This window comes from Nocardia sp. NPDC051750 (genome assembly GCF_044453135.1).
Taxonomy (GTDB): domain Bacteria; phylum Actinomycetota; class Actinomycetes; order Mycobacteriales; family Mycobacteriaceae; genus Nocardia.
The window spans coordinates 1-57,512 of record NZ_JBITCK010000010.1 but is presented as its reverse complement, the minus strand read 5'-3'; the positions used below and the strand labels follow the sequence as shown (position 1 = coordinate 57,512).

Annotated in this window: 53 protein-coding genes and 1 pseudogene (1 of these 54 running past the window's edge); 21 read left to right on the top strand and 33 right to left on the bottom strand. The window is 67.3% G+C overall.

What is annotated here, in order from left to right:
* The 5 genes from ACIA75_RS35220 to ACIA75_RS35200 all read right to left on the bottom strand — a co-directional run.
* Positions 1-336, bottom strand: the 5' portion of a protein-coding gene (locus ACIA75_RS35220) for a dihydrofolate reductase family protein (RefSeq protein ID WP_397111410.1). It extends 231 nt beyond the left edge of the window; 336 of the gene's 567 nt are visible here — the first part of the coding sequence; its start codon is at positions 334-336; the stop codon falls past the left edge of the window.
* Positions 337-707: 371 nt separating this feature from the next.
* Positions 708-1,016, bottom strand: a complete 309-nt coding sequence (locus tag ACIA75_RS35215; protein ID WP_397111409.1) for a tail fiber domain-containing protein — start codon at positions 1,014-1,016, stop codon at positions 708-710.
* Between the two features lie 23 nt (positions 1,017-1,039).
* On the bottom strand, positions 1,040-1,180 hold the full coding sequence (locus ACIA75_RS35210; RefSeq protein ID WP_397111408.1) for a hypothetical protein: 141 nt from the start codon (positions 1,178-1,180) through the stop codon (positions 1,040-1,042).
* Positions 1,181-1,468: 288 nt separating this feature from the next.
* Positions 1,469-1,939: a hypothetical protein gene (locus ACIA75_RS35205; RefSeq protein WP_397111407.1), complete on the bottom strand. Its 471-nt coding sequence runs from the start codon at positions 1,937-1,939 to the stop codon at positions 1,469-1,471.
* Between the two features lie 370 nt (positions 1,940-2,309).
* Positions 2,310-3,218 (bottom strand): oxidoreductase, encoded by a 909-nt coding sequence (locus ACIA75_RS35200; protein WP_397111406.1) that lies wholly within the window; start codon positions 3,216-3,218, stop codon positions 2,310-2,312.
* 95 nt (positions 3,219-3,313) lie between these two features.
* Between ACIA75_RS35200 and ACIA75_RS35195 the strand changes: the two genes are divergently transcribed.
* Entirely contained in the window at positions 3,314-3,940 is a 627-nt protein-coding gene (locus tag ACIA75_RS35195) for a TetR family transcriptional regulator (RefSeq protein ID WP_397111405.1), read from the top strand.
* Between the two features lie 107 nt (positions 3,941-4,047).
* On the opposite strand, the gene ACIA75_RS35190 is transcribed toward ACIA75_RS35195, so the two are convergent.
* Complete coding sequence (locus ACIA75_RS35190; RefSeq protein WP_397111404.1) at positions 4,048-4,689, bottom strand: TetR/AcrR family transcriptional regulator; 642 nt, start codon at positions 4,687-4,689, stop codon at positions 4,048-4,050.
* Between the two features lie 137 nt (positions 4,690-4,826).
* Here ACIA75_RS35190 and ACIA75_RS35185 point away from each other — a divergent pair, with 137 nt between their 5' ends.
* The 3 genes and pseudogenes from ACIA75_RS35185 (at position 4,827) to ACIA75_RS35175 (ending at position 7,285) form a co-directional block, all read left to right on the top strand.
* The gene (locus ACIA75_RS35185; protein ID WP_397111403.1) at positions 4,827-5,561 is read left to right on the top strand and encodes an SDR family NAD(P)-dependent oxidoreductase; all 735 of its coding nucleotides are present in this window, start codon (positions 4,827-4,829) and stop codon (positions 5,559-5,561) included.
* Positions 5,562-5,660: 99 nt separating this feature from the next.
* A pseudogene (locus ACIA75_RS35180) lies at positions 5,661-6,296 on the top strand (NADPH-dependent F420 reductase); the annotation flags it as partial.
* 236 nt (positions 6,297-6,532) lie between these two features.
* On the top strand, positions 6,533-7,285 hold the full coding sequence (locus ACIA75_RS35175) for a phosphotransferase (protein ID WP_397111402.1): 753 nt from the start codon (positions 6,533-6,535) through the stop codon (positions 7,283-7,285).
* A 137-nt stretch (positions 7,286-7,422) separates the two neighbouring features.
* Here ACIA75_RS35175 and ACIA75_RS35170 read toward each other — a convergent pair whose 3' ends face one another.
* Entirely contained in the window at positions 7,423-8,595 is a 1,173-nt protein-coding gene (locus ACIA75_RS35170; protein ID WP_397111401.1) for a protein kinase family protein, read from the bottom strand.
* A 311-nt stretch (positions 8,596-8,906) separates the two neighbouring features.
* Here ACIA75_RS35170 and ACIA75_RS35165 point away from each other — a divergent pair, with 311 nt between their 5' ends.
* Positions 8,907-9,770: an alpha/beta fold hydrolase gene (locus ACIA75_RS35165; protein ID WP_397111400.1), complete on the top strand. Its 864-nt coding sequence runs from the start codon at positions 8,907-8,909 to the stop codon at positions 9,768-9,770.
* A gap of 30 nt (positions 9,771-9,800) precedes the next feature.
* Here the strand turns inward: ACIA75_RS35165 and ACIA75_RS35160 are convergent, their stop codons facing one another.
* The 7 genes from ACIA75_RS35160 to ACIA75_RS35130 form a co-directional block, all read right to left on the bottom strand.
* Positions 9,801-9,923: a hypothetical protein gene (locus tag ACIA75_RS35160; RefSeq protein ID WP_397111399.1), complete on the bottom strand. Its 123-nt coding sequence runs from the start codon at positions 9,921-9,923 to the stop codon at positions 9,801-9,803.
* A gap of 22 nt (positions 9,924-9,945) precedes the next feature.
* Positions 9,946-10,842, bottom strand: a complete 897-nt coding sequence (locus ACIA75_RS35155) for an aminoglycoside phosphotransferase family protein (protein ID WP_397111398.1) — start codon at positions 10,840-10,842, stop codon at positions 9,946-9,948.
* Positions 10,843-10,914: 72 nt separating this feature from the next.
* Positions 10,915-11,274 carry an ADP-ribosylation/crystallin J1 gene (locus ACIA75_RS35150; RefSeq protein ID WP_397111397.1) on the bottom strand — a complete coding sequence of 120 codons (360 nt, stop codon included), beginning with the start codon at positions 11,272-11,274 and terminating at the stop codon, positions 10,915-10,917.
* Between the two features lie 100 nt (positions 11,275-11,374).
* On the bottom strand, positions 11,375-11,737 hold the full coding sequence (locus ACIA75_RS35145; RefSeq protein WP_397111396.1) for a GFA family protein: 363 nt from the start codon (positions 11,735-11,737) through the stop codon (positions 11,375-11,377).
* A 76-nt stretch (positions 11,738-11,813) separates the two neighbouring features.
* Entirely contained in the window at positions 11,814-12,611 is a 798-nt protein-coding gene (locus ACIA75_RS35140; RefSeq protein ID WP_397111395.1) for a MerR family transcriptional regulator, read from the bottom strand.
* 14 nt (positions 12,612-12,625) lie between these two features.
* Positions 12,626-13,888: a serine hydrolase domain-containing protein gene (locus ACIA75_RS35135; RefSeq protein WP_397111394.1), complete on the bottom strand. Its 1,263-nt coding sequence runs from the start codon at positions 13,886-13,888 to the stop codon at positions 12,626-12,628.
* Between the two features lie 307 nt (positions 13,889-14,195).
* Positions 14,196-14,519: a hypothetical protein gene (locus ACIA75_RS35130; protein ID WP_397111393.1), complete on the bottom strand. Its 324-nt coding sequence runs from the start codon at positions 14,517-14,519 to the stop codon at positions 14,196-14,198.
* Positions 14,520-15,161: 642 nt separating this feature from the next.
* On the opposite strand from ACIA75_RS35130, the gene ACIA75_RS35125 reads away from it, so the two are divergent.
* Positions 15,162-16,211, top strand: coding sequence for a zinc-binding dehydrogenase (locus ACIA75_RS35125; RefSeq protein ID WP_397111392.1), 1,050 nt, complete (start codon positions 15,162-15,164; stop codon positions 16,209-16,211).
* Positions 16,212-16,236: 25 nt separating this feature from the next.
* On the opposite strand, the gene ACIA75_RS35120 is transcribed toward ACIA75_RS35125, so the two are convergent.
* Complete coding sequence (locus ACIA75_RS35120) at positions 16,237-16,770, bottom strand: hypothetical protein (RefSeq protein ID WP_397111391.1); 534 nt, start codon at positions 16,768-16,770, stop codon at positions 16,237-16,239.
* A 194-nt stretch (positions 16,771-16,964) separates the two neighbouring features.
* Positions 16,965-17,327: a hypothetical protein gene (locus ACIA75_RS35115; RefSeq protein WP_397111390.1), complete on the bottom strand. Its 363-nt coding sequence runs from the start codon at positions 17,325-17,327 to the stop codon at positions 16,965-16,967.
* Between the two features lie 198 nt (positions 17,328-17,525).
* Here ACIA75_RS35115 and ACIA75_RS35110 point away from each other — a divergent pair, with 198 nt between their 5' ends.
* Positions 17,526-18,767 (top strand): MFS transporter, encoded by a 1,242-nt coding sequence (locus ACIA75_RS35110; protein ID WP_397111389.1) that lies wholly within the window; start codon positions 17,526-17,528, stop codon positions 18,765-18,767.
* Between the two features lie 187 nt (positions 18,768-18,954).
* Here ACIA75_RS35110 and ACIA75_RS35105 read toward each other — a convergent pair whose 3' ends face one another.
* Positions 18,955-19,392, bottom strand: a complete 438-nt coding sequence (locus tag ACIA75_RS35105; RefSeq protein WP_397111422.1) for a DUF6069 family protein — start codon at positions 19,390-19,392, stop codon at positions 18,955-18,957.
* A gap of 250 nt (positions 19,393-19,642) precedes the next feature.
* On the opposite strand from ACIA75_RS35105, the gene ACIA75_RS35100 reads away from it, so the two are divergent.
* Positions 19,643-20,788: an NADH:flavin oxidoreductase gene (locus tag ACIA75_RS35100; protein WP_397111388.1), complete on the top strand. Its 1,146-nt coding sequence runs from the start codon at positions 19,643-19,645 to the stop codon at positions 20,786-20,788.
* Positions 20,789-20,845: 57 nt separating this feature from the next.
* On the opposite strand, the gene ACIA75_RS35095 is transcribed toward ACIA75_RS35100, so the two are convergent.
* Entirely contained in the window at positions 20,846-21,478 is a 633-nt protein-coding gene (locus ACIA75_RS35095) for a TetR/AcrR family transcriptional regulator (protein WP_397111387.1), read from the bottom strand.
* Positions 21,479-21,584: 106 nt separating this feature from the next.
* On the opposite strand from ACIA75_RS35095, the gene ACIA75_RS35090 reads away from it, so the two are divergent.
* The 4 genes from ACIA75_RS35090 (at position 21,585) to ACIA75_RS35075 (ending at position 25,638) form a co-directional block, all read left to right on the top strand.
* Entirely contained in the window at positions 21,585-22,982 is a 1,398-nt protein-coding gene (locus tag ACIA75_RS35090) for an MFS transporter (protein WP_397111386.1), read from the top strand.
* A complete protein-coding gene (locus tag ACIA75_RS35085) occupies positions 22,979-24,190 on the top strand; it encodes an FAD-dependent monooxygenase (protein ID WP_397111385.1) in 1,212 nt (403 codons plus the stop codon). Before ACIA75_RS35090 ends, ACIA75_RS35085 begins: the two co-directional genes overlap by 4 nt.
* A gap of 115 nt (positions 24,191-24,305) precedes the next feature.
* Entirely contained in the window at positions 24,306-24,842 is a 537-nt protein-coding gene (locus ACIA75_RS35080; protein ID WP_397111384.1) for a VOC family protein, read from the top strand.
* A complete protein-coding gene (locus tag ACIA75_RS35075) occupies positions 24,826-25,638 on the top strand; it encodes a MerR family transcriptional regulator (protein WP_397111383.1) in 813 nt (270 codons plus the stop codon). The genes ACIA75_RS35080 and ACIA75_RS35075 overlap by 17 nt, the downstream gene beginning before the upstream one ends.
* A gap of 21 nt (positions 25,639-25,659) precedes the next feature.
* Here the strand turns inward: ACIA75_RS35075 and ACIA75_RS35070 are convergent, their stop codons facing one another.
* On the bottom strand, positions 25,660-26,238 hold the full coding sequence (locus ACIA75_RS35070; protein WP_397111382.1) for a TetR/AcrR family transcriptional regulator: 579 nt from the start codon (positions 26,236-26,238) through the stop codon (positions 25,660-25,662).
* A gap of 160 nt (positions 26,239-26,398) precedes the next feature.
* On the opposite strand from ACIA75_RS35070, the gene ACIA75_RS35065 reads away from it, so the two are divergent.
* Positions 26,399-26,980, top strand: coding sequence for a hypothetical protein (locus ACIA75_RS35065; protein ID WP_397111381.1), 582 nt, complete (start codon positions 26,399-26,401; stop codon positions 26,978-26,980).
* A gap of 111 nt (positions 26,981-27,091) precedes the next feature.
* On the opposite strand, the gene ACIA75_RS35060 is transcribed toward ACIA75_RS35065, so the two are convergent.
* On the bottom strand, positions 27,092-27,934 hold the full coding sequence (locus ACIA75_RS35060) for a helix-turn-helix transcriptional regulator (protein WP_397111380.1): 843 nt from the start codon (positions 27,932-27,934) through the stop codon (positions 27,092-27,094).
* A 237-nt stretch (positions 27,935-28,171) separates the two neighbouring features.
* Between ACIA75_RS35060 and ACIA75_RS35055 the strand changes: the two genes are divergently transcribed.
* The 3 genes from ACIA75_RS35055 (at position 28,172) to ACIA75_RS35045 (ending at position 31,411) form a co-directional block, all read left to right on the top strand.
* Complete coding sequence (locus ACIA75_RS35055) at positions 28,172-29,116, top strand: SDR family oxidoreductase (RefSeq protein ID WP_397111379.1); 945 nt, start codon at positions 28,172-28,174, stop codon at positions 29,114-29,116.
* A gap of 242 nt (positions 29,117-29,358) precedes the next feature.
* A complete protein-coding gene (locus tag ACIA75_RS35050; protein WP_397111378.1) occupies positions 29,359-30,903 on the top strand; it encodes an acyl-CoA carboxylase subunit beta in 1,545 nt (514 codons plus the stop codon).
* 85 nt (positions 30,904-30,988) lie between these two features.
* Positions 30,989-31,411, top strand: a complete 423-nt coding sequence (locus tag ACIA75_RS35045; protein ID WP_397111377.1) for a hypothetical protein — start codon at positions 30,989-30,991, stop codon at positions 31,409-31,411.
* Positions 31,412-31,464: 53 nt separating this feature from the next.
* Here the strand turns inward: ACIA75_RS35045 and ACIA75_RS35040 are convergent, their stop codons facing one another.
* On the bottom strand, positions 31,465-32,517 hold the full coding sequence (locus ACIA75_RS35040; protein ID WP_397111376.1) for a fatty acid desaturase family protein: 1,053 nt from the start codon (positions 32,515-32,517) through the stop codon (positions 31,465-31,467).
* Positions 32,518-32,890: 373 nt separating this feature from the next.
* Here ACIA75_RS35040 and ACIA75_RS35035 point away from each other — a divergent pair, with 373 nt between their 5' ends.
* Positions 32,891-34,255 carry an MFS transporter gene (locus ACIA75_RS35035; RefSeq protein WP_397111375.1) on the top strand — a complete coding sequence of 455 codons (1,365 nt, stop codon included), beginning with the start codon at positions 32,891-32,893 and terminating at the stop codon, positions 34,253-34,255.
* Here ACIA75_RS35035 and ACIA75_RS35030 read toward each other — a convergent pair.
* The 3 genes from ACIA75_RS35030 to ACIA75_RS35020 form a co-directional block, all read right to left on the bottom strand.
* Positions 34,252-35,490 carry a VWA-like domain-containing protein gene (locus ACIA75_RS35030; RefSeq protein WP_397111374.1) on the bottom strand — a complete coding sequence of 413 codons (1,239 nt, stop codon included), beginning with the start codon at positions 35,488-35,490 and terminating at the stop codon, positions 34,252-34,254. The genes ACIA75_RS35035 and ACIA75_RS35030 overlap by 4 nt on opposite strands.
* Positions 35,487-36,734 carry an AAA family ATPase gene (locus ACIA75_RS35025; RefSeq protein WP_397111373.1) on the bottom strand — a complete coding sequence of 416 codons (1,248 nt, stop codon included), beginning with the start codon at positions 36,732-36,734 and terminating at the stop codon, positions 35,487-35,489. The genes ACIA75_RS35030 and ACIA75_RS35025 overlap by 4 nt, the downstream gene beginning before the upstream one ends.
* A 155-nt stretch (positions 36,735-36,889) precedes the next feature.
* Positions 36,890-38,287: a hypothetical protein gene (locus ACIA75_RS35020; protein WP_397111372.1), complete on the bottom strand. Its 1,398-nt coding sequence runs from the start codon at positions 38,285-38,287 to the stop codon at positions 36,890-36,892.
* Positions 38,288-38,627: 340 nt separating this feature from the next.
* On the opposite strand from ACIA75_RS35020, the gene ACIA75_RS35015 reads away from it, so the two are divergent.
* Both ACIA75_RS35015 and ACIA75_RS35010 read left to right on the top strand, forming a co-directional pair.
* Complete coding sequence (locus ACIA75_RS35015; protein WP_397111371.1) at positions 38,628-39,068, top strand: DUF2267 domain-containing protein; 441 nt, start codon at positions 38,628-38,630, stop codon at positions 39,066-39,068.
* Between the two features lie 25 nt (positions 39,069-39,093).
* Positions 39,094-41,994, top strand: a complete 2,901-nt coding sequence (locus ACIA75_RS35010) for a UPF0182 family protein (protein ID WP_397111370.1) — start codon at positions 39,094-39,096, stop codon at positions 41,992-41,994.
* 133 nt (positions 41,995-42,127) lie between these two features.
* On the opposite strand, the gene ACIA75_RS35005 is transcribed toward ACIA75_RS35010, so the two are convergent.
* From ACIA75_RS35005 to ACIA75_RS34980, 6 genes are all read right to left on the bottom strand, one after another.
* Positions 42,128-44,074 carry an acyl-CoA dehydrogenase family protein gene (locus ACIA75_RS35005; RefSeq protein ID WP_397111421.1) on the bottom strand — a complete coding sequence of 649 codons (1,947 nt, stop codon included), beginning with the start codon at positions 44,072-44,074 and terminating at the stop codon, positions 42,128-42,130.
* A gap of 286 nt (positions 44,075-44,360) precedes the next feature.
* Entirely contained in the window at positions 44,361-47,165 is a 2,805-nt protein-coding gene (locus ACIA75_RS35000; protein ID WP_397111369.1) for a DUF5682 family protein, read from the bottom strand.
* Positions 47,162-48,277 (bottom strand): AAA family ATPase, encoded by a 1,116-nt coding sequence (locus ACIA75_RS34995; RefSeq protein ID WP_397111368.1) that lies wholly within the window; start codon positions 48,275-48,277, stop codon positions 47,162-47,164. The genes ACIA75_RS35000 and ACIA75_RS34995 overlap by 4 nt, the downstream gene beginning before the upstream one ends.
* Before the next feature lie 14 nt (positions 48,278-48,291).
* On the bottom strand, positions 48,292-49,710 hold the full coding sequence (locus ACIA75_RS34990; protein ID WP_397111367.1) for a VWA domain-containing protein: 1,419 nt from the start codon (positions 49,708-49,710) through the stop codon (positions 48,292-48,294).
* Entirely contained in the window at positions 49,707-51,086 is a 1,380-nt protein-coding gene (locus ACIA75_RS34985; protein ID WP_397111366.1) for a hypothetical protein, read from the bottom strand. The genes ACIA75_RS34990 and ACIA75_RS34985 overlap by 4 nt, the downstream gene beginning before the upstream one ends.
* The gene (locus ACIA75_RS34980) at positions 51,086-51,580 is read right to left on the bottom strand and encodes a hypothetical protein (RefSeq protein WP_397111365.1); all 495 of its coding nucleotides are present in this window, start codon (positions 51,578-51,580) and stop codon (positions 51,086-51,088) included. The genes ACIA75_RS34985 and ACIA75_RS34980 overlap by 1 nt, the downstream gene beginning before the upstream one ends.
* A gap of 246 nt (positions 51,581-51,826) precedes the next feature.
* On the opposite strand from ACIA75_RS34980, the gene ACIA75_RS34975 reads away from it, so the two are divergent.
* Positions 51,827-52,114 carry a hypothetical protein gene (locus tag ACIA75_RS34975; RefSeq protein ID WP_397111364.1) on the top strand — a complete coding sequence of 96 codons (288 nt, stop codon included), beginning with the start codon at positions 51,827-51,829 and terminating at the stop codon, positions 52,112-52,114.
* A 102-nt stretch (positions 52,115-52,216) separates the two neighbouring features.
* Here the strand turns inward: ACIA75_RS34975 and ACIA75_RS34970 are convergent, their stop codons facing one another.
* From ACIA75_RS34970 to ACIA75_RS34960, 3 genes are all read right to left on the bottom strand, one after another.
* The gene (locus ACIA75_RS34970) at positions 52,217-53,479 is read right to left on the bottom strand and encodes an alkane 1-monooxygenase (protein ID WP_397111363.1); all 1,263 of its coding nucleotides are present in this window, start codon (positions 53,477-53,479) and stop codon (positions 52,217-52,219) included.
* Between the two features lie 51 nt (positions 53,480-53,530).
* Positions 53,531-54,820, bottom strand: coding sequence for a lipase family protein (locus ACIA75_RS34965; RefSeq protein WP_397111362.1), 1,290 nt, complete (start codon positions 54,818-54,820; stop codon positions 53,531-53,533).
* A gap of 870 nt (positions 54,821-55,690) precedes the next feature.
* On the bottom strand, positions 55,691-55,840 hold the full coding sequence (locus ACIA75_RS34960) for a hypothetical protein (RefSeq protein WP_397111361.1): 150 nt from the start codon (positions 55,838-55,840) through the stop codon (positions 55,691-55,693).
* Positions 55,841-56,128: 288 nt separating this feature from the next.
* On the opposite strand from ACIA75_RS34960, the gene ACIA75_RS34955 reads away from it, so the two are divergent.
* The gene (locus ACIA75_RS34955; protein ID WP_397111360.1) at positions 56,129-57,394 is read left to right on the top strand and encodes a cytochrome P450; all 1,266 of its coding nucleotides are present in this window, start codon (positions 56,129-56,131) and stop codon (positions 57,392-57,394) included.
* Positions 57,395-57,512 lie beyond the last annotated feature (118 nt).

Genomic DNA, 57,512 nt, shown 5'->3' with positions numbered 1-57,512 from the left:
CTTCCGCACTACCTCGACCGGGTCGCCGCGTTCCAGGCGGGAGTTCCAGGCAACCGACTCCAGGGTGCGCGAGAACACGACCTTGGGCATATCGCGCCAGACACGGGCGTAGTCGACGATCATGGGGGTGGCGTCCGGGGCCTTGTCGGCGGTCGGCCAGTAGGCGGCCATCAGTTCGTAGAGCCGCCGCCCGTAGAACGACAGGGCGGTCTCCCGCACGAAGTCGTTCCAGTACTGGTGCAGTTCTTCGCTCGGATCGCTCCAGTCGATATTGCCTTGTGCATCGGCGATGTACCCGTCCACCGAGACGTTGAAGCCATAGATGAGTGTGCCCATGGAGATCAGACTGCACCGGAAGGCAAAACTCATCGCGACGCCACACGAGATATCGTCGAATCCTTGTAGAACTGGCGGACCGGCTCCGGGCCACACTCGAGGCCCGCCCACCTCGACCCGTTCGGGAATAAGGTTCGGCACATGAGTTTCAGGTTCGCGGCGTACGCCCTCTGCTTCGAACAGGGCAGGGTGTTACTCGCTCATCACGTGGCCGGAAACGGAGAGACCACGTGGACACTTCCGGGCGGCGAGGTCGAGCATGCGCCCGGCAGCCAATGCTCGACCGCCGACTGCTCCTGCCGAGATAGCGCGACGACGTCGAGGCAGCTCCCGGCCGGCCACGTCCCCGCCCCGGCCGCGCCCAGCATGGCTTACCCCGACGAGTGCTGAGATCGGAGCTGTTCCACCTCGGCCCGCAATTCCGCGATCTCCCGATGCAGTGCCTGAATACACACCAATGCGACACCACTGGCATCCACCGCCGGGATCACCGTGTCTTTATCGCCCAGCCCGAAGGCAGCCTTCCAGTCCTGGGCCATCGGACCCAGGTGGCGTACATGCTCGGGTTCCCACTCGTACCGCCACGTACTGATCGGCAACTCGGAGACCGTGGTGAGAATGTCATAGCCGTTCACCGGCTCGGCGGTCGGCGACCGGACGGCAGTCGGCTTCGTCGCCAACTGCCGAAGCCGACCGATCAAGCTCAGCGTTCCCACCGAACGGGAGTGATGTCCCGCTTGATATCACGATCGCTGACGATGCTCGCAGCGGCGGCGCCGGCACCTGCCACGGCGTTGGCGGCCAGCAGGGAAACGAATGTCACGGCGAGGGATACTTTTCGCATGGTCGTACCTTTCGATACCGGAAAGGGTTCCGGTATCGAGTGACCGGCCCTGTACCGGAGAATCTTTCGATCTCACCCGGCAAGCCGCCGGATGAGATCAGAGCATACCGCCGACGGCCGAACTGTTCCTGCTGAGAAGAATCCCTCGCGACACTGGTCCGCCGCCCGGATGCGCTCGATCCCGCCACGTGAATCCAGACCACCTGCGGCAGGGCCGGGCCCGGCGATCTACCGCCGGCACCCGTGGCTGACACCGGTCCCGGCGACAGGTGCGGGGCGGACGGTAAATCAACCGCGGTTGAGCTGGTGACGGAACCAGTCGGCCACGAAATCCGTGCGTTTGGCGGAATGGTTGTAGATGGTGTGCTCGCCGTCCTCCCACACTCGCAGCGACGAGTCGGCCGACAGGTCGAGGAAGGGGCGCTGCTGATCCAGTGTGATCAGCGGATCGGCCTCGCCGTGCAGCACCAGCACGGCCGCTGATGTGCGGTCGACCGCCGAGTCGATCCAGAGCGTACGGAAGACGGCAGCGACCTCGGCGTCGCTGCCGGCACCGAGCAGGGCTTGCGACTGCTCGGCGGCGGTACGGAACGGTGCGGGTTCCGGTCGCGAGGGTGCGCCGTTGACACAGCATGCGCCGAAGCGACTGTCGCCGAAGATCCGTGTTTCGCCCTGGCCGGGAGCCTCGAGCAGGACGGCGGACAGCCCCCGCCGGGTGAGGGCCGCGGCCTGCCGATGGTAGGCAGGCCCCCCATCCACTCTGCCCGCCCACGATGATGACCGTCGGGGCCGGGTGATCCGTGCGAGGCCGGACCAACCACGCGTTGCAGTGGCTCGACCTGTGCGGGATCGCCAGTCGTTCGATGCGCAGTTCGGTGTCGAGATGGGCCGCGTCCTGGTAGGCCTGCGACAGCCGGCCGTACAGAGAGCGCTTGGCGGCGTTGTCGTGGTTGTAGGCCATCTGGGCGGCGACCAGTGCTGCCGCTGCCCACCGGTAGCAGTTGACCGCCGTCTCGCTATTGCCGTGTCCGGCAGCGGCCGTGGCGCGGCGCACCCCAGCACCCGTTCGCGGACCTCGTCCGCGCCGTGTACGCCGATATCGCCGGGTGAGCGCGGTCGTCAGCAATGGTCAGGGTTTGAAGGTTACTTCGGTGAGTCGTTCGCTGTCGGCCCACAGTCGCGCGCCCAGTTCGGTGTTGTCGGCGCCTTTCGGGAGTTTGGCGGGCTCGGGGGTCCCGGAGGTCTGGTCGCGTCCGGCCGGGCCGATGAATTCTCCACTGGTGACGTCGGGGCTGGTGGCGGCGTAGAGCGAGGGCCAGGCGGCGCCGGCGGGAGAACCCATCAGCAGGCGCGCTGCGAGTGGAGTGAACAGGCGCGTCAGCGGTTCGGTGCCGTGTTGCTGGAGGCCGGTCATCGCCGAGCCGGGGTGAATGACGAAAGCCTCGACGGGTGTGTGGGCGGCGCGGCGGGCGAGTTCGAGGGTGTAGACGATATTGGCGCGCTTGGACTTTGCGTACGCGGTCATGCCGCGGTAGCTGTTTTCACTCATCAGGTCATCGAGCTTGCCCATGGGCCAGCGCGCGGCGATCGCGCTGACGGTGACGACGCGAGCCGCGGCCGAGCGGCGCACGGCGGGCCAGGCCTGGGCGTTGAAGGCGAAGTGGCCGAGGTGGTTGGTACCCACGGTCATCTCGAACCCGTCGCGGGTGGTCAGGCGGGTGGGCAGGTTCATCACCCCGGCGTTGTTGAACAACAGGTCGATGGTCTCGGTTTCCGCGATCCGCTGGGCCGCGCTGCGCACCGAGGCGAGATCGGACAGATCCAGGAGCAGGGTGCCGGTCTCGGCCCGCGGCGCCGCGGCGTGCACGAGACCGACCGCCTCGTCGAGCTTGGCCTGATCGCGACCGGCCAGGATGACCCGCGCGCCGCGGGTCGCCAGGACGCGGGCCGTCTCCAGACCGATACCACTGTTACCGCCGGTGATCAGGGCGGTGCGGCCGGTCTGATCAGGAATGTCGTCCGGTGTCCAATACGTCATGCAGACCGCACCTCCTTGTTGAATGAATGTTCATTAGAACCCTGCGGTGTCGCGATCGCTTTGTCAAATGAACGTTCAATAACTAGCCTGGCGGTGTGCGCACCAGGAATCCCGAAGCGAAACGGCAGCTGTTGTTCGACGCCGCTCTGGCCGAATTCGCCGAGTTCGGCTTGGCCGGAGCGCGCATCGACCGGCTGGCCAAGCGCGCGGGAATCAGCGCGGGCCTGGTGTATTCGTTCTACAAGGGCAAAGACGAACTGTTCGACGGCGTCTTCGACATGATCGTGGATACGACGGTCGCGACCGTGCCGCTGGACGCGGACCGGCTGCCGGAGTACGCGGGTCAGCTGTACGACGCCGGACTGGCCAATCCCCAGGTGATGCGGTACCTGATGTGGTACCACCTGCTGCGCGGCGAGTCCGCCCAGCGCGCATCGGTGGCCGAGTCGATGCGCGCGAAGGTCGAGGCGATCGAACAGGCTCAACAACGCGGGACGGTGACCACGGCACAGCCCGCCGCACACATCCTGGCCTTGGTGCTGACAATCGCGAACATGTGGCACCAACCGAAGGAAGACATCGCGCGATTGGTGCCCGAATCCCAACGCCGCAGCATCGTGCTGGACGCGGTCACAACCCTGGTCTCACCCACCGGTACCCGACCCGTTGCCGCCCCATTCCCACCGGGCGAATCTCCCTTTGCGACACGACATCCGGGCTGACCAAGCCTTGTCGTCATCGCGGGGCCGTAGCCACAGGTAACCGATGCGACGCGCCCCGCGGCAGGCAGTCGATCAGTCCCCCACCATGACGAGGCGTGATCAGGCCGTCATCGACCTTCCACCGGAACGGGAGCCGACCCAGCGGCTCCACGGTCATCGCCGGGCCGCCGTGGAGACGACGCGGGAATGGCGTTGTCGATAAGGACGGCGGCGATGGCGGCGGCGGTGGAGAAGGATTCGCGGTTGAGGACTCGGGTGCGGGCCGCGGCGCCGTCGAGGAGCAGCGCCAGTTGTTCGCCGAGCTGTTCAGGGTCGATGGCGCCGGCTTCGTGGGCGGTTTCGGTGAGTCGCGCGGCAATGGCGGTCTTGTAGTCGCGTGCGTACTGCGATGCGGGGTGCTCGGGATCGTGGAGTTCGACGGCCGCGGCGATATACGGGCACAGGGGCGTGGACGCGGGTATCTCGAAGGCGGCGAGGAGTCGTCCGCGGGGTGTGAGGTCTGTGCGGTCGAAGACTCCCGGCATGACGTCGGGATCGAATCGGCGCAGGTATTCGGCGACGAGTTCATCCTTGCTGGGGAAGTGCTGGTAGGCCGTGCGTTTGGACACCTGGGCTGCGGCGCAGAGTTGGTCCATGCCGGTGCGGTTGATGCCCTGATCGCGGAACAGCTGCTGCGAAGCGCCGAGGATGCGCTCGCGTGCGCCCCTGCCGCGGCGTCGGCCCTGGGGGCCCTTCTCCAACTCCGTCATACCTGCAGTGTATCCCGATGGTACCGATCGGTGTACATAGCTTGTGCCCTGGCGAACTATCGGATACGTTAAGTACACAGTTCGGTTTATATAAGTATCGAACAGCTTCGGATACCCATCAATCCAATGGAGTGATCATGGGAAAGCTCGATGGCAAGGTAGCGGTGATCACCGGCGGATCCACCGGCATGGCACTGGCCGGCGCCAAACTGTTCGTCGAGGAAGGAGCGCACGTCTTCATCCAGGCCCGGCGGCAGGAAGCACTGGATGACGCCGTCGAACTGATCGGCCGCAACGTCACCGCGGTCCAGGGTGATGCGGCCGAACTCGACGACCTGGACCGCCTGTACGACACCGTCGAACGAGAAAAGGGCTCGATCGATGTGCTCTGGGCCAGCGCCGGGATGGGCGAACCCGCCGTCCTCGGCGAGATCACCGAGGAACAGTTCCACCGCGCCTTCTCGCTCAACGCGCGCGGCACCCTGTTCACCGTGCAGAAGGCACTGCCGCTGATGAACGACAACGGCTCGATCTTCATGACCGGATCCAACGCCTCCCTCGGCGCCTTCCCCGGCTGGAGCCTCTACGCGGGAAGCAAAGCCGTCCACCAGGCCTGGGCCCGCGTCTGGCTCAACGAACTGCGCGACCGCAAGATCCGGGTCAACGTCCTGACCCCCGGCCAGGTCGCCACCGCCAAACAGGAAGAACTGTTCGACGAGGCAACCAAGACCGCATTCGAGTCCCTCATCCCCCGCGGAACGATGGGCCGCCCCGAAGAAATAGCCACCGTCGCCCTGTTCCTCGCCTCCGACGACTCCAGCTATGTCAACGGCCTGGAACTGGTCACCGACGGCGGCACCACCGCCGTCTGAACCACACACGAAGTCCGCGCAACACCTCCTTCGTCGACTACATGCACGGCGGCATACCCCGGCACGAACCAGACAGAGCGACACCTCGCGAACAGGAAGAGAGCACACCTCATGAGCAGCATTACCCTCATCGGTACGGGAAATATGGCCCGCACCATCGGCATACGCGCAGTGGCGGGCGGCAACACCGTCGAGATCATGGGACGCGATCAGTCCAAGGCCGATGACCTGGCCGAGGCTCTGGGCGGCGGCGCGACGACGGGCAAGTGGGGCGCCGTCCCGGCCGGGGACATCGTCATCACGGCCCTGCTGTACGACGGTGTCGTTCCGGTCGTCGCCGAGTACGGAGACGCCCTCGCGGGCAAGGTCATCGTCGACATCAGCAACCCGTTCAACGCCGCCTTCGACGGACTGGCCCACAGCGAGGCGACCTCGATCGCGCAGGAAGTGGCCGAGGTGGCCCCGGCCGGCACCAGCGTGGTGAAGGCATTCAACACCATCTTCCGCAATGTCCTGGAGAATGGCCGGCCCGACGTCTTCATCGCCGGCGACAATGCGCAGGCCAAGGCGGGCGTGGCGGCATTCATCGAGAGCCTCGGGCTGCGCCCGCTGGATGTCGGCGGCCTGAAAATGGCGCACTGGCTGGAAGGAATGGGCCTGGTCACGGTGGGCCTCGCCGGCAACGGGGTCGGCCACTGGGACTTCGCCCTCGGCGTCGACGAATTCACCGGCTGAGCCCCGGTCCGAGCAGCCGGCGAACAGGACGCCGTGCGCCCGACAATGACTGCGCGTCTCGCACTACCTGCGCGAGGGACCATCACCATCATGACGACGAGTTGTCGTCCGGCAGATCTCACGCATTGTGCCCGTAACGGAGCGGGATGCCAGGGCGTGCACGATGATCGAAACGCCTGTCACCGGACGGGGTGAAGACGGTGACGTCGGCTATAGCCCCCGCAATAATGGCCGGCGTGGAAAAGCAAGGGGTGGAGGTTGTCGTCGCCCATCATGAGCGCGCGACGCTGCGGGTGGGCGATGTGTTCCTGAAGATCGACACCGATCAGGCACGCACCGAGGTCGAAATCGACGCAATGGAGAGGGCGCCGATCCCGACTCCTGAGATCCTGTGGCACCGACCGCCCGTACTCGCACTCGCCGCCCTCCCGGGCGCGGCGCTCGGCCGCCTCGGCGAGCCGTCGACCGCATCACCGGCAGCGTGGGCCGCGGCGGGCGCCGCCGTACGGGTACTGCATGACGCACCGCTGCCGCCGCGGTCCGGTCGCGGCATCGACGAGTTGGCCACGGAACTCGACACCGAATGCGCGTGGCTCGCCACGAACGGCGTTCTTCCCACCGACGTGATCACCCGCAACCGCCGGATCGCCGAGGCCGCACTCCGGCCCTGGACACCGGTATTCACCCACGGCGACCTGCAGGTTGCCCATGTGTTCGTCGATGGCGACGAGGTCACCGGCGTGCTCGACTGGTCCGAGGCAGCCCAGGGTGACGCCTTGTACGACCTCGCCACCTTGACGCTCGGACACCCCGAGCACCTCGGCGAGGTCGTCGCCGGCTACGACACCGAGGTCGACCTCGACATGATCCGCGCATGGTGGTCGTTACGAAGCCTGCGGGGAGTCCGCTGGCTGGTCGAACACGGCTTCGACCCGAACTCGCCGGGCTGCGAGGCCGACATATTGAGAAACCAGGCGATGCGAGCCTGACCCGCAGCAGGACGAGAGCTGAGAAGGTTCTGCTCGCGTTGCTGGTGCGCGCTGCGTTGTCGCTGAGAGCATGACCACCTCCAGAGCGAGGTCCGGGGGATAGAGAAATCCGCCGAGCCCACCCGCTTCCGGGGCCGTCACACAGGCTGAACGAGCACCGCGTCCGGGCCGCCCAGCAGGCGGCGGATCTCCTCGTCCGGATACGGGGTGCTCCGGTTCGTTTGCTGGAACGCCCGGATGAACCCGGACATCGCGTCAGCGGTCGGCGCGTGCCGGGTGAGGACCGTGGCGGCCGCCTCAGGAATGCCCTCCGGCAGCTTGCCGGCGGCGAAGTCGCGCACCATCGTGGCGCTCGCCTCCCGGCCTTCCCGCCGGAGCCCATAGAGGGATTTGACCAGCCAGAACACCAGATAAGTGGCGGTGTAGCCGCGGTCGTAGCTCTGGTTGCGGTCGAAGAACGCGGTCTCCTCCGGCGAGAGGTCGAACCCGGAGGAGAGCGCGAGTCCGTAGTCGCCGAAGTAGAGGCGTCGGCCGTCGGTCAGGATGTTCCCGAAGTGCGCGTCTAGGTGCAGCAGCCCACGGCTGTTCATGAACGCGACGCCGGCGGCCAGTTCCCGCTCCGCCATGACGCAGGCCTGATCGGTGGCCTCGTCGCCCGCCTCGATCCGGTCGTTCAGCCACTCGTGCAGGTTCTGCGGGATGTATTCCAGGAACAGCGCTATGCTCGCAGAAGCGTCCCGGAGAGCCTCGATCCGGTGGCGTACCTGCGGTCGGCCGTCCCAGTAGGCGACGGCGTGATCGATGTCGGCGAGCTCCTCCGGCAGCGGCGTCGTATCCGGCAATACTCGCCAGTGGTACATCAGCGGGAAACCCTCGTACTCGGCGGCGAGCACCCAGTTCGTCGTCATCGTGTGCACGGCGAGCTCGCGCCAAGCCCCGAAACCCGGCCCGCCGATGAGACCGACGCCGTATTGGCAGAAGAGCGGCAGCTCGAACAGGTTCGCCGTGGACCGGACGTGCTCGGGCTGCCGTTCCAGGTCGGTAAGAGGTACTCGCTTCACGAAGACCGGAATTCCGGCGACCTCCAACAGCGCCGACTTCCCGCCGATACCGGCGCCGATCGGCACGGCCGCGTCCACGAGCTCGCACAACGCGTGATCGCTGTGCAGGGCCAGGGCCGTGGACACGTCACTGTGGGCGTGTAGTCGTGCCCGGCGCGACATGTCGCGGGCCGTCGCCGTATCACGGGGTATCGCCGCGTCAGGTGAACAGGACATCACCGCGTCGGGGGAGCTCGCTGCGGTCTCCATGTGAGCGCCGACCTCGATTCAGTCATGGCCGGGCGGTCGTGCCGGCGGTCTCCGAGAGGGCATGCGGTCGGTCCGAGCGCCGGCCGCAATCCGGTTGCGGGACACCGACGATACTCTCGACGCCATCGCGCGTCCGGCGACGAGTGGCGTCGCCGGATCATCGCCTGGAGTACTCGGTCAGGTTCGCAGGGGACCGGCAGCACTCCGGGGAACAGTGCTGACAACATTTCTCGCGATCTCGGCTGCACCGATGACTTTCGGGTGACCCTGTCGTCGATATCTCTGGATACCCGACAGACAGGAGCCCAGGCATGACAAGACCGGTTCGATCGGGCACGACCTCGGTGCGGGTGAACGGTATCGATCTCGCTATCGAGAGCTTCGGCCGCGCGGACGATCCGCTGGTCCTGCTGGCCGGTGGCACAACGATGTTGTCCTGGCCCGACGCGCTGTGCGAGCGGCTCGCGGCGGGCGGGCGGCGTGTGGTCCGCTACGACCTGCGTGACTCCGGCGCATCGACGACCCTCGACCCGGAGAATCCGGCCTACAACCTGCGGGATCTCGCCGCCGACGCGGCCGCGCTGGTCGAAGCGCTCGGCACCGGGACCGCCCACCTCGGCGGGGTCGGCGTCGGCGGGATGGTCGCTCAGGTCGCCGCGCTGGACCACCCGGAGGTGTTCTCCGCACTGACCCTCGTCGGCACCCGGCCGGTGGCGCCGGGCCCGGTCGACGAGGACCTGCCCGACCATGACCGCGCGATCATGGGCGCGCTGTTCGCCCGCCCCCAACCGGACTGGACCGACCGAGACGCTGTCGCGGCGTTCGCGGCCGAAGGCGCCGAGCCGATGGGCAACGATCCACAACAGGCCCGGGAGACGGCGGGCCGGATCTGGGACCGGACACCGTCGAGCGACCCCGCGGTGCACCAGGCCAACCAGCTCGGGATGGTGTTCTCCCGGATCGACTGCGCCCCGCGCTGGCGGGAGCGGCTCGGTGAGCTCGACGTGCCCACACTCGTGGTGCACGGTCGCGCCGACCCGTTCTTCCCGGTCGGCAACGGCAAGGTCCTCGCCGCCGAAATCCCCGGGGCGCAACTACTCATCCTCGATGACATGGGTACCGCTCTGCGCCCCGCCGCAGCCGACCGGATCGCTGCCGCCATGCTTGCCCGGTGACCGGTCGCATTCGGCCCGGGTATCGGCTCGTTACTCCGCGGACCCGGCCAGCCGGCGCTCCCGTTCGACCACCCGATCGATCAGATTCTGCCCGCTGGTGATCGCGGTGACGATCTGGTGGCCCCTCCTCGAACCGGAGATACCGATGCTCACGAGAGCAGATTCTCCCCGTCCATCACAGGCCCTTCAGTACACGCTCGAGTGCCGCCCGGCCCACAGGACCCCAATGCGGCTTACCGCCGGGGAGGCGTCGATCTCCGTTCTGCCCCATGAGCATCAGGAAGAGGCTCTTCATAGCGGCCAGCCCGCGGGCGCGCCGGATCGCCGCCTCGTCTGCGTATGCGTACGTGTCGAAGAAACGTGCGGCCGTGCCCGCGGGCAGCAGTACCCATGCGGCGGCGAGGTCCCACGCCGGATCGCCGGCGAACAGGTCACCGAAGTCGACGATGCCCGAGAGCGTTCCGTCCGAGACGACGACGTTCGCGGGATGGAGGTCGCCGTGCACCCACACCGGTGGGCCCTCCCATGCGGGGGCGGCCACGGCATCGTCCCAAACCGCCCGGACGCCGGCAGCGACATCGTCAGGAGCAACGGCCCGGAAGAAGTGCTCGAAGCCGCCCGCGCTGTCCCGGGGATGGGCGCCGCGGTCCGTAGCGATCGGCGCCTCGGCGGGCGCCGCCACATGGAGCGCCCGGAGGAAGCCCGCCAGAGTGTCCGCCGCATGGGCGTCGCGGGTGATCGCGCTGTGGTCCAGCGGCCGGCCGGGAACCCACGTCATCACGGTCCAGTGTTTGGGAAAGCGCTCGGACGGTTCGCCGGATCGCACCGGGAGCGGAACCGGGAGCGGCAGGTGCGGGGCCAGCACCGGTAGCCACCGCCGCTCCTTCAGCTGGAGCTCCGGGGTGCGGTCCATGCGTTGCATGCGGACGGCCAACTCGTCCCCGAGGCGCCACATCTGGTTGCCCCAGCCACCCGCCACCTCGCGGATGGACAGGCCGGCAAGGTCTGGGTGTTGCTCTTGCAGCAGGTCGCGGACCAGATCAGCGGTTATCTCGATCTCGGTGCCGGTCATGCGAAGTCATAGTACTGAGGCAGCGTGCGGAGTCGAGCTTTGCGACGGGCTCCGGAGTTCGCGGCGATCCACTCACCTGAATTCGTGCACGACCTCGATCGGGCCGACCAGGTGAGCGTTGAATTCGTCGAGTTCCTCGGCCGGAACCCACAATTCCAGGATGGTTCTGCCACCGGCTTGCTGGACCGGGTATCGCTGGACGAATTCCGAATCGACGCGAAAGCGCGTTACGTAGCCGACTCCGCTGTGTGGGACGTTCCACTCTCGAGCGATCTTGATCGCGTACTCCTCGTTGAGGACGGGGTAGAAGATCGGCTGCTCGGGAAGGCGGGGTGGCCATGCACGCCAACCGGATTGCCGGACGAGTTCCAACTCCTCCGGACCGGTCGGCCGCCACAGCAGAGTGGTCGGCGTCTCCTCGTTCTGAACCACCGTGCACCTCTCCACACTCAGCTGACCGGATCGTTCCGCCGGCGTTGCACCATACCGGGCAGGCCGGTTTCACTGCTTCGCGATTTCGACGGATATCGCGTCACTTCAGCGGCGCCATCCACGGGACTGCGTTGTGGGCAAAGCTCTGCTTCACCGGCGCCAGACCGGCATGATCATCCAACGCCGTGATGGTAACCCCCACCAAGCCGGCTTCATCCCCCTTGGACGCCACCGAGGAACCGCACTCCGGGCAGAACCCGCGGTAGATCTGCGGGAAGGTCTCGAACCAGGTCGGTTCCCCGCCCGGACCGATCCACGCGAATCCGTCCTCCGGGAATGACACCCATGACATCACCGGGGCGCCGGAAAGCCTCTGACAGTGTTCGCACGAGCACAGGTGCGGAAAGTCCGGGTCGCCGGGCGCGGAGAACCGGATATTGCCGCAGAGACAGCCGCCGTTCACATCGCTCCTTCGTACCGAACACCATGACGTTTCGTCAAAGCCGCGCGCTGTTGACCAGCGGAAGAGTAACGGTTCCCTATACCTGCTGTCGTAATTCGATGGCGCCAGGGATACGAACGCCGGCGGATCGGAGCTTGGTTTCCAACAGCGCGAGTGCCCGGGCGGCGGCTGATCCTTGCTCTTCGCCGTGGTGGGCGATCAGCTGGTAGCGGGTCGCGGCCTCGGTGCGGGCCTGCAGACCGGTCACGATTTTCAGATGGGCGGGGTTGGCCAGGTAGTGGTCGGCCATCGCCGTGGCGAGCTCGTCGATGCGGGGGTCGTCCGGTTCCCATGCCGCGGCCTGAGCGGCGCGTTGGATCAAAGCGACGTAGCGGGGATCGTCCAGGGCTTGTTCGAGGTCGGTGATGTAGTCGTCGAAACCTTCTGGGACCAGAGCTCTGGCCAGCACCCAGCCCTCCCTGGCGGTGGCCACCTCGTCGGCGGGAAAACCGAGGCCGGGCATGCGCTGCAGCAGCGCCACCGCCCGGTCCCCCAGCAGCGCACGGTCACCGTCGGCGAGCCGGCGCAGGGTGTCGCGCCGCGCGATCAACTCTTCGATCCGTGCGGTGAGCCGCTGGTCGGCGGCGGTGAGCGCGACGGCGAACGAGGTGACGTCGGCATCGAGCATGGGCCCGATCTCGGCCAGCGGCACCCCGGCCGCGGCCAGCGTCCGGACCTGCACCAGCCGCAACAACCCGGCCGATCCGTATCGCCGGAAGCCGGAACTGTCACGTTCGGGCTCGGCGACCAGGCCGAGCTTGTGGTAGTGCCGCACTGTTTTCACGGTGACGCCGACGAATGCCGCCGCCTGCCCGATCGTGACTCCGTTCCTCATCCGGTCAGCCTTCCTCATCGGAGGAATACGTGGGTGAGAAGCTTTTGCTGTGCGTTCTGGAACGGCACGCCGATGGACATGACGGAGTCGTCCACACAGGTCAGCGAGGCGGTCATGGTCTTGGCTCCGTCGGGGGTGCTGTACATCAACGTCGCGTAACCTGCGTGGCCGCCGTTGTGCGTGATGACGATGCCGGCATCGGGACCCAGGTCCCGCACGAACACCCCGAGGCCGTAGTCCATGGCCGGGATCCCCGTCGGATGCGGTGTGCACATCTGGGCCAGCAGCTCGGCCGGCAGTAGTTCACCGCTCAGCAGTGCGGAGATGAATGTGTGCAGATCTCGGGTGGTCGAGATCATGTCACCGCCGCAGGGGTTCCAGGAGGGGTTGTGGCGGGTGACGTCGACGATCTTTTCCTCGCCGTTCTCCTCATACCGGTAGTAGGCGTGGGCGTGCGGCTCGGGAATCTCCGAGGATGTCTCCGGCGCCACGGTTCCCGACAGCCCGAGCGGGTCCAGGATCCGCCGGCGCACCTCCTCGGCAAAGGACCGGCCGGCGACCTTCTCGATCAGCAGCCGCGCCAGCACATAGTTGGTGTTGGAATAGCTCCAGCCCGCCCCCGGCGCGAAACGCGCCCGCTTGGACAGTGCCAGCGCCACCAGCTCCTGCGGTCGGTAGGTCTCGAACCGGTGTTCCACCCATTCCTTGCCCAAAGGCGTACCCGGCGCGGGGATCCCGAGTACCACCGACCCATCCTCGTAGAGCTCGCCGGTGAAGTTGAACACCCCGCTGGTGTGCTGCAGCAGCATCCGCACCGTGATCCGCTCGTCCAGACCGAACTCGGGCAGGTAGTCCGCCGCCGGGGTGTCGAGCCCGATCCGGCCCTCGGCCACGAGTTGCAGTACCAGCGTTGCGGTGAAGGTCTTGGTATTGCTGGCAATCCGGACGTGCCCGTCGATCGGCGGCTTCGCGGTCCCGCCCAGCTCGGCCGTCCCGGCGCTGCCGGCCCACTCGCCCCGCTCGTCGTTCACGCGCAGCGACACCCCGACGAACCCGGACTCCACGATCTCCTCGATCACCTGCTGCAACTCCGGGCGATCCTGCCCAGCAACGGTACTCGGTACGACGGCCTCGCGGCGTGCTCCGGCGGCGTCGAAAGCGACAGCTGCCTTGCGGGCGATCCCGGCCGTTACAGTGCCGGGCTCGTCCGGCTCGAGCCGGTCGGTTCCGGGGACCACGAGGATAGTGCTGTCTTCGGCGGAAGAGGTGGATGACATGGCAGGTGCTCCTCGAAATCGGTGTTGTCCCGGTCGGCTTCGTGCCGCTGCGACGAGCGTCCACCCTGACCCAAGGTCAACTGCAACCGTGGCCTAAGTCACGGTTGCAGTCATCAGGCTTGCGAAAGCACGCGCGCTGCAACCGGAACCGAAACCACCCCCGCACCCTCCGACATCGCCACTGGTCGACGGCCACCCGAACCGTTGCGTGCCATACGCCGCCTCACTACGTAACCGGGCGGGCGAGACCGAAATCCGATTACGGCAAGCAGACGGCCCGGGCGGCCGAGGAAGGAATGGTGCCCGGTCAGCCGTCTACGTTGCTCACGGCCGACACGCCGCACCGGCCGAACTCGTGACTACTCTTCTCGTCGGGGGCGAGCCTGGTCGTCCAATTACCGCACCCGTTCTCCGCCGGATAGACCGTGACGCCCTGCGTCGAATTACAGCGATTGTGGAAATACACCGTGGTATGCATGATGCCCGCCTCATATGAGTAGGCAATGCAATCGTCTACGCCTCTTTCCGCCGACGCCGTGCCGGTCGCGAGACCGAGACCGGCCGACGCAAAGGCCGCAACCGCAACAATTTTCGAAACGAATGGTTTCCACATAAAACCTTCATTTGACACGGTAACGATCGTGCGGGCTCGCAATAGATCTTGTCAACCGGAGTCTCGATACGTAACATCCACAGCCACCACAGACCGGCTACGAAACAGCCTGCGCGATATACCCGAATTACAAGCCGTGTTCACGAGAACACCCTACTGAACCCGTGCGCCGCCCCGGTTGCAACCCTTGCACCGGCAAGATTCATGGCCTGCAGCATCCCACGAGCCAACAACTCGGAGAGATTCGAACGGACCTCATGAAATTGTTTGCAGGATCCCGTAACTGGGTACCTCGCCATTGCGAGGTCCGTTCATTCCGCCGATTCCCGGGTAAGCGGCCCGTCGACCTCAGCACGAAATATATTTCCACCGAACAACAATTACAGTATTCGAGAACACCGACATGCACGAGACATTCATGTCGAAAGGTAATGTTCTCGCGTCCTCGAACTCGATCAGCCACCGCTTCTGTCCGACCATCTGATCGATCAAACCTCACCGAGCCGCTCGTCCGATCGAACTGCCAATACTCTTGCCCCTTCTCCGATGCTCGCAGAATGGGCGCGAGGCCGAGCCCGCTCATCCCTCGTGGCGCAACTCCCGCGCACGACCTAGCCTGGAGTGGGTTCACAGATCGGTATACCGACAGGAGGTTGAGGAATGGCGACAGCCGAGACCATGCGTGCGGTGCGGATCGCGCGCCACGGCGGTCCCGAGGTTCTGGAACCCGTGGACGTGGCCGTGCCCACCCCGGAAGCCGGTGAGGTGCTGGTCCGGGTGAGCGCCGTAGCCCTGAACAACACCGACCTCTGGACCCGCGAGGGTGCGTACGGCCGCCCGGGCGACCCGCGGGCGCGGTCGGGGTGGCGCGGCCCGATCGACTTCCCCCGCATCCAAGGAGCCGATATCGCGGGCCGGATCGCGGCGGTAGGGCCGGAGGTGGATGAACGGCTCGTCGGTCGCCGTGTGGTCGTGGACCCGGCGATCTACGACAGCGAAGGGCCGGACGCGAACCCGGTGGGTTTGATGGGAAGCGAACGCGACGGCGGTTACGCCGAATATGTGACAGCGCCCGCCGAACATGCGCACGACGTGACGGAATCCGCGCTGACCGACGATCAGCTCGCGAGTCTGCCGACCGCTTACGGTACCGCGCTCGGCATGATCGAACGGGGCCGGATGCGGAAGGGGGAGACCGTTCTGGTCTCGGGAGCGTCGGGCGGTGTCGGCCTCGCGCTGGTGCAGATCGCCCGCGCGCGGGGCGCACGCGTTGTCGCCATCAGCAGCGGATCCAAGAGCGAGCCGGTGCGTGCGGCGGGCGCGGACGAAGTGGTCGACCGCGCCGGCGATATCGCCGAGCAGGTCCGTGCCGCCGCACCGGAGGGTATCGACGTGGTGCTCGACGTCGTCGCCGGCGATCTCGTGGGTGCGGGACTGCCGTTGCTACGCGAGGGTGGACGGTGGGTCGTCGCCGGCGCACTCGGCGGCTACGACGTACATTTCGACGTGCGGCGGCTCTACCTGCACAACGCGCAACTGATCGGCTCCGCGATGCACACCCCCACCCACTTCCGCCTCCTCATGGACCTGGCCGTGCGCGCCGAGATCCACCCGGTCGTCGCCGCGACCTACCCGCTGGAGCAGGCGGCCCCGGCGCAAGAACAACTCGCGCGCCGGGAGTATGTCGGCAAGATCGTCCTGCACCCTTGAATTCTGTTGGTGCGGTGCGGTGCGGTCAGGGAACGAACACCTCCGTCGTTGCCGGAACGCCCGGGCGATCGGTACGCACCGTGAGCGCGACCCGCCCCGGGCCCGAATCCACGTGCACATAGAACGGCCGCGAACTCGTGTTGCCCGCGGGGATGAAATGGCTCACCGAACCGCTCCGGCCGGTATCGAGATTTCGCCAGTCGACGATCGCCGTGACATCACAAGCCAGGACGGTCGGGGCCCAATTGCCCAGCGGGGAGAAGCCCTGCGTGATCCGCAGTTCTATGGAATGGGCAGTCCCCGGGAAGGTGTTGTACTGAGACAGAGGGCCGTCGTAGGCGACTCCGGCGGCACTCAGCATGCCGACGCAGACACCGTTGCCCAGCGTCCATGCCGGGGCCGTCCGGAACTCCGTCTTGGCGCACGTCCGGGGCCCGACATTCGACACCCCGAGCTGGCAGGGATCAGCGGCGCCGGCGACACCAGGCGCTGTCACGGCCATTGCCGCACCGACAAGTCCGGTGGCTGCGGTCATGGCCAACTTCCGTGCGATTGTCATGCACCGATGATCGTGCATCGCCTCGCAACTATTACAGTCGAACCGCCGAGCACCTACGAGTTTCGAGCGAGTAGGACCCTGAGCGGCGACGGTCGCTCGGAAGGGTGGCGCCGGGCAGCACCGACATCCGCTCTGCCTGACCTCCTTCGGCCGAACTCGAAGATCTCCTGATCGACAACGGCGCCTTGCGCGGGCTACCAGGTACCCAGGTTCTTCACATTCCACGTCAGCCGGATCTGAGGTTTGGTTTGCAATACGAGAGGCTCGTTCGTGTCACCCGGGAACCAGAGCCGCAGACCTTCGTAGTCGGACGGGCCTCGGTCTACGCTCAGCCGCTCCCACCGGCGAAGACGGCCCAGGAAAGTATGTTCATGCCCGCCTGCGTAGAGGCTGAGGTATGCCTCGCCGGCCGTTGGGTCGAGCGAGAACGAGACGGCCTGAGACCCTCGGGTGAGCCGGAACGAATGCAGTCCGACGGGCCATTCGAGATCATCGAACTCTCGTGTCGGCTCGTCCTCGAAGAGCCAGATGAGATCGACGAGGTCGGGAATCTCCATGCGCCGACGGTAGCGAATGCGCGCGGCCTGCCCTTCCGAAAGGCAACTCGCTCGGGTGGTTCCGTCTGTGAATCGACGCAGTCGTCACTGCGGCTCTCGCATTCCCCGACCCGCCGGCGGTCCACCGCTTCGCTCGGGCGACGGTGATGTCGCGATCCCGCCAGCGCCAGGACCTGCCACTTCATAGCGTCGGTCGCTGTGAATACCGATCCCGCCACAGGACCACACGCCGACCATCGATTGACCGGTTCCGTCGTACTGTTTCTATCGCTCGCCGCCGCACTCGGCACCGCCACGATCTATCCGCTACAACCCGCGATTGCGGATGTGGCGGACTCCCTGGGCGCACAGATCGCTGCCGTCGGGCTCGCGCTCGCGTGCGGGCCCGCCGGGTACATGGCGGGCCTCGGCCTGCTCGTGCCGCTGGTGGACCGCTTCCCGCCCGGCCGAGTTCTCGCGCTCCAGTTCGCCGTCTTGTCAGGCGCTTTGGCGCTGTGCGCAGCTGTGGACAACGTGTGGACATTAGGCCTGGCGACCGGCGTAGTCGGAGCGTGCTCGGCGGTGGGAGCGGGCCTCAGCTCCGTGGCAGGCCGATTCGCGGCACCGGGTCGGCGCGCGACGATCCTGGGCATCGTGACCGCCGGAATATCGGCGGGGATCCTCGCCGGCCGGATCGCCGGTGGCCGGCTGGCCGAGGAGATCGGCTGGCGTGGAGTGCTTCTCGTATTCGCCGTGGCTTGTGCCGTACTCGCTGTCTCCTGCGCTGTGGTGCTGCCGGCCGCGCGGAGCGCAGGCGAACGTGGCTATATCGAAACTCTGCGCTCGATTCCCGGGCTGTTCGTGCGGTACACCGAACTCAGGGGCGCGGCGATATGCGGCGCGTTATGGTTCTTCGCGTTCTGCGCGGTGTGGGCCGGGCTCGCGGTCGCCCTCTCGAAGCCGCCGTTCTCGTATTCCGCGGAGCAGATCGGCCTGTATGCGGTGGCCGGGCTCTCGGGCATCCTGGCGACCCGGGTAGCCGGAGACCGGACCGACCGGGTGGGCTCCACACGGGTGATTCTGGCGGGACTGGCGCTGGCCGGAGTCGCCGCCGCCATCGTGGGGTTCGCACTCTCCGACACCCTGGTGACGCTGGTCTGCCTGGCTCTTTTCGACGCGGGTCTTTTCGCTGCACAGGTGGCGAATCAGAGCACCGTGCTCTCGATCGACCCGGCGGCGCCGGCACGGTTCAACAGCGCGTACATGCTCGTGTACTTCGCCGGCGGAAGTCTCGGTTCCGCCGCCGGCGCGGCAGCCGTCGATTGGTTCGGCTGGGCGGCAACGGCTTCGCTCGGCACGGCAGCCATCGGCATCGCCGCCGTCATCGTCGTGATCACCTCTCGCGGCGCGGCTGCACACCGTCGATCACCGACCGGTACCTCGACGATCCCCATATCTTGAGTACTCGGAGACCTCGGAACCGAACCCACAGATCCAGGCCGAACGACGGCCGGCGATCACCGGGTTCCGGACATGGGGGGCAAGGAATCGTCCGAGCGTGCGCTGTTCGGCAATCGAGGTCTGACCTTGCCGGAAAGACGGGTAGGGCCCGCATCCAACGGATGCAGGCCCTGCTCGTCCGCTCATGTCACCCTTCGAGCAGCTTGCGGCGCAACCCCTCGGTGGCGACGACCAGGGCGGGGACCAGCGTCAGGTGCGTGATCGACAGCGCGATCGTGGACGCGGTGTCGAAGTCGGCACCCACGGTCATGGCGATGGTGGCGACGGCGAGCACCGAGCCGATCACCGCGGCGACGCGCAGTACTCCGATCCATTTGTAGGACAGCAGCACCGCCGCACCGAGGCCGATCAGCATCGGGACCACGGTCAGCATGATGATTCCGCCAGGGGCGACACTCTGCACCTGACCCGCATCGGTCATTTCGAACGTGCCACCGGCGGCCATGCCGATCAGCCAGACGACGAGATTGGCCAGGACGGCGGCGGCGATCGCGCCGAAGAGAGCGACGGGACGATTCAGTGCGGGGATACGGGCGGCGGCGATAGTGGTCGCGGTGCTCATGATGATCTCCTGAAGCTGTGAAGTTCGTATGAGACCATCCTGAAACCTCAACAAATATTTAGGTCAATGTCAGTGTGGTGCAGATCACTCCAATGGCACGCACCGGGTGACACCGCTTCGAGGCCTACACACGACAGCTACGCCGGATCGGGTTCGCCCGGCGAGTTGATGCGCCGCCGGAGTGAGAGCTGCCCCGTGGATTGCCGAGGCCGGCGACGGAAGTCACAGCACGGAATAGCCGTCGAACCGGCCGATGTTGCACCGGCTTGTGACCGAGACATCGCAGCCCGTGGACGCCCTGTTCGAACCGTTCGATGTGAAATCACTGCACCTGCGCAATCGATTCGCGATGGCGCCCATGACTCGCGCGTTCTCGCCGGACGGGATCCCCACCCGGGAGGTCGCCGAATACTACCGGCGCCGTGCCGCGGGTGGTGTCGGCCTGATCATCACCGAGGGCACCTATATCCCCGACCCGGCCGCCGGGCCCGAAGCCGCGGTGCCGCGCCACTACGGGGAGCAGAGCCTGGCCGGCTGGAAAGCGGTTGTCGACGCCGTGCACGGCGAAGGTGGGCAGATCATCCCACAGCTGTGGCATCTCGGCGTCAGCCGCGGTGACAAGCCCGAGCTGAATCCCGAGGTCCAATCCGTCAGCCCGTCCGGGCTCGGCCTCGACGGCACCGCGGCCGGTCGCGCACTGACCGCGGCCGATCTCGACACGTTGCGTGATGCCTGGGTCAACGCGGCCGTCAACGCGAAGGCCACCGGCTTCGACGGCATCGAACTGCACGGCGCGCACGGCTATCTACTCGACCAATTCCTCTGGGAACGAACGAATCTCCGCTCCGACCACTACGGCGGCACGCTCGAGGCCCGCGTCCGCTTTCCGGCCGAGGTCGTCGCCGCGATCCGCGAGGCCGTCGGCCCCGACCTCGCGATCGTGTATCGGTACTCGCAGTGGAAATCCAACGACTACAAGGCCCGCATCGCGGCGACACCCGACGAACTCGCCCGCGTGCTCACGCCGCTCGTCCAGGCAGGTGTCGACGTTCTGCACCCGTCCACCCGCCGGCACTGGGAACCGGCCTTCCCCGAATTGCCCGGCACAGACGGTGAATTGGGGCTCGCCGGTTGGACCAAGAAGATCACCGGGCTGCCGACGATCACCGTCGGCTCCGTCGGTCTCGACAAGGTGTTCACCACCGCCTTCAGCGGTAAGGGAGATTCGAACGTCGCCGGTATCGATCGGCTGCTGAAACAGCATGCCGAGGGCGAATTCGATCTCGTCGCGGTCGGCCGCGCCCTGCTCGCCGACCCCGAGTGGGTCCGGAAGCTTCGCGAGGGGCGAACCGATGAGCACATCGCCTTCCGGCAGGAGCACCAGAAAACCCTGACGTAGCAGGTTCGCCACGTCCACGCGCTGAAGCCGGCCACGAGGCCTGTTCGGCGGGAATCCCTACCGGGGCCGGTACGCCCGGAGAAAGGTCCGCACGCCCTCGACGACGAGTGGCCGGACGCGCGCGTCCTCCGCGGCGTTCGCCGAACCGAGCCTGTTGAGGGCGACGCTGAAGGTCAGCGCGATGAGCTGGTCGGCCGCGAGCCGGGGGTCGGGGACGTCGAGCAGCCCGGCCGCGGCGAAGGCGGCGAGCCGCTCGGCGATTGCCTCGTCGGGGGTTTCGGCCATGGGGTTGTAGTCCGGGTGCGGAAGGTGGCCGGATTCCGCCCGGACCAGGCGTTGCAGCGTTGTGTACTCCGCCGAGCCGAGCATATCGGTCGCTATGCGCATCGAGAATGTGACCAGCGCGTCCTCGAGGCCGGCGGCCTCGGTGCCGGCGGTGAGGGTGTCGTCGAGGGTGCGCCGGATGGTGGTGATCAGCGACTGGCCGACAGCGTCGACGACCGCTTGCAACAGCGTTCGTTTATCGCCGAAGTAGTCGTAGACAGTCCGCTTGGACACCTCGGCCCGGGCGGCGACCGCGTCGACGCTGGACCGGTCGAAACCGTCGGCGAGGAACAGTTCCCGTGCCGCCGAGAGGATCGCCGCCCGCTTCCGGGCCGACCCCTCGCGCAGTGTCTTCGTAGTCGGCATGGGCATATCGTAACCTTTCTACACTGCACGGTGTAGTGTAATCTCGGTTCATGGCACTCGCCGCACCCACACCCACACTCCGTCCGGCAGTAACGGAGGGACGTCCATGACCGCGACTCTGGCTCCCCCGGCCGGCATCGGAAAAGCCGCCGTCGCGGCCCTCGGCACGCTCGCCGTCGCCACCGGAGCCCTGGAATCGGTGGTGACACCGACGCTCCCACTCCTGCAACGCGAACTGGATATGAGTCCGGCCGAAGGGGCGCTGCTCAGCGTTGTACTTCTCGTCACCGGCGCGCTCATCACGCCGGTCGCCGGCAAATTCGGTGACCGGTACGGCGGAAAACGAGTTCTTATCCGGCTGATGACGGTCGTTTCGGCCGGCGGACTGGTGTCCGCCCTGGCGCCGAACCTACCCGTGTTGCTGCTCGGCCAGATCCTGCAGGGAGCGATGGTGGGCGCCCTGCCGCTGTCGTTCATCCTGGTGCGCGAACACCTCCCCGCGGGTCCGGCAAAGGTGGCCATCGGGGTGGTCAGCGGATTGTTCGTGGGGGGCGGGATGGCAGGAATGCTGGCGGCCGGGCCTGTGGCGGAGGGGCTTTCCCGGCACTGGATGTTCGCGCTGCCGACGATCGCGGTCATCGGGGCCACCGTCCTGGTGGACAGATTGATGCCGCAGGATGCGCCCGGCCGATCGGACGATGCCGGGATCGACCGGCCCGGCCTGATTCTGCTGAGCGCGACATTGGCAACGCTCATGCTCGTACTCGCGCTGGCACCCGAAATCGGTTCACAGCCAGTGGTACTCGGCGTGCTGATCGTGGCGCTGGCCGCCTTCACGACCGGATGGATCGCTGTCGAGCGTCGCGCGGACTCACCGATAATCGATCTGCGCATGCTGGCCCGGCCCACCATATGGAAGCCGTGTGTGCTGACGTTCGTGATCTGCGTCGGCACCTCGGTGGCGGTCTATCTCGTCCCGCAGCTGTTGGCGGTGCCGGCCGGCGAATACGGTTTCGGGGCGAGCGCCACCGAAATCGGGATCTTCCTGCTGCCCGGCGCCGTCGCCGCGACGCTGGCCGGGCCGATCAGCGGGGTCTGGGCGCGGCGGGCCGGCTCGCGGGCCGTGGTCACCGCCGGAATCATCCTCCTGGCCGCCGCTCTGCTCGGCCTGGCAGCCGTGCACTCCGACCTCTGGCACCTCGTCGGCGGCAAGGCGATGATCGCGCTCGCCAACGGCCTCTGCGTCACCGCGCTGGTGACCGGCATCGCCACCTCCGTCGATCGGCGTGACACCGGCATCGCCACCAGTCTGGTGCTGGTGACTCGGGTGATCGGCTACGCCGTGGGTGCCCAGATCAGCGGCGCGCTCCTCACCGCCGCAACACCTTCCGGATCGGATGTCCCGGCCGAATCGGCCTTCGTCACCGGCTTCGTCATTGCCGGCGCCCTCACGGCGCTGTCGTTGATCGTCGCCCGGACCATGAGCAAAGGAACTCAGGAATGACCGGCATCGAACCGTCGAGCCCGAGCACGGCGCGACGCAAAGTACTGATATCCGGGGCGAGCATCGCGGGGCCCGCCCTCGCCTTCTGGCTGAACCGCTACGGATTCGCGGTCACCGTAGTCGAGAAGGCCGGCGCGCTTCGCGGCGGTGGCTACCCCATCGACGTGCGCGGCACCGCACTCGACGTCGTCCGGAAAATGGGAATCCTGCCGCGGCTGCGGGACGCGCATATCGACCTGCGCCGGATAACCTTCCGCGACGGGGACGGCAGCGAGGTGACCTCGATCGACCCGCACACCGTCACCGGCGGCACGGGAGCAGACCTGGAGGTGCCGCGCGGGGAGCTGACCGCCGCTCTGTATGCGGCGGTCCGTGACGACGTGGAGTTCCTGTTCGACGACACGATCGAAACCCTCGATCAGTCCGGCCACGGAGTCGATGTCACCTTCCGCCGGGGCAGCCCGAACACCTTCGACATGGTGTTCGGTGCGGATGGGACGCACTCCCGTACTCGCGCATTGGCGTTCGGCCCCGAAGAGCAGTTCCATCGGTACCTCGGCTACTGCTTCGCCGGGTTCACCATGCGCAACACCTTCGGGCTCCGCCGCGAAACCGTATTGTGGAACACCCCGGGCCGGGGCGCGGCACTCTACGCCGTGGGGGACAACGACGGCGACGTGCACGCGCTACTGACCTTCGCCCACCCGGAACCGCCGTTCGACGCGTACCGGAATCCGGCAGCCCAACGGGACCTGGTGGCCGCCGTCTTCGCCGACGCGGGCTGGGAGGTCCCGGGTATGGTCGCCGCCCTGCGCGACGCGGACGACCTGTTCTTCGACGCGGTCGGCCAGATCCACCTGCCCCGCTGGTCCAGCGGCAGGGTCGCACTGGTGGGCGACGCCGCGTACGCGCCCTCGTTCCTCACCGGACAGGGCTCCAGCCTGGCACTCGTCGGCGCGTACATGCTCGCCGGTTCCCTGGCGAACCGGGACCACGCCGCCGGTTTCGCCGCCTACGAACACGACACCCGGGAGTTCGTCACGGTCAACCAGAACCAGGTCGGCAAGGGCGACGCCGCTCTCTTCCCGACCACCGCTCAGGCCCTGGAACATCGCAACAATATGCTGCGCAATCTCAGCGCGACGCCCGCCGCGGCAGGGCGACCGGCCCACTCGGCCCTCACACTGCCCGAATTCATCCACCACTGAGCAGCAACCGATGAGCGTTGTCAGGCCTGCCGGTCGAGGGCGCTGCGACCACGCCACCACCGTCCTATACGTCAGGGCTTGACCCTCACGTTGCGTGAGGCTGGAGGGTGGGGGTATGAGTGACTATTACGAAGCGTTCGAGATGAGTCCCGTGCCCCCGCCCGGCCCGGATGTGGTGGCGCCGGATCTGTTCCGCGGAATCTACGGCATGCCGGCGTTCGTGACGATCCCCACGAGTGATCTGGCGGCGTCCACGGACTTCTGGGTTCGGGGGCTCGGGTTCTTCGAGCTCTTCGGTATCCCCGGCACACTTGTGCATCTGCGCCGGTGGGCGTTTCAGGATGTACTTCTCGTCGCGGCGACCGATACTCCGGAGCAGGCACCGGCGATGAGCGTCAGTTTCTCGTGCGTGCTCGGCCAGGTGGATTCCGTTGTCGAGTCCTGTCGGGCGCTGCGTCCGGACTCGGTCGACGGTCCACGGGATACGCCCTGGAACACACGCGATATAGAGGTGATCACACCCGAGAACGCACGGGTCGTTTTCACGGCGGCGAAAGCCTTCGATCCGGACAGCGAGGAGGCACGCAACCTTGCAGCCATCGGGATCACCCCACCGGAGACCGGTCGCGGCGACAATGAGAAGCGTGCCTGATACCAGTGACGTCGAGGGCCTGACCGTCGGTCAGGTCTCGGCGCGCCTGGGCGTAACTGTCCGCGCGCTACACCACTGGGACGAGATAGGTTTGGCGTGCCCGTCGCTGCGCACTGCTGCCGGATACCGGCTCTACACCGCCGCTGACCTGGAACGCCTGCACCGGATCATCGCCTACCGGGAGCTCGGGCTCGGCCTGGACCGGATCCGGGACATTCTGGACAACTCGACCGCAGATGTCCCCGGCGCGCTGCGTGCCCAGCGCGCGCAGGTCGCCGAACGGATCGACCGGCTCCAGCAGCTCGGCGCCGGACTGGACCGGATGATCGACGCCCACGAACGCGGCCTGCTGCTGACCGTCGAGGAGCAGGCCGCGATCTTCGGTCCCGGGTGGAATCCGGACTGGACCACGCGCGCCCGTGAGCGCTACGGCGACACGACGCAATGGCAGCAGTACGCCGAACGCGCGGCCGCTCGCGGTCCGGCGGAATGGCAGGCAATCACCGACGCCGTCGCCGACTTCGAGCGGACGCTCGGGGAGGCGATGGACGCCGGCATCGCACCCGGTAGCCCGGAAGCTGATCGACTCGTCGAACGGCACCGCGAACTTTTTGCTTCGTACTTTCCCCTCACCAGGCAAATGCAGGTCTGCCTCGGCCGCATGTTCGAGACCGATCCGGGGTTCGCCGCCCACTACGACGGCATCCGCGCCGGTCTCGCCGCCTGGTTCCGGCGGATCATCGACGCCGGCGCACGCGCCCACGGCATCGACCCCGACACCGCGACCTGGCAGTGAGAAGACCCGGCGCCGCCCGAGCTATCCGGCTGTTTCCCGGCGAGCAGGCCGGCGGGAATCGAGAAGTCCTTCGATCCCGAGCAGGAACGTCTCACAGATGGGGGCCGGATCGGTCAGGCAACCGGCCGCCATCGCGCCGTCGCGGAGCATCACGAAATGCCGGGCGGCAGCTCCCGGGTCGGCTTCGTCGATACCGGCGAAGATCTCGGTGATCGTGGTCGAGAACCACTGCCGGTGCGCGAGAACGGTCTTGTGCACCGGGTGCTCGGGGTCGGGGTATTCGGCCACCGCATTGAGGAACGCGCATCCGCGGAACCCGGGCTCCCGGATGCCGTCGGCGATGGACCGCCCGACAGCTCGGACGACGTCGACGGCGGCCGAGTTCTCGCTGCGCGCGGCGGCGACCTGCGCGCGGATCACCTCGTCGGCCTGCGTCAGGTAGGCGACCACAAGGTCGTCCTTGCCGGGGAAATGCCGGTACAGGGTCGCACGCGTCACCCCGGCGGCGGCAATGATGCGATCGACGCCCACGGCACGAAGCCCTTCCGAATAGAAGAGTCCGCTCGCCGTGCCGAGCAGTCGCGCCCGTGCTTCCGACATCCGGGGTCCTCCGATCTCTCAGGCTTCGCCCTTCGAGGCTAGCAGAAAGAACGATCGGTCTTGACAACGCGGGCACGGCCCATCAAGCTTCAGGTATACCGATCGTTCTATCTACTAGATGGCGCCACACCACCGCCTCGATCATCGAAAGCGAGAGCTGATGTCCAGTTCACTCGACACCGGCACGGCCGGCACTGTCGCCGAAACCGCCGACAGCACCAAAGGCCTGCGGAACCTGTATTACGCCCGCTTCGGATTCGCCGTCATCTGGGCAGCTCTGCTGATACCGACCGCTTCGGCGCTCACCCCTGTCAGCACCGCGCTGTTGGTGATCTATCCGCTGTTCGACGTGGCAGCGGCGGTGGTCGATTTCCGTACCCCGGGCACCGCACGTCAGCGGGTGCTGCTGTACATCAATATGGCGTTGAGCCTGCTCACCGCCCTCGGTTTGGCCGTCGCGGCCACCTCGGGCATTCCCGGTGTCCTCCGGGTGTGGGGCCTCTGGGCGATCACCGCGGGCGTGGTGCAGTTGATCGTCGCGATCTCGCGCTACCGGCTCGGTGGCCAGTGGGCGATGATCCTCAGCGGCGGGATCTCCACCCTGGCAGGCGCCAGTTTCATTCTGCAGGCAGGCGGGGTGAATGCGTCGCTCACCAGCATCGGCGGGTACGCGGTGCTGGGCGGCGTCTTCTTCCTGATCTCGGCGATCCGGCTGCACCGCCGGACCGCCGAGGCGCAATGAGATCGGTGCGGACCTGGGCTGCCGGACCGGACGGGTCGACCCGCCCGGCAGCACCGTCGCCTGTCGGTACCGAAGAGGTACGACTCGCGCCGATCCCCCGCACAGCGTGTCTCACTGCAGTGCCTGCGCTCCGATCACGGCGAGCACCTGGAGTTTCTCGTAGCTCTCGCTGCCGGGGACGGCGGTGTAGACGAGCAGCGAATGCGCTTGGCCCGGGTCGACGAGACGCTGGCAGGTCAGTTCCAGGGGACCGACCTCGGGGTGGACGAAGTGCTTGACATCGTGCGGGCGTATCCCGACCTCGTGGTCGTGCCACACCCGCCGGAACTCCTCGCTGCGGTCGAGCAACAGTTCGGCCAGCTGGGCGGCGCGGGAATCGGGGCCGCGGAGAGTGACGATCTCGCGCAGCCCGGCGGCGTACATCCGGGTGAGTAACGCGTGCTCTTCCGGTGCGTAGAACTGCCGGGCGGCGGGGTCGGTGAACCAGCGGTATCCGCTGCTGCGGGCAGGTCCGGTGAAGCGGGTCGTATCGCCGGTGAGCGCGATACCCATCGGTGACTGTTTCAGGGTCTCGCCGAGTTCGGTGTTTATCTCCGCGGGCGTATCGGACAGGCGATCGAGAACGCGCAGCAGACCGGGACTGATGTGCTCGCCGCTGAGCGAGCCCCGGGCCGGCGGGTTGTGCCCGGCGAGACGGAACATATGGTCACGCTCGTCGAGCGAGAGGTGCAGTCCCTGCGCGATCGAGACGAGCATCTGCGGCGAGGGCTGCGGGCCACGTTCCCGCTCGAGCCGGGAGTAGTAGTCGGCCGACATATGACACAGTGCGGCCACTTCCTCCCGCCGCAGGCCCTCGGTCCTGCGGCGGGGCCCGCGCGGGAGACCGACATCTTCCGGTTGCAATGCCCCCCGCCGATTTCGGAGAAACTCCGCCAGCCCGGTGCGATCGATCACGACACTCCCTCTTCTCGGGTTCCTGCTTCGTTTCTACCGCCCGCGACCAGCGGTATCCACGGATCACCGATCCCCCGCACACGTCGACGGGTGACACGACGAGCCTGTGATCGGGAGGTCCTGGATACCGCGCCGCCCACGGCCCAGACTCGATCAGGCGGACCGGATGTACCAGCCGACGAACTCCCCGGAACCCGTAATCACGCCACCGGCCACACCGACTCGAGGAGTAGCACCATGCCACGCCGACCGATCGATATCACCGTGCCCGATCTCTCGGGAAAACGCGCGCTCGTCACCGGCGCCAGCGACGGAATGGGTCTCGGGATGGCGGCCCGATTGGCCGCGGCGGGCGCCGAAGTGATCATGCCCGTGCGCAATTCCCGCAAGGGCGAGGCCGCGATCACGCAGATTCGGCAGAGTCACCCGGACGCGAAGCTTTCGCTGCGCGATCTCGACCTGTCCTCGCTGGCATCGGTCGCCGCCCTGGGAAACGCCCTCCGCGAGGAGGGGGAACCCATCCACATCCTCATCAACAACGCCGGCGTGATGACCCCGCCGGACCGGCAGACCACGACCGACGGGTTCGAGCTCCAATTCGGCACCAACCACCTCGGCCATTTCGCCCTCGTCGGCCATCTCCTCCCCCTGCTTCGCGCCGGCTACGCCCGGGTGACCTCGCAGGTCAGCGTGGCGGCGCGGAGCGGCTCGATCAACTGGGACGACCCGAACTGGGAACGCAGCTACAACGGGGAGCGCGCGTACAGCCAGTCGAAGATCGCGTTCGGGCTGTTCGGCCTCGAACTGGACCGCCGCAGCAAAGCGCACGGCTGGGCGATCACCAGCAATCTTTCCCACCCCGGGGTAGCCCCCACCAGTCTCCTGGCTGCCCGTCCGGAACTCGGCCGTACCCGGGACACCCTCCGAGTACGCCTGATCCGGGCACTCTCGGCCCGCGGGATAGTCATGGGCACCGTGGAGACCGCCAAGCTGCCTGCCCTCATGGCCGCGACCGACCCCGACGCCGCGGCCGGCCGGCTCTACGGGCCCAGCGGCCCCGGCCATCTCGGCGGCCCGCCCGCCGAACAACCGCTGTACCGGCCGCTGCGCAGCCCCGAGGACGCAGCCCGCATCTGGGAGCTCTCCGAGCAACTCACCGACACCGCATACCCCACCAGCTGACCGCCACTCGCCATGCGGCCACGGACCGGAATCACAGTGTGCTCAACCGGTCCAGTGCTGCCTGGCTCTCCTCGTCCGCTTGCCGCACCCGGCGGCAGAACTGTGCCGGCGATCCGGCCGCCCGAGCTGCGGACAGCAGTCGGTGAAACCTCACATACCCGGACACTCGCGAATCCCGGTACGGTGGCAACCGCCCCCGATCCCGGTGCGGTGTTCCCGCTGAGAAAAATCTGGATGTATCGATGAGTTCTACCGCCGAGAAACTTGCCGACCTGCGTAAGAAGCTCGAGATCGCGCAGGAACCGGCCGGCGAGGCGGGCGCTGCCAAACGCGCGCGTAAGGGCATACCGTCCGCCCGCGATCGCATCGAGATGCTGCTGGATCCGGGAACTTTCGTCGAAGTCGGTGCGCTGGTGCGCAACCCCGCCGACCGCGACGCTCTCTACGGCGACGGGGTGGTCACCGGCCGCGGTTTGGTCGACGGCCGGCCCGTCGCCGTGTTCTCCCACGATCAGACGGTGTACGGCGGCACCATCGGCGAGATGTTCGGCCGCAAGGTTGCCGCGATCATGGACCTGGCGGGGAAGATGGGATGCCCGCTGGTCGGTATCAACGATTCCGGCGGCGCGCGGGTTCAGGAGGCCGTCACCTCGCTGCGCTGGTACGGCGAACTGGCGACCATGATGGAACCGCTCTCGGGCGCGGTGCCGATGGTCTCACTCATCCTGGGCAATTGCGCGGCCGGCGCGGTGTACCAGCCGATCTGCACCGATGTCGTGGTCGCCACCGAGAGCGCGCATATGTTCGTCACCGGTCCCAAGATCCTCGAGGACGCCATCGGTGAAAAAGTGGATATGGAGGAGCTGGGCGGCGCCTACAACCAGGCCGCCTACGGCAATATCCACCACATCGCCGAGGACGAGCCGGCCGCCTTCGCCTGGGTCCGGAACTACCTGAGCTACCTGCCGTCGAGCTTCTCCGAACTGCCGCCGGTCGTGAACCCCGGCCTGGAACCGGAGATCACCGAATCCGATCTGACGCTGGACACGCTCGTCCCCGACTCGGACAACGCGATCTACGATATGCACGACGTGCTGTTGCGGATCTTCGACGACGGCGAGTTCCACGAGATCGGCGGGGCCGCCACCACGAACCTGATCACCGGTTTTGCCCGCGTGGACGGCCGTCCGGTGGGGGTGGTCGCCAATCAGCCGACCGTCCTGGCGGGTGCGCTCGACGCCAAGGCCGGTGACAAGGCGGCGCATTTCATCCATATCTGCAACGCCTTCGAGATCCCGCTGGTACTGGTGGTCGACACCCCCGGCTTCCTGCCCGGGGTGGAACAGGAGAAACAGGGCGTCATCAAGCGTGGCGGCCGGTTCCTGTTCGCCTATGTGGAGGCCACCGTGCCCAAGGTGACGGTGGTGATCCGCAAGGCCTACGGCGGCGGCTGGGCGGTCATGGGCGCCAAGGCCCTCGGCTGCGACGTCTACCTGGCCTGGCCCACCGCCCGCATCGCGGTGATGGGTGCCGAAAGCGCCGTCGGCCTGACCCAGCGCAAGATCCTCGACGCCACCCCCGAGGATCAGCGCGCCGGGGTCCGCCGGCAGATGATCGACTTCTACAACGCGACCATCGCGACCCCGTGGATCGCGGCCGAGCGCGGCTATATCGACGCGGTGATCGAACCGTCGGCCACCCGCCTGGAAATCCGGCGCGCCCTGCACCTGCTCCGCGACAAGAAGGTCATCCGCTACCCGCGCAAACATCACCTGTTGCCACTGTGACATGTGGTCCGGCCGGGCCCGGCTCCACCGTCTCGGGGAAGGCGGCGGATGCGGGGAAACGGCCGGACCGCATACGCTGACGGGCGTGCGTAGACGGCTGCGGAAGGTCCGGGTCGGTGGCCGGGAGTACGTCTGGCGGGCCGATATCGGGGTCCTGCGCGGCGACGGCGATGTCCATCGCTGCCTCGGCGTTCGTATCTGGGGCGCCGGGAAGAACAGCCGCGTTCTCGTCGCAGACCTGCTCTCCAAGTCGATGAGCGTTGGCTGGGCGACCGCGGCAACCGATACCTCCCACCCCACGGCTTCCGACATCCGCACGCTGATCACGCACGCCCTGGCAGTCGGCTGGGACCCCGACGGACGCGGCGGAGTGTTCCCGCTGACCGAAACCTCCGGACCGGAACTCCCCGGCTTCCTGATCACGGACCGGGTCCGGCACCCCGATGCCCCCGATCCGACCGCCCGGGTGATCCAGGCCAACGGATATGGGCCCGCAGCAGGCACCTGACCGGCCGGTTGCCGGGATCCCGGCGACCGGCCGTGGCGGTGGGCGTCCGGGAGTTATCCGGCCGTGCGGAGCGGTTCGCCGACGTGATGCATATGCCGCAGGGCCTCACGGTACGAGGAGATCAGCCCGGTCTCGTGGTACGGAACGCCGATTTCGGCGCAGTAGTCGCGGACGATCACCTGGGCGCGGCGCAGATTCGGGGTCGGCATGCTCGGGAACAAGTGGTGCTCGATCTGATAGTTGAGCCCGCCGAGGGCGAGGTCGGTCAGCACACCGCCCCGGACGTTGCGGGAGGTCAGCACCTGACGGCGGAGGTAGTCCGGGCGATCGTCACCGGTGAGGGTCGGCATGCCCTTGTGGTTCGGGGCGAAGGTGCACCCCATGTACAGGCCGAACAGGGCCTGGTGGACCACGAAGAACGCGAAGGCCTTGTCGGCGGGCAGCACCACGAACAGCGCGGCCAGATACACGGCGAAGTGACCGAAGAGCAGCGCGCCCTCCCAGACGCGGTGTTTGATCGTCCGATTCCGGAGTGCCCGGACACCGGCCACATGGAGATTCAGGCCCTCCAGCATCAGCAGGGGGAAGAACAGATAGGCCTGCGCCCGCCCGATGAGACGAGGCAGACCGCGGCTGGCCCGCGCCTGCTGTTGCGACCAGACCAAAATGTCGGGCGCGACATCGGGATCCAGTTCCTCATGGTTCGGGTTGGCGTGATGCCGGGTGTGTTTGTCCTGCCACCAGCCGTAGCCCAGACCGATACCGGCGTTACCGACGACTCGGCCGACGATCTCCGTCGGACGCCGCAGCCGGAAGACCTGACGGTGCGCGACATCGTGCATGACCAGCGCGACCTGCGCGAACACCACGGCCATGAACGCCGCGATCAGGAGCGTCCACCACGAGTCGCCGACAAGGACGAACGCCGACCAGCCGGCGACGAACGCAATCCCGACCAGGCCGAGCCGGACGGCGTAGTAGACGGGACGCCGGTTCATCAATCCCGCGGCGGAGATCTTGCGGAGCAGGCGGGCGTAATCACCGTCGACGCCGCCGCGCCGCGATGACCGTGGAGATGGCTCTTGGATCAAGGCCGTTGTAGTCATAGATCTTCCTGGGAGTCGAGTCGGGGATCCCAGCTCGGCCCGCCTGCGATGCCGAACGGTCGATATCGATCGGAGTTCTTATCCAGCGGACACTGCTCGGTGGGGGGGACGGGGTGACGAGGTCGTGGCACCGACGCTATCGGCCGGATTCTCGTTCCAGGTAATCCTCTGGTATGAGAAGGAATCGCACTGCGGTGTGATATTCGGACGAACCGGTTGTCCGGTGACCGAAGCCTACACACCGCCGGCGGCGGGCCCGGAATCCTGAACTCCGGTACCGGATCGGGCTCCGGGCCTGCACACTGAGTGCGGTGCGGCGCGGGGCCGACGGCCACCGCGCACGCCGAGCACGGGTGAACGGGAGGAATTGCGAATGTCCGAGACCACTACCCCGGATCCGGCCGTCTCCGACGGACCGGAACCGGCGCCGTCACGGGCGGCCACGCGCCGCGCCGTCTGGAATACTCTGCGCGGGTCGTCGGGCAATCTCGTCGAATGGTACGACGTCTACGTCTACACGGTGTTCGCCTCGTACTTCGAAAGCCACTTCTTCGATTCGGCGGACAAGAACTCCACCGTCTACGTCTATGCGATCTTCGCGGTCACGTTCCTCATGCGCCCGGTCGGCTCGTGGTTCTTCGGCCGCTACGCCGACCGCCACGGCCGGCGCGCGGCACTCACCTTCAGCGTTTCGCTCATGGCGGCATGTTCCCTGGTGATCGCCCTCGTGCCGGGACGCGAAGTGATCGGGGTGGGCGCCGCCGTGATCCTGATCCTGTGCCGGCTGGTGCAGGGGTTCGCGACCGGCGGCGAATACGGCGCCTCGGCCACCTACATGTCCGAGGCCGCCACCCGGGAGCGGCGCGGCTTCTTCTCGTCGTTCCAATACGTGACGCTCGTCGGCGGCCATGTGCTGGCCCAGCTCACGCTGCTGGTGCTGCAGATGTTCATGGACAAGCAGGAGATCTCCGACTTCGGCTGGCGCATAGCCTTCTTCATCGGCGGTATCGCCGCGGTGGTCGTGTTCTGGCTGCGGCGCAGCATGGACGAATCGCTCACCGAGGAGCAGCTCGACGCCGTCCGCCGGGGCGAGGACACCGAATCGGGCTCGCTCCGGGTCCTGGTGCTCGACCACTGGCGCCCGCTGCTGCTGTGCTTCCTGATCACCATGGGCGGCACCCTCGCCTTCTATGTCTACAGCGTGAACGCCCCGGCCATGATCAAGACCGCCTTCGAGGACCGCGGCATGACGGCCACCTGGATCAACCTCACCGGTTTGATCTTCCTCATGCTGTTGCAGCCGGTCGGCGGAATGATCAGCGACAAGGTGGGCCGCAAACCCGTTCTGGTCTTCTTCGGGGTCGGCGGGGTCGCCTACACCTGGTTCCTCATCACGTTTCTGCAGGACGCGACGTCGGCGGCGGCGACCCTGCTCGTCACCTGCATCGGCTACGTCATCCTCACCGGTTACACCTCCATCAATGCCATCGTCAAAGCCGAACTGTTCCCCATGCATATCCGGGCCCTGGGCGTCGGTGTCGGGTACGCCCTGGCCAATTCGGCCTTCGGCGGAACCGCGCCGATGATCTACCAGGCCGCGAAGAACGGTGATCACGTCACCTGGTTCATCGTGTACGTGACCGTCGTCGTCTTCGCCTCGCTGCTGGTGTACGTCTTCGCCCTGAAGAACAAGAGCATGACGGCACTCGATCGGGACCAAGGCCGCGCTTTTCTCTAACTGCAGCCCCCGATATCGACCACCCGCGCCCATGCGGGTGGCCCGTCCGGGACGTAGTCGGGATCGTGTTCACTCCACGAGGTCTCCCGGCGGAACAGCCCGACCACCGTCCGGCACCCCGGCCTGCCGGACGGCCAGGGTGTTTGGCCGTCGGTCAGTACGACCAGCACGTCGGGGCGTGGCCGGGCGCGGAGGGCCTTGGCGAAACCCGTACGCAGATCCGTACCGCCGCCGCCCACCAGGGGTATCCCCTCGGCACGGCACAGCGGCTGCGCGATCCGCGCGGCGGCGTCGCAGGACAGCACGGTGACCAGGTCGCGGCGGCCGCCCACCGCACGGGAGATGGCGGCCACTTCGAGCAGGGCGCTGCCCAGTTCGGCGTCACTGACCGACCCCGACGTATCGATGATCACGCTGACCCGAGGTGGTGTGCGCCGCAGGCTCGGCAGGACGACGCCGGGCACCCCGGCCGAGCGCCGGGCGGGCCGGCCATAGGTGTAGTCCTCCCCCGCTCCCGGGGCGGAGGCGGCTGAGCGGATGGCCGCGCCCAGCAGATCCCGCCAGGGCTGCGGCGGGTGCAACGCCTCCTCCGCCCAGCGCCGCCACCCCGCGGGGGCGTTCCCCGGACGGCCGGCGATGCCCTGCGCCACCCGGAATCGGACCGCATCGCGTTCCTGTTCCGTGAGGCCGTCCGCGCCGTCGGGGCCGAGGTCCCAGTCGCGGTCCAGTCCGTCGGCGCCGCTGCCGCAGTCGAGCCAGGCCATGTTCTGGGTGAGCGGGCCGAGGCGGAACTGGCGCAGGTAGTCCTCCATGAGCTCGCCCTGGGACAGACCGAGAGTTGCCGGCAGGACAGCGCCTTCGGGCTCGACCAACCCGTCACCGAAGGCGTCGTCGTTGATCTCGGCGTCCGCGGCGATATTCATCCGCAGCCGCTCCGCCGGATCGGTCAGGTCGTGCGCGCGGGCGAACCGGTCACTGCGGCCGTGATGGTCGCGCAGCAGGTGCGACACCTCGTGCACCAGCACGGACGCCAGTTCCTCCACGGACGTGTGGTCCACGAACGTCGGCGATACGTAGCACCGCCAGTACCGGTCCACGCCCATCGTCGGCACGCGCCGCGACTCCACGATGTGCAGCGCGTAGAGGGCGGTCGCCAGGTAGGGGCGGGCCCGGGCGGCGTGCAGGCGGGCGGCGAAGAGTTTGCCGGAATCGAGTGCCGGAGCGTCCCGTTTCACCGCCCGGCCTTCGCGGCGACACGGACGGCGGCACGGTCCGCGCCCTGGGATACCGACACCACTCCGGCGAGTTGCTCTATCGACGCCGGCACCTCCCAGTTGTCCCGGCGCAGCGTGGCAAGGGTGGTCGCGGGGACGACCACCAGGTCCGGTGGCCCGGTCTCCACCGCCTTGGCGAGCAGCGTCCAGGCCGCGTCCCAGCGGGATTTCTCCGGCCGCCGGCGGATTGCCGCCACGACCCCGTCGAGCACGGCCTGGCGCAGATCGCCACGTTCGGGCAGTTCGGCGGCCCGCGGGTCGGCCAGCAGCACTTCGGGGTCCGGGAGGTCCATCCGGTCGATGCTGGTCAGCAGTTCGAAACCGGGGCCGTCGCCCACGGTGCCCCGGACCAGCAGGGACAGCACGTCTTGGGCAGAGCCCGCCGCGGTGGCGAACGCGACCAGCCGCAGTGTCATCTCCCAGCTTCGCGGCGACGGCCAGGCACCGCCCCGGCGAGTCTCGCTGCTGGGTAGTTGATGCACGAGGTTGGGACGGGCCGCGAGGAGCACACAGACGGCGCGCCGGGCGAAAGCTACGGCCTCCGCGAACTTCTCCGGTTCGAGCCGGGGCAGCGTCGCGCGGGGCCAGGTCCCGCCGAGGCCGCGGACGACCACCTCCTGGTCGTGGGTCCATTGCAGGTGCACGAACCGGTTGGCCAGTGGCGGGCTCAGCTCCCAGCCGTCGGCCGCCGATGAGCGCGGGTTGGCGGCGGCCACGATGCGGACGCCGGGTGGCAGCTGGAGTGCCCCGATCCGCCGTTCCAGGACGAGGCGCAGGAGGGCGGCTTGCACAGCCGGCGGTGCCGTCGACAGCTCGTCGAGGAACAGCAGTCCACGGCCGGCCCGGACGAGCCGGACGGCCCAGTCCGGCGGAGCCATCGGGACACCGTGCTCCGCGGGGTCGTCGCCGATGATGGGCAGGCCCGAAAAGTCGGACGGCTCATGCACACTCGCGATCACCGTGGTCAGCGGCAGATCCAGGGATTCGGCGAGCTGGGTCAGGGCGGCGGTCTTGCCGATCCCCGGCTCACCCCAGAGGAGCACCGGCAGATCGGCGGCGACCGCCAGTGTCAGGGCTTCCAGCTGGATGTTGCGGCGCGGTTCGGTGGTTACCTCGCCCAGCCGGGCCAGCAGGTCACCTGCGACGTCGAGCTGGGAGGCGGGGGCGCGGTTCGCGATGCGAAGGCACGGGTTACTCGGAGTCATCTGTGAATCACCTTTGGGTTGAGAAGGAGCGGAGTGGTAGGTCGTTGTGTCGACGAGCCGCGAAGGTCAGTGGATCTGCGCACGGTGGCGTCGAGCGGACAGGGAGCGAACGGCTCGGGGTCGCGTCGATCGGACGTAGAGGAAGGGCGCCGGGGTCAGCGCGAGGTCGCGTTGCGTGGGTGCGCGCGATGATGATCGGGACGGCGCCGCGGACTCGGCTGAAGGCGAGCAAACCCGGCCCCGGTCAATCCGGCCCTGAACAGCCCGTAGGTGACGCGCTGTTGCGCGAACGCCGCCAACGCGTCCCGTAACGCACCATCGCGCAACACGGCGTCGGGCCCGAGCAGTCCATCCACCACGGCCAGCGCACCGGGGATATCGCCATGGCTCAACCGTTCCCGGACACCGGTGAGGCAATCCGGGTGCCGGTGGGCCTGGTCGATTGCCTGCAGGCACGGCAGCGGGGTGCCGGTCAGGGCGACCAGCAGTTCCTCGCGGCGAATCTCGGCCGGGTCGTGATCGAGCGCGGCCAGCACCCCGTCGACCAGTCCGATCCGGTGGTGCTCTCCCCGGCACTCCACCAGCCGCGGCTGATCCGTCCGGTCGGCGATCCGGGGCATATCCGCCGGTGCACGGTCCGGCACCAGCGCCGCGGCGACCAGCGGATGCAGCCGGCCGGGCGCTATCGCACCGGCCCGGATCAGTTCCAGATCGGGCGGCACCCAGGTCGCCGCGTCGGGTAGTACCGGCAACGCGGAGACCCCGCCGCGCGGGTGTGTCTCCGCGACCCGCAACTCCGGCGGATCGTCGCCGTCCGGAACCAGCTCCACGACCACCTCGTGCCGCGCTCCGAACCGCACCCGCAAAGGACCTTCGCGCTGCTCCTCGGCGCGCAGCAGAATTCGCGCCTCGGCTGCCCATCGATCGATAGCGCTTCCTCGGGGCACCAGCTCCGCCAGCTCGGGGTCGACCGGACCGGCGGCGTCGCGTGGCTCGGCCCCGGACCGGATCCGGAACTCGTCGGCCACCCTGGCATCCCACAGATGCCGGTGCAGATCGAGGCGGAAACGCCGGTTGGGACGGGGATGCGGATGCGGGTCGGCCCGGGATCCGGATCCGCTCCACAGCGCGAGCGTGACCCGCTGACCGGCATCCGCCCAGACCGGCGCCGTTCGAGCCACCAGGTGTATGGAATCCGCTGCACCACAGCGCTTTCGCGAGTCGGAGGGTCCGTATCGAGCCAGCGAGATCGTCAGAGCGGGCCGCAGCAACCCGTCGGGAGCGACCCGCGGCAGGTGCCAGCGCAACAGATCGGGAGCCAGCCGGCGCAGATCCGCCCGGACTCGGGTGGCGACCTCTCGGCCGTGACTACGGGCCAGCGACCGCAGGTCGATATCGATATCGAAACCTGCCGCGGCACAGGCCCCCGCCCAGTCCCCGGCACGGCGCCGGGCAGTCGCGGTCTCGATCATGGAAGGCGGCACGGCGAACTCCCGCACGCGCAGCCAGAAGGAAAGCCGGGAATCGTCCCCATTCGTGATCGGTGTGTGCATCAGCACTCACCTTGCACGGATGGAACCCCCAATCTTTGCTCAGAATGAGTCATCACGAGGCGATCATATCGCCCCGCGCCGATCTTTGTCCGGCACGGCTCCGAATGGAGTCAGGGACGCGGACAGACGGTACCCGCGAGCCCGCGTCACCACTTCGATGGTGTCGTCGTGGCACCACGGGTGCCGAGACCGTTGATGCCGTGTGATTCGGCCGGTAACGCCGCGGTCTCGCCGGGCAGACTCCCGGCGCTCGCGGTCGCTGCCGTTCGGCCTGGTCCCGCCGTAGAATCGCGGTATCACCCAGCGCATCGGACCGGCCACCTGGAAGGCAGGTACACCAATGACGCACAACAATGATCCCCTCGCCGCCGGCATGCACAATGCACACACGTGGCTGCGTGCTGTCGCCGAAGACCTGGGCACCGAGGACCACACCTTCGCGCTGCGGGCGCTGCGCGCGTGGATGCATACGGTCCGCGACCGGATAAGCGTGGCCAATTCCGCGCACCTCACCGCTCAACTACCGGACTTCCTCCGCGGTATCTGGTATGAGGGCTGGGTACCCAGCCGGGTGCCGGGAGCACACGGGGTCGCGGCATTCGTCGACGAGTTCGCGGACCGGGCCGGAATCTCCGTGGGCGATGTTCCGTTCACCGCGGGCAGTGTCACCTCCGCCCTGGACCGGATGATGTCGCCCGGGCAGCTGAATCACATATTCGCCGTGTTCCCGGACCGGCTGAGCAGCGTGCTGCGCGGTGAGGAGTTGCTGACCGGAGCCTGAAAACGAGTCCACGGATATGTGGGAGATGAGCGCACGCGAGGGTCCGGCCCTACCGCGGTTGCCACGCAGCGCGCGGCGGTTGCTGATCGCCGCGGTAGCGGTTGTCGTGCTGCTGATCGTCATCTCGCGGCTGGTCGGTGTCTATACCGGCTGGTTGTGGTTCGGCGAAGTCGGCTTTCGCAACGTCTGGCGGACCGTTTTGCTCACGCGACTTTCGCTGTTCGTCGTGTTCGCCGTGTTCGCGGGTGGTGTCGTTTTCGCGGCGATGTGGCTCGCGTTCCGGTACCGACCGCTCGTCGTCGATGCCGGACAGCCGGACTACCTGCTGCCGTATCGCGCGCCGGTGCTGCGCCGGCCACGGTGGTTCGGAATCGGTATCGCCGCCGCGATCGGGCTCGTCTGCGGCCTCATCGGACAGTCGCGCTGGTCGACGATCCAGCTGTTCCTGAACGGCGGATCGTTCGGTATCCGCGACCCCGAGTTCGGGCTCGACATCGGTTTCTTCGTCTTCGATCTGCCGTTCTACCGGCTGCTGCTGAGCTGGCTTTTCGCGGTGGTCTTCCTCGGCTTCCTGGCAAGCCTGGCGACCCACTACCTGTTCGGTGGCCTCCGGCTGTCCGGACGGCGGCCGGGGCTGAGCCACCCGGCCCGGGTCCAGCTCGCGGTCCTCGCCGGACTGTTCGTCCTGGCGAAAGCCGTCGCGTACTGGTTCGACCGATATGCGCTGCTCGCCGGTGACAGCCGGGAACCCACTTTCGCCGGCGCGGGATACACCGATATCAATGCCGTGCTCCCCGCCAAGCTCATTCTGTTCGCGATCGCGCTGATCTGTGCCGCGGCCGTGTTCTCCGCCGTCGTGGTCCGTGACCTGCGCATCCCGGCGCTGGCCGCCGCCATGCTGCTGCTGTCGTCGATCCTGGTGGGCGGGGTGTGGCCGTTGGCCGTCGAACAGCTCTCGGTCCGGCCCAATGCCGCCGACAAGGAGCGCGCCTATATCGAGCGAAATATCGCCGCGACCCGGCAGGCATACGCGATCGGTGGTGACCGGGTCGAATACCGGCCCTACCCGGGGATCGGCACCAGCGCGCCGCCGGACGTCCCGGCCGATACCACCACACTCGCGAATGTCCGCCTGCTCGACCCGAACGTGCTCTCGCGGACCTTCACCCAGCAGCAACAGCTCAAAAATTTCTACAGCTTCCCCGACCACCTGGACCTGGACCGCTACCCCATCGACGGGCAACTGCGGGACTATGTGGTCGCGGCCCGGGAACTGACCCCCGGCGCGCTGAGCGCCAACCAGCGGCATTGGGTCAATCGGCACACTGTCTACACCCACGGCAACGGATTCGTCGCCGCACCCGCCAACCGCGTCAATGCCGCGGTACGTGACGCCACGGGTGATACCGAGAGCAGCAACAGCGGATACCCGATCTACACGGTCAGTGATATCGCCACCGGGTCGACCGGGAACCAGGTGATCCCCGTCGATCAGCCCCGGATCTATTACGGCGAGGTGATCGCCCGGGAGGACCCGGACTACGCCATCGTCGGCGGCGGCAGCGAACCGCGCGAATACGACACCGACAACACCAAATACACCTATGACGGTGCCGGTGGCGTCCCGATCGGGAACTGGTTCAACCGGATGGCCTTCGCCACGACCTACGCCGAACGCAACATCATCTTCTCCACCGCGATCGGGCCCGAATCGAAGATCATCTTCAATCGCGACCCCCGGCACCGCGTGGAACTGGTGGCACCGTGGCTGACCACCGACAACAACCCGTACCCGGCGGTGGTGGACGGCCGGATCAAGTGGATCGTCGACGCCTACACCACGATCGACGGCTACCCCTATGCCAAGTCCAGTTCGCTGGAAGCCCTCGCGCATCGCGGCGATCCCGGCGCGGGACCGTTCGACGAGATCTCCTACGCGCGCAATTCGATCAAGGCCACCGTCGACGCCTACGACGGCACAGTGACCCTCTATCAGGTCGATCAGCACGATCCCGTCCTGGACGCGTGGATGAGCGTGTTCCCCGGAACGGTCGAACCCGAGGAGTCGATCAGCGACGAACTGCGCGCCCACTTCCGGTACCCGGAGGATCTGTTCAGCATCCAGCGGGAGATGCTGGCCAAATATCATGTGGACGAACCCCGCGAATTCTTCACCACCAACGCGTTCTGGTCGGTGCCCAGCGATCCGACCGTCGATACCAACCCGCAGCAGCCCCCGTTCTACGTGCTGATGGGCGATCCGGACACCGCGCAACCATCGTTCCGCCTGGCCAGCGCGATGGTCGGGTTCAACCGGGAGTTCCTGTCCGCCTATATCTCGGTCGACTCCGATCCCGCGGACTACGGCCGGTTCACCATCCTGCAACTACCCACCGACACCCTCACCCAAGGGCCACAGCAGATCCAGAACTCGATGATCTCCGATACCAGAGTGGCGTCCGAACGCACCCTGCTCGAACGCTCGAACCGCATCCAGTACGGCAATCTGCTCACCCTGCCGATCGCCGACGGCGGTGTGCTCTACGTCGAACCGCTGTTCACCGAACGAATCTCGACCACCCCGAACGGATCGACCTTCCCGCAGCTGGCCCGGATGCTCGTCAGCTACCGCGATCCCGCGACCGCCGGCGTCCGAGTCGGTTACGCCCCCACCCTCGGTGAGGCACTGGATCAAGTATTCGGCGCCGACACCGGCAACCTGGCCACCGCACCCGGCGGTAGCCCCGGCGCACCGCCGCCACCGGGCCGGCCACCACCCGGGCCGCCTGCCGAACAGGCACCCCCGCCGGAACAGGCTCCACCACCGCTGGACGAGGCGACGATCGCCGAACTCAATGCCCAGATAGCCGCCATCCGCGCGGCCCTCGACCGGATCCAGCAGCAGCTGAACGGTCCGGGTGGATGACACCGAGGGACGCCGGCGAACCACATAATGGCGATTCGCCGGCGTCCTGGATCGCTGCGTGGCCGAGGAATGGGGCGAGCACCTGAAGGGCCGGCTGTTCGACCACGCGCCAGTCAGTCGTTGTCGCAACCGATTACCGAAGTGCGCCTGCCCGGAACCACGGGCGGAGCAGGTTCTCCTCGGTGGACGGGCCCACCTGCCACTCGGCGATCCACGGACCCGTGCCCTCGCTCGTGTCGATAATGCCGTCCTCCAGGTGCTGATAGCGGCCGTCGAGCACCGCGCGGCTCAGGCGCATATCCTCGTCGTCGGTGTTGTCCCACAGCGAATCGAACAACTCCCGTACGCGAATTCGCGCCTGCCGGCAGAACACGTCGGCCAGTTCCGCGCCGGCTGCCCCGCCGGTCGTGCCGTCATCGCGTTCGGCCTGCGCGCGGACGCACGCCGCCGACATCGCGAACAGCTCCGCGCCGATATCGACGATGCGCCCCAGGAATACCTGCCGGTACTCGAGCTTCGCCTGCCAACGCGCCATCCCGTACATCAGCGCGCGGGCCTGTTTGCGCGCCATCCGTTCGACAAAACGCATATGCGGCGCCAGCGGCCCGAACTCGCCGAACCCGGCCGGTACCGTGCCCGGACCGACGGCCAGTTGCGGGAACCATTTCGCGTAGAAGCCGCCGGCGCCGACCGCCGCCTTCGCTTTCTCCTTGAACTCCGCATGCCGGTCGACCAGTGCTCCGGCGGCGGCCATATGCGCATCGGCCATCTCCCGGGCGATGAGCAGTCGCATGATCTCGCTGGAGCCTTCGAAGATCCGGTTGATCCGCAGATCGCGCACCAGCTGTTCGGCCCCGACCGCGCGTTCTCCCCGCGCCCGCAGCGACGCCGCCGTCTCGTATCCGCGACCGCCACGGATCTGCACGAGTTCGTCGGCGATCCGGCAACTCGTCTCCGACGCCCACAGTTTGGCCAGTGCCGCCTCGATGCGGATGTCGTTGCGGTTCTCGTCGCACATGGTCGCCGAGAGGTCGAGCACCGCTTCCAGGGCATAGGCCGTCGCCGCGATATAGGACATCTTGGCGCCCACCGCGGCATGTTCACCGACCGGCCGTCCCCACTGCACGCGGACCGTACTCCATTCGCGGGCGATCTTCAGCGACCATTTGGCCGCCGCCGTGCACATCGCCGGAATCGCGAGCCGGCCGGCATTGAGCGTGGTGAACGCGATCTTCAGGCCGTCACCCTCCCGGCCGATCAGGTTCTCGGCGGGGACCCGGACCTTGTACATCCGGGTGACACCGTTCTCGATACCGCGCAGGCCCATGAAGGAATTGCGGCGCTCCACGGTGATGCCCGGGCTGTCGGCTTCCACGACGAATGCGGAAATACCGCCGCGGTGCCCCTCGCTCTTCGGCACACGGGCCATCACCACCAGCAGTTCCGCGACCACCCCGTTGGTGGTCCACAACTTGACGCCGTCGATCTCGTAGGCGTCGCCGTCGGCTGTCGGTGTCGCGGTGCTGGCCATCCGGGCCGGGTCCGAGCCGACATCGGGTTCGGTGAGCAGGAAGGCACTCACCGCACCCTGCGCACAGCGCGGCAGGAACCTGTCCTTCTGCTCCGGCGTGCCCGCCAGCTTCAGCGGTTCGGGCACACCGATCGACTGGTGCGCGGACAGCAGCACGCCCAGGCTGGGATGTGCCGAGGCGATCAGCATCAGCGCCTTGTTGTAGCCGACCTGGGAGAGCCCCTGCCCGCCGTAGTGCTCGGGAATCTTCAGACCGAAGGCGCCGAGCTCAGCGAGGCCGCGCACATACTCCTCCGGTATCCGGCCTCGCTCCTCGATCACGCTGCCGTCGACGGTTTCGCAGTAGGCCCGGAGTCGCGCCAGGTACGCGTCGGTCTTGGCGGTGTCTTCCGCGCTGGGCCGGGGGAACGGATGGATCAGGTCCACCCGGTAGCGGCCGAGGAACAACTCCTTGGCAAAGGAGGGTTTGGCCCAGGTGGTCTCCCGGGATTCCTCGACCAGCCGGCGGGCCTGTTCCTCGGTGGCATCGACTTTCGCGGCAGTTGCCATGGCGTCCTCCTCGAAGGTGACGGCGATCACAGTCGCATGCTGGAGGCCATGTTACCCGCCGGTAGAACTCCTGGCGAAGGCCCCGCGTCGGCCCCGGATCGGAGCCGCCCAGCTCCTGATCCGGGGCCGACGGCCGAGACGCTCGATATCTCCGGGGGAGATCAGTGTGAACGGGCCGGGCTGGGTTACCGGCTCGCTCCCCGCATGTGAACCCGGTCAGGAGTCCGCGTTGCCATACGAGTGCGGGCGCATCAGACGCATCGCCGCGGCGGTGACAGGAAGGGAATCAGCGCGTTACGGACAGCAGTTCCGCCAGGCCGGATGCGGTCTGCGGATGGGAGTCGAGCAATGCGATCGCCGCCGCGTACGGTGCGGCCCGGAGCTCTTGCCATTCCCCCTCGTGGCCCAGCAGCGCCGCAAAGGCGTCGCAGGCCGCCGGGTACGCGCGCAACAGTTCGGCGGCCGGACCGCCCGAGTCTCCCGCCGGTGCGGGACCGGCGGCCGGCCGCGGGGGCCGCGACCACGGGGGCACGAAGGATTCGATACCTGCCCGGTCGCCGGGGAAGGTCCGGCCCGCTTCCCGTGTCAGTGCCGGAATCAGTTCGCCGGCCTGACCACGCAGGGTGGTGATCAGGCTGGGCAGCCACGGCAGCAGGATCGCGTCGGGCAGCCGGCCGAAGGCTTTCGACAGCAGTTCGACCACGAACGCTTTGATCGACGGCACCGGATCCATCGCCTGGACGAACCCGCTCAGATACTGCGGGAAAGCCGGGACCACCAGCGGATTGGCCAGCATCTCGTCACAGCGTGCGCGCAGGTCCGGGAGGGTGAGCAGGCCCAGCTGCAGCCGGGTCGCCCAGAGCAGCGCCACCTTGGCCGGGGACTCCGGATGCGACTGCTGCACAGCCAGCTCGAGCTGGCTGTGATCACAGCCCAGCGACAGCGCCAGGTTCTCCATGCCGAACAGGAAGCCCAGCATGGCCGCCACGGGGCGGACGCCGGTGGCATCGTCGGTGAACGCGGTGGGCAGCAGGGTGCAGTAGTGGGCGTACCCGGCGGTGACGAAGCGGCCGCACCACGCCGGCAGGCCGGTCTCGGTGGAGCGGTAGTAGTCGATCAGCGCACGGATCCGGCGCAGTACCTCCGGGGCGCCGTCGACGGTGCGTTCGGCGGTGAGCAGCTCCACCGCGCGGGCGCCCAGTTCGTCGGCCAGGCGCACCGAACCCAGGTAGACCAGCGCGTCCTCGACCGCGGCCAAGGCCCGGGCCGCCGAGGCCTCCGGGCCGTTGACCTCCAGGCGCAGGCGCTGTTCGAGGACCTGTTCGAGCGTGACGCCCTCATAGCCCAGCTCCACCAGGTCACGCTGGTATTTGCCGATCGCGACATCCCAGCTCTCCTGGATCGAGCGCTCACCGAGCCCGCGGGACCCCATGATCGGACGCACCGCCCCGCCGGGCAGCAGTCTGCGCAGCATCCACAGCAGATCCGAGCCGGGGCGCAGGTGCGGGTCGGCGTCCAGATCGAGCAGGGTGCGCTGGACCCTGGTGTTGTCCGGGTCGATGCCGAGCGGGATCAGCCGGTCGTAGACATTCCGGGCGAGCGGCGGCAGGGCGTCGTAGCCGACTCGGCCGATGCGGTCGCCGCCGAGCAGGATCTCGCAGAGCCGGCGGACATCGCGACGGCCCGGCACCCGATCCTTCTCGATACAGGTGATCGCCGCGTCCTGGAAGTCGTACGGCGTGGGACGGGCCCGATCGCGCATACCCGCCAACAGGATCGAGGTCTCGTAGATCGCGATCGCGTCGGCGGTACTGGCGAGGTATCCGTTGCGCCGGGCCAAGCGCACGATATCGACCGACCACTCCAGCAGTTCCGCTTCGTCCACCGTATCCAGCCGAGGCGGCGTGGACAGGAAGCCGGACAGCTGATCCGCTACCGGGGCCGGGCCGAGCGCGGGCCCGGCCTTCGCAGCTCCCTTCTTCGCAGCGCTCTTTTTCGCCGCAGCGGAGCGGGCGCCGAGGGAGAACGGGCGAATACCGTGGCGTTTCAAGCCCTTCGACCAGGTGGCTGCCGCGATGGAGACCGACCCGGCGGCTAGCCCGAACTGCGTTTCGATGGCCGAATGACTGGACGGGATGAGGCCGTACTGCCAGCTGGTCCCGGTACGCGGGCTGATCTCGAACGAAGCTTGCGAGCGCACGCCGAACTGCTCGACCCGGCTCGCGGCGTGGAAAGCTCCGCACACATACAGGCATGCCGCCGGATCCGTGCCGGTCTCCGTCAGATGTTCGCGCATCCGCGTCCACATATAACGTTCGCGGTCCTCGTCGCGGTCGGTGCCGGTGCTGCGCAACCGCCGGAACAGGCTGCCGATGAGCACCATGACCTGCCGGTAGGTGTCGTAGTCGGCGTTCGACAGCGGCTGCTCGACATACTGGTCCCACCACTCCGACCAGTGCCGCACCTTGCCGTGGTGCAGCAGATGCGCCTCGAGTTCGGCGAAATGCGGCCGGAGATCACCGATCTCGATACCCACGGCGTCCCCGTGCAGCTTCGCCTCCTCGCCTGTGGGCTCGGCTGCCTCCGGCTCCGCGGCCGGCTCCGCCTTCGCCGGCTCGTCGGACCGGGGCGACCACTGGAAGACGTGATCGGTGGAGCGGTCCACGAGCACCAGCTCCACGCCCGGCGTGGTCAGCGCGTAGGAGATGGCCTGGTATTCGGCCGAGGCCTCGGTGATCGGCGCGACCACCGACAGCGGGGCCCAGGTGGCGGGAAAACCGTCGACCTCACCGGCCCACGCCTGCACCGCCACCGGGAGGGTGCAGTTGCGCAACTCGTCGAGCATCGGGCGCATATCCTCGCAGAGTTCGAGGTAGATCACCCGCGGCTGCTTCTCCCGCAGGCGACGCACCATCGCCAGGCCGGACGCCGGGGAATGGTGGCAGACCGGGAAGATCTCCAGCTCCTCGCGCAGGGCCCGGTCGACATCATCGACCATCCCGGTGAGGATCTCCGCGACCGCCCCCGGTCCGCCGGCGAACTCCGCCGCCGCGGTCCTCAGCTGCTCCCGCAGCGGCGCGAACGGTGTCACGACAGCCTCGCAAGGGCGTCACGGCCGCCCTCCAGGAAGGGTTGCCAGTCGCCGCCGAGGTCCTTGCTGCGCGGCTCGACCACGCCGTGCCAGAACTTGTTGAGGATGGCCAGATCCTCCGGTGCCCGCCGGGCCAGCGAACCCACCAGCGAGCCGGCCAGGATCTCCGGGCGCAGCGCGGCGTCGCCGAAGAACTGGCTGTGCAGGATGGCGTCCTCGAGCACGCCGATCTGCTCGGCGGTCGACAGCGCCGATTCCAGCTTCTCGTCGTCGCTGCCGGCCGCGGCGGCCGCGGCACGCAGATCGGCGAAGCTGTCGAGCAGGATATCGAGCAGCGTGGGCGGCAGTTCGAGCTCGATCCGGTGGCGGCGCAACAGCTCCGCGGTCCGGAAGCGTACGATCTCGGCCTCGCTGCGCTTATTGGTGACCACCGGGATCCGCACGAAATTGAAACGCCGTTTCAAAGCCGAGGACAGATCGTTCACACCGCGGTCGCGGCTGTTGGCGGTGGCGATGATGGAGAAGCCGGGTTTGGCGAACACGATATTGTCGGAATCGAGTTCGGGGATGGATACGTACTTCTCGGACAGGATCGAGATCAGCGCGTCCTGCACATCGCTGGTGGAGCGGGTCAGCTCCTCGAAGCGCCCGATCACGCCGTGCTCCATCGCGGTCATGATGGGCGACGGGATCATCGACGCGCGGGACTGGCCCTTGGCGATGACCATCGAGATGTTCCATGAGTACTTGATGTGGTCCTCGGTGGTCCCCGCGGTGCCCTGCACGACCAGGGTGGAGTTGCGGCTGATGGCGGCCGAGAGCAGTTCGGCCAGCCAGCTCTTACCGGTGCCGGGATCGCCGATCAGCAGCAGACCACGGTCGGAAGCCAGGGTGACGATGCTGCGTTCGACGAAACTGCGGTCGCCGAACCATTTCTGGTCGATCGTGCGGTCGAGTCCGTCGGCGCGTTCGGAACCGAGGATGAACAGCCGCACCATTTTCGGGCTCAGCCGCCAAGCGAACGGCTTGGGGCCGTCGTCGATGGATTCCAGCCAGTCCAGCTCCTCGGCGTATTTGGTTTCGGCGGGGGCGCGCAGGGTGGTGTCGGTCATGGTGACGAGGTCTCCTAGTCGAGAAAGTTCTTGAGTTCGTTGACGAGTTTCTGGATGCGGCCGGAGATCACCGGGGTGCCCATCGCCTTGAACCGTTCGCGGAACCAGGGGTTCACGCTCTGGTGGCCGGAGCTGTTGACGGAACCGACGGGAATGAACTTCACCCCGCTGCGGTGCACCGCCTGGATGCCCTCGAACAGCGGCTGCGAACGGCCGAACTCGTAGAAGTCCGAGATCCACACCATCACGGTGTTGGCGGGATCGGCGATCTTGGGTTGCGCCATCGCCATCGCGACCGGCCCGTCGTTGCCACCGCCGAGTTTGGTGCGCAACAGCACCTCGAAGGGATCGTGGATCCACGGCGTCAGGTCCAGTGCGCGGGTGTCGAAAGCGATCAGGTGCACGTCGACCTTCGGCAGGCCGGCGAAAATGGAGGCGAGGATGGTGCAGTTGACCATCGAATCGACCATGGATCCCGACTGGTCGACCACCACGATCATGCGGGCGGGCACCGTCCGCTTCGCGGTCTGCCGGTAGAACAACCGGTCCACGTAGAGGCGCTCGTCCTCGGGGTTCCAGTTGGTCAGGTTCTTCCAGATCGTGCGGTCCACATCGAGGTTGCGCAGGATCCGTTTCGGCGGCACCGACCGGTCGACGGTGCCGGCCGAACTCTGCTGCACCTGGGTGCGCAGGACCTCGGCCACCTCGTCGACGTAGCGGCGGATCAGCCGCTTGGCATTGGCGAGCGCGACACCGGACAGATTCGCCTTGTCGCGCAGCAATTGTTCGATCAACGACATGCTCGGGGTGAGCTGAGCCGAGAGCACCGGGTCGGCCAGGACTTCGCGCAGATGCATCCGGGCGACCAGTTCGCTCTCGACCTTGCCGAGCGCCGCCTGGACCTCGGTGCCGCCGCCGTTGTCGAAGCCGCCGAGCAGTGCGCGCAGGTGACAGGCGTCGGCCTGCCAGTTCGCGAGCTGTCCGGCGCTGACCGTGCCCGAGCCGGTCGCGAACACATTGAGCAGCAGCTTCGATATCAACGCGGCATTGCGGACCTCGAGGTCCCGGGCGGCGGGCTCGGGGTCGCCGTGCTCGGAGCCGGGTAGGTCCCGTTCGGAGCGGGTGTCGGCCGCAGCGGATTCGGGATCCGCCACCGGAGATCCCGGAAGAGGCCCCGCCCCTTGTTTTTCGAGCCGATCGAATTCGCCCTCGAGCTCGGGGAACCGCTGGATGACCGTGTCGACGGCGATACCCGGGTCGAGTAGCGCGGCGGGCAGTCCGAGGTCGTCGAGAATCGAGACGCCGGCCGAGTCCAGGGTGGGCGGGGGCTCGGGGTCGAAAATGCCTGCGAGCAGACGCCAATACAGAATCTGCCGCTGGGTGGCACGGACGTCGGGTTCCGCCGGCGTGGCTTTCTCGTGAGCTGTGGTCATTTTCGCAGCAACCGCCCCGCGCGTTCGCGCAGCACCACGACCGCGTCGCCGGATTTGGCCAGCGCTTTGGCGATCTTCGGATCGGTCGGGCCCTGTGCCCAGTCGCCGGTGTGCGCGGAGGTGGCCGCCTTCCGGAACACGTATTCGATCGCGAGCGGGCGCAGGCGCCACTGCCCGGCGTCCCAGCGCACCAGGCCCAGGCAGGCCGTGGACTTGGTGACGAGGTCGACGGTGAGCGGACCGCTGCGGGGCAACCGATCGAGTTCGACGGCCAGGCGGTGACCGTCGATAACCAGGGCACCGTCTTCGACGCGGTAGTTCTCCACCAGCACCGGTTCACCGAGGTGCACTGGATGGCGGTCCAGCGGCGCGACCGCGGCCGCGATGGCCTTCGGAAGCTGGATACGGGCGGTGGTGAACGGGTCGGCCGGATCGCCGAGTTCGGCGTGCGCGTCCACCCACAGCAGATCGCCGGCCGCGGTGAGCGTCATATCCGCCACGGTGACCGTGCGGCGTTCGGCCAGCGCCTGCAGCAGGCGCGGATGCTCGCCCAGTACCTGCCAGACGGCCGGGCCGACAATGGTGTCGACCTTGGCCGCGCCGATGCTCACCCGCACCAGGCGGGCGGGCTCGGTGCCGGTTTCGAGGACGGCGTGGACCTGCGCCTGCACCGCCGTACCGTGCTCGTGCACATCGACACCGACCACCAGCAGCCGTCCCGAAACGGTCTCCGCGTCGATATCCTGCGCGCCCTGCCAGGTCAGCAGTAGTGCCTGCGACCACAGGTCGGCCCAGCGCCGGGCCGGAATCCGGTCCAGCGTGGCGATCGGCGCGCAGGCACGCAGTTCGGCGGCGAACCCGTCGAGCAGGACGGCCAGCCGGCGCAGTTCGGGTGCGGCCCACAGCGCTTCGATGGTCCGATCCGCGGCGGACACGAGGTCGTGATCGACCCCGCGCCACCCGTTGATCGCCAGTTCCTGCAACCAGGCTCGGCATCCGGCGATCACGCCGCCGGGCGCCGCCGGTGTCGCAGTCTCGGCGTGAGCCGTCCGTTCGCGGCCGACCGCCCGGTCGAACCGGACGAGTAACGCGTCGTGCACCGCGCCCAGCAGGGCAGCACGCCCGGCGGCCAGCGCACCGAGCTTTTCGGGTTCGATCGATCCTGCACCGACCGCGGCGACGGCCTCGGCGACCGCCTCGGCCAACGGTGATCCGGCCACGGCGGCACCGAGGCCCGCGAGCGCGTCCGCGGCGTCGTCACCGATCCGGCCGAATCCGTCGACCAGCGCGGCATCGAATCCGTCGATGACCGCCAGCGCCTCGGTGACACCGGTATCCGGGGCAGCGGTGAGCTCCGCCAGTTGTACTCCGAGCATCAGACCTGCGCTCCCGCCGCCGGGAACCAGTGCAGTTCGGGAACCGGCGCCGCGGAACCGGGCTGTTCCAGATAGCTCAGATGCCGCAGGAACCTGCTGAACACGACGGCGGCCTCGGTCGAGGCGCCGGAGGTGTGCAAACGGGCGAGGATATCGCCGTCCTCGGGCACGTCCACACCGAGGAAACGAGCGACGCGGTGGATGCCGTATTGCAGGACCGCTTCGGCCAGCAGCGACTGAAGATGTTTGCACGCGTATCCGCCGGAATGCCCGCCGCATGGCCTGTTGTTGTTGGTACTGCAGCTGAGCCCGTGCTCACGCGCGGAGATCGACGACACGTAGACGCGCGCGATATCCGATCCGCTCGACACCACCCCTTGTAACCGGCCGTCGGCCATCTCGACGAACGGCACCTTGGCGAGTTTGCGCGGCGCCACCACCGGCAGCAGCTGCACCACCGAGGAACGCTCCCGATCCTGATCATCGGAGCCCATCGGATTCCCTCCCGTCTCTCAACACACCGAACAACTTAAGCGAACCCACCGACAAGTGCGCGGCCCGCCGAATTGCCCTGGTAGCAAGAGGTTTCGGATAGCGCGTAGCCGCACGAGCACGGCACCGATTGTGCTGACATCACCGCGTTCACGCGCAATACTGAGACGTGAGAGCCGATCGGGGCTCCGATTCCGAACGCGGGGAAACAATGTCGAAGAAACAAGGCTGCTACGTCGGCGTCGCTGTTGACCGGTAACGCCACCCTCGAGGTCCTGCTGCGCCACCGCACGGTATGCCGGTACCTGCCCGGCGAGACCAGCGACAACGAACTCCAACTGATCCTCGCGGCCGGCCAATCGGCATCGACCTCGGCGAACTTCCAGTTCACCAGTGTGGTCGTGGTCGACGATCCGGCCGGCCGCGCCCGGCCCACGGAACTCGCCGGCGGACGGCAGCTGATCCTCGACGCCGCGATATTCCTGGTGTGGATAGCCGACTGGTCCCGCAATAACCAAGGCTTCGAACTCCGCTGACCGGGGGCGAACCGCCTGCACCCGTCGGCTCGGGAGGGTTCCCGTCCCCACTCTCGCGCTGTTCAGCGAACGCCGACCGGGCAGCGGATCATGCCGCTGCGGCTACGCGGCCGGCGGATGCGGGCCGGCGCGTACCGCATCTTCGTGCTGTCGACGGCCGCCGGCGCCGGTACCCCGAAGCCGGTCGCCACGCCCTGGCTTCCCTGGGATCCTTCCGGGAACGACCTCGGCGGGGCGGGCTGGGCGCCTGCGCGGTGTCCGGTTGACGAGCGTGATGTCACCGCCGTAATGGTCGAGGACCCGATGATCCATGACCGCGCGCCACAGCGGCGGGACAGCGGCGATCAAGAGCATGGTGGCGTAACCGAAGGGCAGCTGCGGGGCCTCGTCGGAGCTGCGCAGCGTCTGATAGCGGCGGCCGGGGTTCGCGTGGTGGTCGCTGTGGCGCTGGAGGTGGAGCAGGAAGACGTTGGTGACCAGGCGGTCGCTGTTCCAGCTGTGGCGTGGTGAGCACCGCTCGTAGCGGCCGTCGGCGCGGCGCGCCCGGAGCAACCCGTAGTGCTCGAGGTAGTTCACGGTCTCGAGCAACCCGATGCCGATCGCGGCCTGCAGCACCAGGAAGGGAATCAGACCGGGCCCGAAGACGAGAATCATCGAACCGAACAACACGACGCTCATCGACCAGGCCTGCAGTAATTGGTTGTCCCGGCAGAACCACCTTTTTCCCTTGCGGGACAGCCGTTCCCGTTCCAGCGTGAGTGCCGAGCGGAAACCGCCCACGATGCTGCGCGGGATGAACGCCCACAGCGACTCGCCGAAGCGGGCGCTGGCCGGGTCTTCGGGTGTGGCGACGCGGACATGATGGCCGCGGTTGTGCTCGATGAAGAAATGGCCGTATCCGGATTGCGCCAGCGCGATCTTTGCCAGCCACCGTTCAAGGTGTTCGGCCCGATGGCCGAGTTCATGGGCCGCATTGATACCGACACCGGAGACAATTCCCAGCGTGGCGGTCAGCCCCAGTTTGTCGATGAGCGCCAGTTCGGGACTGGTCCACATGTAGCCCGCGATAACCAGGCCGATGAACTGGATCGGCAGGAAGAGGAACGTGCACCAGCGGTAGTAACGATCGTTGGACAGTGCCTCGTAGTCCTCGTCTCGCGGACTGGTTCCGTCGCACCCCACCGTGACGTCCAGCACCGGGATCACCACCAGCACCAGGATCGGACCGATCCACCAGAAGAGCTCCAGCCCCGTGAGGTTCACCAGTTCCGCCGGCAGTAACGCGCAACCGGGCACGATGGTGCTCAGAATCCAGAGATAGCGTTTGCGATCGCGCGCTTCAGCGCGTCTGAGGATTGTTGTCATATCCGTCTCGCTCATCCAACCGAACTACTCGATCGGGTGACTCCGTGTGAACTATGGCAGGGCCGCGCAGTTCACGGGCGCCGGCACGTTGGCAAGACGATCGGTCACCCACTGCTGCGAGGTGGTCACTGAGGGGAAAAAGGCCAAATCGTGAGTGCCCAGGAAGCCGGTCATCGGGGGCACCGCGTCGTCCGCGGCCAGCTCGACGGCCGCACCACCACCGCACCAGCTCGCGGCCATAGCGCGCACGGCCGGATACGGGGCTCCCCCATCGTGCCTGGCCGAGTAGACACGTACCGGCACCGCCGGGGCCGACCCGCCGAGCCGCTGCTGGTCGAATGCCTTCCGCAATTCCGGGGTGCTGTCGATCACGGCCGTGATCGGCTGTCCGCTGGTGGTCCATCGGGACGTGTTCTGCGGTTGCTGCCGGAGAGCACTGGAAAGGCCGCCGCCGCATTTACCCATCGAATCGTGCAGGATCGCCTTACCGGTGTCGTTGAGTACGGCATCGAGCACCGGACGGGTTTCGGGATAATCGGCGGCGATGCCGTTGAGGATCCAGGCGATGGCCGGTGCGACACCGGGAAGGCCGTCGTTGCGCGCGATATATTCCGCGGGACCCAGCGGCGGCCCGCCCACATAGGCGCCGCGCACGTTCAGCTCGGGGGCGTACTCCGGTTGCAGTTCGGCGGCGGCCGCAGAAGCCATCCCGCCCTGGGAGTAGCCGTACAGGACGACCGGCGAGCCGGGAGTGAAGCCGGCGCCGGGCAACCGCAATGCGGCACGTGCGGAGTCCAACACCGCGTAACCCTGCGTTTTGCGATTGAGGAAGTTGTGGACGCCCGGTGCGCCGAAATCGTGATAGTCGGTCATCACCACCGCCATGCCACGGGCCAGCAGTTGAGAGATCGCGATGACGTCGTATTCGAAGACCACGTCGGCCGGCGGCTGATATCGGATCACCTGGGACACCATCGCGGAGGGCGCGCACTCGGGGCCCTGCCCCTGGGTACCACCCGCATATGCCACCAGCGGGCGTTCCCCGGGGCCGGTCCACGGAGCGGTCGGCTCCAGATAGGTTCCCACCACCGTGGTCGGCGCATCATGGGTATCGCTGCTGGCGTAGGTGAAGCGTGTGGATCGCGCCGGGAGCGTCCCGGGCAACCCGGGGGCCGCCACCGACAGTTGCGACACCTCGGTACGGAGAATAGCGCCCGCCGCTCGTTCCGACTGCGGAAGCGCCGGTTGCGTCCATGCGGGCGGTGCGGTGATCGCCCCTCCGCCGGCAACTATGAGGGTTCCTGTCAGAACCGCGAACCAGGCGCGCTTTTCGCTCTTCATATCGATCCTTTGTGCGAGTGGTTCATCCCGGGCAGCTGTCGGATCGAAAGACACCATTGCCGCAGACTCGAGCACACACCCCTGCTGGTCAGCGGACCGTCGGCAACCGTGACGCTTCGATTCAACAGATATAGATCGAATACTGCGAGTATCGCTGGTCGAGCGCGGAACCGGGCACATATGCACTTCGTGTCGCGAGACCGTTGCACAGGGTCAGGTTCCGGTGAGCCCGCCATGAAGTGGACCTCAGGGGACCTTACTACACCCGAACCCACAGGTAGACGCACCGGAACCATTCCTCGCCGGAAAGAGTTCGCCCCATGGGGCGATCCGCGTACCGGGCAGGCGGGGCGGTGCCCGCACCATCGACGAGCACACCATCGCGGACACTCCACAATTCCCGCCCGGGACCTGTGGCCCCCCAGAGGAACCGGCGCGCTTTCCGCTGTGCCCGACCACGGCAGACACCGGCAATGACCCATCCGACCACCGCGGAGGTATCGATAATTACGGCCCGGAGCAGAAACCGGCCAGCAGTTTGTAGACAAGGGCACAAACCAACTGTAGGTTTGTTTCTCAGTGGGGCGTGCGACGCCGATCGTCGCACCCTGCGAGCAGCGATCAATGGCACCCATAGGACGGGAAGGCCGGCGAAAGTTGTTCTGCCCCGCTACCCCGTCCCGACGCGGTGGAGAGACCACCATAAAGGGGGGTTTCGCATGGACAACGCGAACGCCGAATCAAACGAGCCGAGAGTCCCCGGCCAACCGACCGCACAGGACCCGGGCCACCGGCCTCGAGCCCGACGCCCCAGACACGCGTCCCGCGAAGAACGAATCAGACTGTGGGTGATGACCTTGACGCCGCCCGTCACAGCGATAGCCACCATGGTCGTGGCGCTGCTGAACCGTTGAGGACGATGGTGTCGACAATCGGGAACTCGACGTAGCCTGCGGCGGAGGTGCTCACCGCCACTTCCACCATTGGGTACTCGGTGATCGCGATCTCGGGCAATGTCATGGCCGACCATGTATTCACATGCGGCGGTCATTCGCCGTCTCGCACCGCGAACCGGCACGTGGCTGCGTCACCTGGTTGGAGGTTTAGTGCACAGCAACCGGGGCTAGTCCGTGAGGGGGCTTCCTGGTTCACCCGATCGAAACTGCTCGACCTCTCGCTGATGCACTCCTGGTTGACAATTCATTCCGGACGGCATCGCGCGCAAGATCAGATCGTTCGCCGAAAGGACTGAGGGACTGTGCACTACATAGATTCGAGCTCGGCCACCTTTTCGCCCGATGGTCGGCGGTGACCGGCGCAATGGAAATCCTCGAGCTGACCGACGACTTCTACCAGGATCCGCACGCGACCTACCGGGCGCTGCGTAAGCGCGGTCCCCTGCACCGAATTCGATTGGACGGTGTACTCGGCTGGTTGATCGTCGATCATGACGTAGCCAAACAGGCCTTCGCGGAGCCGACCATCAGCAAACGCATCGGGTCGCCCGAGGGGCAGGCTGTGCTGGCCAAAAACGGTGCAGCCGAATTGTTCAACACCGCGATCAGCGACAACATGTTGTTCGCCGATCCGCCACAGCACACCCGGCTGCGCCGTCTCGTAGCCAAGGCATTCACCGGTCCCGCCATCCGCGATCTCCAGCCGAGAATCACCTCGATCGCCGACACCCTGCTCGACGACATCAGCGCGCGAACGACCGTCGACCTCATCGACAGCTACGCGTTCCGGCTACCGACCGCGGTGATCTGTGAACTACTCGGAGTTCCCGACGAGGACAAGGACGATTTCCGCTCGTGGACCGCCGTTGTCGTCAGCGACTCGGCCACGATCGAGGAACGCTCCGCGGCCGGGGTCAGCTACCTGACCTACCTGACGAAATTGATCGCCACACGCACCGACGACCCCCGCGACGACCTGCTCTCCCAACTGATCATCGCGAAAGACCACGAAGACCGCCTGGACGACCACGAACTCATCGCCATGCTGCTCCTGCTGCTGATAGCCGGGCATGAGACGACCGTCAACCTCATCGGCAACTCGATACTGGAGCTGCTACGCGATCCGGCATCGGCCGAGCGGCTGCGCACCGAACCCGAAGCGATACCCGCCTACATCGAGGAGATCCTGCGCTGTCACGGGTCGTTGCACGTGGCGACGGCTCGCTACACGACCGCCCCGATCACATTGGGCGGTAGCCACATCGACGCGGGCGAATTCATCCTGATCTCGCTCGCCGCCGCCAACCGCGACCCGGCGCGCTTCACCGCCCCGGACCGGATCGACCTCGAAAGACCCGAGAGCCGCCATATCGCCTTCGGGCACGGCATCCATCACTGTCTCGGCGCCGCCCTGGCCCGCATGGAGGCCACCACCGCGATCTCGCGGCTGCTGGCCAAGTTCCCGGAGCTATCGCTCGACGGGGAATTCAGTGATCTGACGTGGCGAAAAAGCCTCCTGATCCATGGCTTGACCAGCCTGCCGGTTCGACTGGCCGCACCCACTGAATCTCATCCCGTGTCCAGCGCCGACGTGGACCGCTACTCTCTGTCGGTCTGACCCCAGGCGTCACGGATTCCGTTCGAAACCTGTGGTACCGAGACCATTTCAGGGTTCAGGAGGGTGGCCGGAGCGCGGACGAGACCCTCGTAGCAACCGTGTCATGAAGAGGGTGGTG

Bases quoted from the DNA above. Each gene is read 5' to 3' on its own strand.
- ACIA75_RS35210 (WP_397111408.1), bottom strand. From the start codon at position 1,180: ATGCGAAAAGTATCCCTCGCCGTGACATTCGTTTCCCTGCTGGCCGCC.
- ACIA75_RS35200 (WP_397111406.1), bottom strand. From the start codon at position 3,218: ATGACGTATTGGACACCGGACGACATTCCTGATCAGACCGGCCGCACC.
- ACIA75_RS35190 (WP_397111404.1), bottom strand. From the start codon at position 4,689: ATGACGGAGTTGGAGAAGGGCCCCCAGGGCCGACGCCGCGGCAGGGGC.
- ACIA75_RS35185 (WP_397111403.1), top strand. From the start codon at position 4,827: ATGGGAAAGCTCGATGGCAAGGTAGCGGTGATCACCGGCGGATCCACC.
- ACIA75_RS35170 (WP_397111401.1), bottom strand. From the start codon at position 8,595: ATGGAGACCGCAGCGAGCTCCCCCGACGCGGTGATGTCCTGTTCACCT.
- ACIA75_RS35165 (WP_397111400.1), top strand. From the start codon at position 8,907: ATGACAAGACCGGTTCGATCGGGCACGACCTCGGTGCGGGTGAACGGT.
- ACIA75_RS35155 (WP_397111398.1), bottom strand. From the start codon at position 10,842: ATGACCGGCACCGAGATCGAGATAACCGCTGATCTGGTCCGCGACCTG.
- ACIA75_RS35140 (WP_397111395.1), bottom strand. From the start codon at position 12,611: ATGAGGAACGGAGTCACGATCGGGCAGGCGGCGGCATTCGTCGGCGTC.
- ACIA75_RS35135 (WP_397111394.1), bottom strand. From the start codon at position 13,888: ATGTCATCCACCTCTTCCGCCGAAGACAGCACTATCCTCGTGGTCCCC.
- ACIA75_RS35125 (WP_397111392.1), top strand. From the start codon at position 15,162: ATGGCGACAGCCGAGACCATGCGTGCGGTGCGGATCGCGCGCCACGGC.
- ACIA75_RS35120 (WP_397111391.1), bottom strand. From the start codon at position 16,770: ATGACAATCGCACGGAAGTTGGCCATGACCGCAGCCACCGGACTTGTC.
- ACIA75_RS35115 (WP_397111390.1), bottom strand. From the start codon at position 17,327: ATGGAGATTCCCGACCTCGTCGATCTCATCTGGCTCTTCGAGGACGAG.
- ACIA75_RS35100 (WP_397111388.1), top strand. From the start codon at position 19,643: ATGTTGCACCGGCTTGTGACCGAGACATCGCAGCCCGTGGACGCCCTG.
- ACIA75_RS35095 (WP_397111387.1), bottom strand. From the start codon at position 21,478: ATGCCGACTACGAAGACACTGCGCGAGGGGTCGGCCCGGAAGCGGGCG.
- ACIA75_RS35090 (WP_397111386.1), top strand. From the start codon at position 21,585: ATGACCGCGACTCTGGCTCCCCCGGCCGGCATCGGAAAAGCCGCCGTC.
- ACIA75_RS35085 (WP_397111385.1), top strand. From the start codon at position 22,979: ATGACCGGCATCGAACCGTCGAGCCCGAGCACGGCGCGACGCAAAGTA.
- ACIA75_RS35080 (WP_397111384.1), top strand. From the start codon at position 24,306: ATGAGTGACTATTACGAAGCGTTCGAGATGAGTCCCGTGCCCCCGCCC.
- ACIA75_RS35075 (WP_397111383.1), top strand. From the start codon at position 24,826: ATGAGAAGCGTGCCTGATACCAGTGACGTCGAGGGCCTGACCGTCGGT.
- ACIA75_RS35070 (WP_397111382.1), bottom strand. From the start codon at position 26,238: ATGTCGGAAGCACGGGCGCGACTGCTCGGCACGGCGAGCGGACTCTTC.
- ACIA75_RS35065 (WP_397111381.1), top strand. From the start codon at position 26,399: ATGTCCAGTTCACTCGACACCGGCACGGCCGGCACTGTCGCCGAAACC.
- ACIA75_RS35055 (WP_397111379.1), top strand. From the start codon at position 28,172: ATGCCACGCCGACCGATCGATATCACCGTGCCCGATCTCTCGGGAAAA.
- ACIA75_RS35050 (WP_397111378.1), top strand. From the start codon at position 29,359: ATGAGTTCTACCGCCGAGAAACTTGCCGACCTGCGTAAGAAGCTCGAG.
- ACIA75_RS35040 (WP_397111376.1), bottom strand. From the start codon at position 32,517: ATGACTACAACGGCCTTGATCCAAGAGCCATCTCCACGGTCATCGCGG.
- ACIA75_RS35035 (WP_397111375.1), top strand. From the start codon at position 32,891: ATGTCCGAGACCACTACCCCGGATCCGGCCGTCTCCGACGGACCGGAA.
- ACIA75_RS35025 (WP_397111373.1), bottom strand. From the start codon at position 36,734: ATGACTCCGAGTAACCCGTGCCTTCGCATCGCGAACCGCGCCCCCGCC.
- ACIA75_RS35020 (WP_397111372.1), bottom strand. From the start codon at position 38,287: ATGCACACACCGATCACGAATGGGGACGATTCCCGGCTTTCCTTCTGG.
- ACIA75_RS35015 (WP_397111371.1), top strand. From the start codon at position 38,628: ATGACGCACAACAATGATCCCCTCGCCGCCGGCATGCACAATGCACAC.
- ACIA75_RS35010 (WP_397111370.1), top strand. From the start codon at position 39,094: ATGAGCGCACGCGAGGGTCCGGCCCTACCGCGGTTGCCACGCAGCGCG.
- ACIA75_RS35005 (WP_397111421.1), bottom strand. From the start codon at position 44,074: ATGGCAACTGCCGCGAAAGTCGATGCCACCGAGGAACAGGCCCGCCGG.
- ACIA75_RS34995 (WP_397111368.1), bottom strand. From the start codon at position 48,277: ATGACCGACACCACCCTGCGCGCCCCCGCCGAAACCAAATACGCCGAG.
- ACIA75_RS34990 (WP_397111367.1), bottom strand. From the start codon at position 49,710: ATGACCACAGCTCACGAGAAAGCCACGCCGGCGGAACCCGACGTCCGT.
- ACIA75_RS34985 (WP_397111366.1), bottom strand. From the start codon at position 51,086: ATGCTCGGAGTACAACTGGCGGAGCTCACCGCTGCCCCGGATACCGGT.
- ACIA75_RS34980 (WP_397111365.1), bottom strand. From the start codon at position 51,580: ATGGGCTCCGATGATCAGGATCGGGAGCGTTCCTCGGTGGTGCAGCTG.
- ACIA75_RS34970 (WP_397111363.1), bottom strand. From the start codon at position 53,479: ATGACAACAATCCTCAGACGCGCTGAAGCGCGCGATCGCAAACGCTAT.
- ACIA75_RS34965 (WP_397111362.1), bottom strand. From the start codon at position 54,820: ATGAAGAGCGAAAAGCGCGCCTGGTTCGCGGTTCTGACAGGAACCCTC.
- ACIA75_RS34960 (WP_397111361.1), bottom strand. From the start codon at position 55,840: ATGACATTGCCCGAGATCGCGATCACCGAGTACCCAATGGTGGAAGTG.